The organism is Verrucomicrobiota bacterium (assembly GCA_021413925.1).
In the GTDB taxonomy this organism is placed as follows: domain Bacteria; phylum Verrucomicrobiota; class Verrucomicrobiia; order Chthoniobacterales; family UBA6821; genus UBA6821.
This window is the reverse complement of record JAIOPL010000002.1, coordinates 1-57,671: the sequence shown is the minus strand read 5'-3', so window position 1 is coordinate 57,671 and position 57,671 is coordinate 1. Positions and strand designations below refer to the sequence as shown.

The following is a 57,671-nucleotide window of genomic DNA, read 5'->3' as shown; positions in this document are numbered from 1 at the left end:
ATTTTCTTCCCGCGGAAAACACTCTCCCTCTGCAAGGGGAAGTCGGCCAATTCCGGCCCGCGCAACTCGATCGTCTGGAAATTCCTGGCCCCGTCGATCTCGGTTCCTGTGGAACCCGCGACACTGATCAGGCTTCCCGGATCCAGCGTGATTTTCCCTTCGGCAGAGGTGCCCACCGCACCGGTGACAAACATCCCGAATTGCTGGGTAGCGGGGCGATACCAGTTTCCGGCAGTGATGCTGATCCCCGATTCGAGCCGTGCCGGAACACTTGATGAATCCCCGGAAGGATTCCGAGCCGATCTCGTCATATCATAATAAATATTTTCGGTTGCGTCACCGGTTATCGGTTTGGCACCTGGAGCCAGAACGATGGAGCCCCCTTCGGCCCTCACCGAGTTTCCCATCATGGCAATCATTGAGGAAAGCGAGACCTTGGTGCCCGGCAAGGTTTCGGCACTCGATGTCTCGGGAAGAATCCTGATCATGCCCGAGGAGCCCAGTAGAATACTTCCCGTGGTGCCCCCCGGCAGGGTCTGGTCATACCAGTAGGGACTGAACCCCGTGGATACGGGCACCACCGCATTGTAGACCGCCTGGAGATCCACCCTGCCATTCAGTGTGACCGAGGTGGAACTCTCGATGATGCCGTTCTGTATAAGATCCCGACCAACCATCGCGGCATGGCCTCGAGGCATCTCGATTAGGCCATTGTTCACAACCGTGCCGACCCGGGTTCCCGATTGGTCGGTGGAGAAGGATTTTCCCGCAGTCTTGTCCGCATCATCCACAACACGACCTATATAGACATCCAACCCGCGAAGACTGGGGTCTGATGAAGGATGCGCATTCACCCCCACCTGAAGGCCGGCCGCAAGAATGGTCTGTCCATCGGGAGTGGAAATAGTGCCATCGTTTTGCACATTCGGTCCCACGAGCATCACGCGCCCTCCAGTTCCCCCATTAGGCTTTGCTGTGGAGATCAAGGCACCCTTTTCCACCTTCAGGCCCCCGATTGCGGAAGCGGCAATCGGAGTGCCGTTTCCCGGATCCCAGGATTCCGGATAATTCTGCGATGAAGAAAGTTTCAGAGCCGAGAAGAGGAACTGGTAGTCGGTGTTATTGAGCAACCCGCGCCCCTCGATCCCGTTCATGGGATCACCTGCGAAGTAGGGATTGATTGGCAGTGTCGAGGCGACCAGGGCATGGACATTCACCTCGGAGCCGTTGTGGAACATGATTCCGTTCTGGTTGAGGATATAGACCTGTCCCTGTGCCGTGATCTTGCCATAGATACTGGAGGGGGAGGCGTTGCCGGTGATCTTGTTGAAGGCGATCCACTTTCCAGCATCGGCACCGCCCTTGCTCTGGTCGAAGTTGATGGTCGTCCGCGGCCCGACATTGAAATTCTTCCAGTAGAGATAGGCGTTCTGCTCAGACTGAGTGATCTCGACGTTGTGGTCTCCCGAGGATTGAAGACCGGTCTTTTCTGCATTGATGGAGGCTCCCCTCCATGAGGTGGTAAGGGGCTTTCCGTTTCCATCAAAACCGTCGTGGGGATGAAGCCAGTTGACCGCGAGGCCGTTGGGAAGGACACTGGTGCCGGCTAGCACAGCCGCCCTGGCCGCAGCCGCCGCATTCTGCTGCATGGCCCTCATCGCCCCCACCGCCATGTCACTCCGCTGGATCGACTGGCGTGCCAAAGTCGCCGTCATGGCGGCAGAGGCGGCTCCCGCGTTCTGGAGATTGGAGGCCGAACCGCGTCCCCCGGACTGACCCGGCACAACTCCGGAACGAACCTCTCCCATCGTGATGGCGAGGAGAGGTGAGCTTACCGAGAAAACAACCAAAACCGCCTGAATCAGAGCCAGGAATCCAATCATGGGGTGAGAGTTTCTCAGCCGAGACTTGGATCTTGTTTGAAGAGGTGCGTTTTCAGCAGCATGAGGCCCTCTTCGCAACAAGCGACGAAGCCCTTCGGTGAACTGGTGAAAAATCCTCATTCTGATCGTATAGACTACCCTAAAAAGGGGATTTCAAGTGTTACAATTCCGACATAAAAGAAAAGGAGATCTGCAGCCTGCAGTTTCTACCACCAAGTGCCGGCGAAGGGAGCGCCTGGGGCGCGGAATATAGAAGTTTGAAGATTGGAGATTGAAGTCGAGGGACGAGCGTCGAGGGTCGAGGGCTGGAGGAATCAACCCGAGGAAGATGGGAGTTAGAAGTTTGAAACCAAGATAGTGGGAACTGTCGCGGTAGACTACGACATCGTCGTAGCCCGGAGGGCGCCACTGCTTTGCGGGAGCAAAGTGGCGTCAAATGGGATGGACAGGAAGGGTGAAGGGGAAGTCAAGGGTACTGCGGTGAGGTTTATCGAGATAATGTGCCAGGCATTGAGTCGCTCGTTCCCCCTTGTCTCACCCCTGCGGGGCTACCTTCGGTAGTCTATCCAAGCCGTTCCCACGGCTCGGTATTCCCTATTTCCCTATTTCCCTATTTCCCTATTTCCTATCTCCTATTCCCGATTACCCATCTCTCCCCTTGGATAGCACTTGGCGGTTCAAATCCTCCCCGATTCGCTTGGCCCGATTTTCAACTTCAACCCTCACTACTAGGACTGATCCTTCCTTAGTTTCCTTCCACGATCCCGATCATCTGAGGATACGATCCACCTCTCTTGAGCCCAGTTGAAGGAGCATCTGGAAGTGAAATTTCTTCATTTGCTCATTCCAGTTCCGAGGATCATTCGGATAATGATTCTTCCACTCATTGTAAAAATCGATGTAACTCTGCTGGATTCCGGCATAAGCCTGCTGAGCTTCCGGACTCATCTTTGCTACTTGCTCCTGATCCACGCTGTAGAAAGGAGGCTTCTCGAGAGTTACATCCACTGAGGAGGACTGATCGCCAGACATCGGTTGGGTTGAAGTGCTTCCTGAGGATGGGGTTGTTGCTAACGCAGAAGCGTTCGAAAAGTTAGCCGATCGCGACGCGCGAGAACTTCTCTCCATTTCAGACGATTGCAATTGGTCTCCAACCGGTGGCACGCCTTCCTGAACCTTTAGCTGGGATGTCGTTGGGATCGGTGAAGGTAGCGGGTTGCTGATTGTGATACCGCTCACATCACGTACCCGTCTCTGATTCGGTTCAAGAGCCATTTCCTTGGTATTGCCTTGGATGGCGTCGTTGAATCTTGGAAAGGTTTTCTTGTCCTCCCTGCGGGTCGCCTGAACGATATCTCCCTGCGTTCCATGCCGCCCGGATGCCCTATCGTCGGTTAGGTCGACGGAGGAAGTTGCAGAGCTTGTTGGATCACTGCACAGGATAAAAAGTGTTCCAATCGACGCTAGCGCTAGCCCAATCAGCAACATCAAGAGTGATTTTCGAGGCATCGTGCGTATTTTTTTATATGCAAAAAATTATCCCGATCTTCCCTCTATTTCCTAACTTTTGTTAGCGCCATCCGGGGGATTATTTCTGGCGACACACTCTCAAAACCATACCGAGAGCCAATCCTCCCAGGATTAGCAGAGCCCAGGTGCTCGGTTCAGGCACAGCCTGTATAGTGACCGAACCTGATGCAGGTGAGAACACCGAGATGTCGGCTGCCACGGGATCGTTCAAGAGATCGGCATTGCTAAAGGTCGCCAATCCATCGCCGAAGATACTGTTGTGGTTGATGACTGCCCAGGAGGTCTTGGTGGCATTGTCGTATCCAAAGGCCCCCATGATCTTAGCGAGATAGGTATTGATACCGGCACCGCGCAAATTCAATTCATCGAGAAGGCTTCCGACGACACCTTGATTTTGTCTATCCACAAGTTCAAGATTACCCCAGTTGATTGCTGAGTTCGTATTAACAGACAACAGGAAGCTGTCAAAAGTCCCAGCAAAGCTCCTTCCATTCATGCCGCTGATAGCTGCATTGGTCACATTACCCGTGTTGCCAGCTGTGGTGTTCATCCAGGTGCCGGAATTCGTATTATACCACTGGATCTGGTTCCTGATGGTGCTGTAGGACGGATCCTTCATCGACATCACGATGGCGTTGGTGGTGGTCCCGTGGAAATCCAACTGACCATTGACGATCTTCGCTTGGAGAACCGGCGCATTGACCACATTGGTGGTCACACTCGAATTGTTGGTGACGCGATTAGTCACCCAATTATCAGAAGCCGTCCCTGCAAGGATCGAGAAGGATTTGCCAGAACCGATACCCGCCCCGAATCCGGCGACCGACTGGTTGGTGGCGTAGGTCTTCTGGAGCACACCCGTCGAGGAAAGGGCCACGGATCCCTTGATCGAGTCCTTGAATGCCATCCCTGAGTTATCGAGCAGAAGACCCGCAACCGCATGGACGGCGTTGGTGCTTGTTAGTACCGAGTTGGTATTGAGGGCGAAGAATGCGTTCCTGTTGGCCACATTCACGCCCCCCCCCAACTGAGACCCGGCACCCAGCACGAGGGTTCCAGCGGAGAGAGATGTCGTCCCGGAGAATCGGCTATTGTTGGCGGTCAAGGTGGTGGTGCCCGAGCCTGAACTGGTGATGGTTCCCCTTCCCGAGGTGAGGCTGGAGATGGAGTTGGAAACCGTCAGAGCCCCTCTCTGGTTGAAGATCAAGTTTCCTGTTCCCGCCCCGAAGGTGATCGATCCATTGCCAAGCGCCAAGGAACCGACCCCGTTGCTATCTCCAAGCGTGACCGTTCCCCTGGATGTGGCGTTGGAGGCAATAAGGAGGCCGGATGCCGAAACCGTCCCGCCGGATCCGACCGTCAGCGAACCCGAGCCCGATCCTCCGACCGTGAGCTGGCCACTGTTCGTCCAGACGGCATTGCTACTCACCGACACGCCGGCCGGGGCGTTGGTGGCGGAACCAATCACGGAGGCACTGCTCTGCAGGGTGCCACCCGTGATCCGGACCGAACCGGAGGGCAGGGCCGAGGCGAGACTCAGAGTGCCGGAACCCGACTTGGTCAGCCCGCCACTGCCGGCGAGTGTGGCGCTGATCGTTGAGTTGGAGTTGCCTGTGACCGTCACACCTGACGAGGCCGTGAGCGTGCCGTTTCCGATCGATCCCGAAGTGAGCGTGGCGGAGCCGACCCTCTGGTTGAAGCTCCCGAGATTCAAGGCCCCACCGGCGACATTCAGCGATCCGTTTGTCGATCCGAGGGCGAAAGCATTCGAGGCAATAAGGGTTCCGTTATTCACCAGTGTCCCCCCCGTGTAGCTATTGCTTCCCGTGAGCGTGGTCGTTCCGGCGCCTTTCTGGATCAGGGCTTTCTGCCCCTCGATTGTTCCCGCATAGGAGATGGAGTTGGAGGGGGCAAGGGTGATCGATCCGCTTCCACCCGTGATGGTGCCGGAACCGGAGAGCGCCTCGAAGCGCTGGCTTGTGGTGCCGAGGTCCACGACTGCACCACTCGATACCGAGAGCCTCCCGTTGGATGAGAGCCTGTCATCACCTCCCGAGAGGATCGTCCTACCAGACTCCACGGCGAGACCACCGGCATTGGAGGAGACCCCCGTCAGCACAAGCGAGCCGGTTCCCTGCTTGATGAGTGTGCCCGATCCGGCAATGTCACCGGCCAGCGTGGACTGCCGAGCACCAGAGACCGTGAGATTGTTGGAGGAGAGATCAATGCTTCCGCCGATCAGAATGGCCCCGTTCTGGGCCTGCAGAACCGCGTTGGTGGCAAGTCTCACTGCCGAGGAGATGGTCTGCTGGGCGGTGGAAGAATTCGTCACACTGCCCGAAAGCGTAAGATTTGTACCGGAGAGGGTGTAGCCTCCCGCCGTGACAGCGTAAGAGATCCCGGTCACATTGGTGACGGACTGATTGGTGACAGATCCCCCGGAACCGGTGAACTGAAGCAGGGAGCCATTGGTGATTCCCGAAAGATTTCCGGAGCCTCCCGACCAGATCCCCCCGGTATCGGTGGCGGCAAGTGTCTTGTAGGAGAGGAAGAGGGCGTTGGCCGAGGTGGTCAGACTGAAGCTTCCGTTCAGGGCGTTAAGGAATCCTCCTGAACCATTGGTTGCCCCGAGGTTGACGGAGAAGAGGTTGGTGGAAAAGTTTCCCGAGAACGAATCAAAGGAGGCGATCTTCCAAGCCCCGTCGGCATCCTTGTTGAAGTTGGCGGCATTCCCGCCCAAGGACCAGAGATTGATCTGGAATTTGTTGCTGGAGGTGACTCCGGAGAGATTGAGAGCTCCCCCGATCGCAAGTGTATCGTAGCCGACTCCAGCGCTTTCGTTAGCGTCGGAGATCTTCCAATTGTAAATTCCCCCTCCGTTCCAGATTCCGTTCCCCGTAATGGTAAGGGTTCCGATTGATGAGTCCGTGCCGGCCATGATCGTTCCGCCTGGGGACACGGAGATGCCGCCGACCGATCCGGTGCCGGATAATGATGCACCGGAGCCCACGGTGACCGTCCCCGTTCCCAGATTTCCACTCACCTGAAGACGACCAGCATTCACGGCCGTGGCTCCGGAGAAGGCAGGGCTGTTTCCAGAGATCGAGAGTGTCCCTGTACCGGCCTTGGCAAGCGAGCCGCTCCCTGTGATGGCTCCCGAGATGGACATCGAATTGGAGGCGGAATCGATGGTGGCGGTGGATCCGGCCGTGAGATTCAGCGTGTTTGTGATGGAGAGCCCCTGCGCGCCGGCGGCGATCACCGCATTGGAGGCCACCGAGATGCCGCCGCTTCCGAAGGAGGCGCTGTTCCCTGCCACCACCGTTCCCCCGTTGAGCGTCGTCCCTCCGCTGTAGCTGTTGGAGGCATTGAGGTTGAGCGTTCCCGATCCCGACTGGATCAATGATCCTGCTCCACTGATCGCGCCATTCACCGTGATTGCCCTGCCTGCTGATTCCTGCATGGTGAGGGCCGCGGTGTTAGAGATCGCACCGAGGGTCAGATTTCCAGAGGCGGCGTTGAAGGTCTGGTTGGAGGTCGTGTTCAGTCCGAGGAAGATCGTCTGTGTCGCCGCCGAGTTATTGGTGATGCCGTCTGAGATTGTCAGGGTCTGCCCAGCATTCGTACCGGTCAGGGTGAAGGATCCGGCCCCGTTGCTGTAGGTGAGGCTACCGAGAGTGGTGACAGTATCATTGGTGATCGTGCCACCTGCAGAGCCGGTGATCCCTACGGAGCGACCATTGGTGGCAATCGCATTGCTCTGCCAGTTGTTGGAATTCCCCCACGATCCGTCGGAGCCTACCCAGAGCCATGGTCCGGAATAGACACTGCTCGTCGAAACCCCTGAGATTGAGATAATCCCACCGGATTGCATCACCATGCCGATAGTAGTCTGATTAGTGTAAGATGTACCGACCTTGGTCCACTCCTGGATATCAAGCCCTCCCGTCGCAAGTGGGGTGATAACCGGCTGAGTGAAGGCGTTCCAAGGAGATGCCTTGCCGGCATATCCGCTGAAAGAGGATGCAGAGTTGTCAACAATCGAAACCCCATAGGTGTTTGTTCCACTCGTGGCAGACGTTCTTGTTGCTCCTCCCTCAGTGGCCGTTACCATCAGGCTGTTGACGGCGTTAACAATGGAGGCGTATTGGTTTCCGGATCCGGATCCGGTGATTCTTGTTCCACTTACAGTAGTCAGATCGCCCGCGGCATCTGCCTTACCAGCCCAGACATTCGCATTGGCGCTGTAACCGATCACACTCCAGTAGACATCAGCACTGGAGAACCAACCTGATCCATAAGTCTGGGCGATGATGGAACTGGCACTGCTGAAGTCGAGATTGAAACCGGAAAGAATGTTTGCCCGGGTTCCCAGGTTGATCAGCAGACTCTTGGGAGAGACCGAATCCGCCGAATAGAATCCGAGATAAAGGTTATTGGTGTTGCCGATGTTGTAGGTATCGGCTCTGAGGTTCCATCCTCCGAAGATCCAACCGCTACAGAGCAAGCAAGACACAAGAAATGAAACTCGGAACTTCTTCGAGAGGGAGAAGGTGTCCGTTCTCTTGTTCTCTGGAGCCGCTAAGGTCATTTGCGGATGGATATTGATCTGTGAACTTTCAGAGTGCACAAAAAGGTGGAAGCCGTTAGGCTTCCACCTTCATGCGATAAATTACGGATTCTGATCAGGCCTCGGTTTTGCGCCGATAGGCCACGATCAGAAGCAGTGCCCCCACGCCCATCAGGGCATAGGTGCTCGGTTCAGGAACGACCGTGATCACCCCGCCGCTCTGGGTGACCATACCAATGGTGCTCTGGTTAGTGTAAGATGTGCCAACCTTGGTCCATTCCTGGATATCAAGCCCTCCCGTAGCAAGCGGGGTCTGGACCGACGTAGTGAACGCTCCCCAGGGAGATGCCTTCCCAGCATATCCGTTGAACGAGGATTCAGAGTTATCCACCACAGAAGCTTGATGGGTGTTATCCCCGCTTGTAATGTTAGCGTATGTCGCTGTTCCATTAGTCGACGTTGTCATCAAGTTGTTGACTGCGCTAACAATGGAGCTGTATTGGTTTCCGGATCCGGATGCGGTGATTCTTGTTCCACTTGCAGTAAGCAGATCGCCCGCGGCATCAGCTTTACCCACCCAGACATTGGTGTTTGCGTTGTAACCGATCACACTCCAGTAGACATCAGCACTCGAGAACCAGCTTGCCCCATAGGTCTGAGATATGATGGAACTGGCACTGCTGAAGTCGAGATTGAAACCGGAAAGAATGTTTGCACGGGTTCCCAGGTTGATCAGCAGACTCTTAGGAGAGACCGAAGCCGCCGAATAGAATCCGAGATAAAGGTTACTACTGTCGCCGATATTGTAGGTGGCGGCCTGAGAGGCCGCCACACTCATCGCAAAGGTTAGCGCGAGAAGAGTTTTTTTCATATTCTTAGACTATTGATATTATTCAACTAATTAATAATTGTAAATCTGTTTTCCTCCATCCTCGCTGCGGAGAACTTTCATGTCTCCAATGGGAATGTTAGGAGCTAGATCACCATTGGTTGCAGTGAGTGATTTGATTCTGGTTGCAAGCTGGTTCACGAGTACAGGAACATTGGCGTTACCGGTCAATGTAGCATCATAACCAATGAACTCATATCCCCAGTAAGGATACTTCCCTGTGATGATGTTGGTGTATCCAGCATCGAGCGTGGTTGCATTGGTCTGGCTGTAGCAACGTCCCTCAACTCCATTATACTTCAGGGGAACAAGGCCATTTACAACAAAGGGAAGCGTGTCAGCGACAGAAGAGTAGCCGATCAGGAAGTTCCCAGTGGAACCTGCCACCTCACCTGTATCAGAAACTACATTTGCGAAACCACTGGGGATGGAGTTCGTCATGAACCCACACATCGCGCTTCCGGTAGACTCACCATTATTTCCAAGCGCCACCCCGATGCCCAGCAGAGTTGTTGCAGGGTGTTTTTCAATCATGGTCACATTACCACCGGAAGCGGTGACTTTCCACTGAAGCACGGTCGTCAGCGTCCCATACTTGTTCACGGCGTGGTTGATCACACGGGATCCTGAGTCGATGTTACGACCCATGCTCCATACAATAGTATCATAATCGGCATCATTTCCCGTTATAAGGTTTCCCGTTAAACTACCCGACTCTAACAACTGCTGTGCATTACCTGTTGTAATATCCCTCTGAGGGAAAGCGCTGGCAAATCCCTTGCTGGCAATGTAGGTGTAAGGAACAACTCCAATCTGCGTGAGAGATAAGTCCTTATATGCAATTCCGTCACTTGCTTTGACATTCGGCTTGAAGCGTGATGAACCTGGGTAGGTGTCCATGAAGCCGACAAGGCCCTTTTGAAGGGTCGTGTAGGTTCCGATGGCGAATGAGGTAGTATCCGGTGGAGTCAGGCCAAGGCGCTGGGCCATGGTGGTGTTTGTACCTAGAACCGTCTCAATCTTAGCCTTGTCGAAATAAGGAACACGCTTGTTGTTGGTACCCGATGCCACCTGCTGGATTCCACCCTCGGAACCGGTCCAGGTCACGGCAATGTCAACAACGGCATTGTTACTCAGAACGCAGTTGGTGAAGTAGAGACCGACGGCGCTGTCTGTGTTGGTTGCAGCACCGGAAGAGGCATACAATTTGTCGCCAAAGAGGGCGTAGAGGTTTTTGTTGGCGGCTTTGCGGAATGCCGTGGCACCCGTGACGTAGATCACGCTCTGCGCGGAGGCGGAGGCGATCGAGAGAGCGGCTACGGCCGCCATCAGGATTGATTTGGTGTGTTTCATGGGTTTTTGTTTATTTTCTGAGTTTGGACTGAGTTTTTGTCTGACGTTGTTTGGTTTTTGACTGCTCGGAGAAATTTTGTTTTTGAATCTGGGTGGCGCCTTTACCCTTACGGGCTTCGGAGGCTTATGAAATCAGGGTTTGCGGGTGATCGGTTCGAGGTTTGGTTTTCTGAACTGTCGAGAGAATGCCAGCACCCATGAAAAACGTCATCATCTCTATTGTAACAAGTTTGTAACATTCGCCCCCCCCTAGAAGGGGCGCTGGTAAAAAGTAAATGGTGTGAAAGTTGGAAGGAAGCGCCTGTGGCGCGGGGGATGGCAGATTGGAGATGGAAGATTCTGAGGTAGAAGGGGTTGCACCGTCGTAGATGGTAGATAGAAGATAGAAGTTGGGGGGAGCACGACGCTGGTTAAAAGTGAAAGGTACGAAAGTGGGAAGGTGTTGAAGGGCTGAAGGGGAAGTCGAGGGACGAAGTGTCGAGGGTCGAGGGAACCTGAACCAAGCTTCTGGGAGGGAGCTTCTAGAGAGCAGAAGGGTTGCAGGTTGCATTTTTCCACCAAGGAAACAGCCAAGGACGGGCGAAGGGAGCGCCTGGGGCGCGGTAGATGGGAGACAGGGTGACAGAACGGTTGAAGGGGAAGTCTCGGGAACCTGAACCAGGCGTTGACGGGGGTTGGATCTGGGAGTATGAATGAATCGTGCAATGCGTTGACCGAGTTACTGTGGATCCGGCCCAGTGCGGGGGACGCCCTTGCATCAGGGGTATGCGTATTCGCGTCAAGGATGTGCTCGAAATGTTGGCTGATGGAGCCTCGCAAGAGGAGATTCTGAAGGACTTCCCTGATCTTGAGGCCGAGGATATCCGTGCGGCGATCGCCTATGCCGCCCGGTACACCGATCACCCTGTCCTGACGGCTGCCTGACCGATGCGCTTCCTGGTGGATGCGCAGTTGCCGCCCGCACTGGCACGCTGGCTCGGGGAAAAGGGATACTCAGCGACCGCGGTGAGGGATGCAGGTTTTCTAAAATCCGATGATGGGAGCATTCGTAACTTTGCCAGGGATGGCGGCTGGATTGACCCGAGAAGATGGGAAGAGCGCGACGCTGGTTAAAAGTGAAAGGTACGAAAGTGGGAAGGTGCGGAAGGGCTGAAGGGGAAGTCGAGGAACGAAGTGTCGAGCGTCGAGGGCAGTTTGAAAGGCTGACACGCAGACACGCTGAAATTCTAAAAAACTGACCAGTTGACAAGAATCGGCCTGAGGGAGATCGAAGTTTCGGAAGAGACTGGAGACGCTGACGGGGATCACCCGGGGAGCCAGCAGGGATCAAGATCCAGGGATTGGTTGGAGACCCTGGCAGTAAGTTGCTCCGCTGGCGCCCCCATCCCAAGGATGTACCCCCGGCTTGCCCCCAAGTCATCAAGCACTCCCTCCAGTCGTCTAGCATCATGCGGGTTGGTGCCGCTGTTGGCCTTGATCTCGATCGGGATGAGTTCCCCTCCTCTATCCATGACGAGATCCGCTTCCTGCCCCGTTGCCGTTCTCCAGAATGAGAACTGGGTATGGGGTCGAACGAGCCGTTCACGTCGGATCACATCCTCCATAACAAAGCCCTCCCAGCTGGCTCCCCGTGCCGGATGGACATCCAGCTGCTCCGGGGTCCCGATATTCAGCAGATGGTGCAAGAGGCCGGTGTCGCGGATGTAAACACGGGGGGATTTCACGAGGCGCTTCCCTATGTTCCGGAAATAGGGTGGCAATCTCCGGATGAGAAAAACCCCTTCTAACAAATCAAGGCCATGCTTGACGGTATGGTAGCTGACGCCGAGGGAGTTTCCCAAGGCGGAGAGATTCAACAATCCCCCCTGCTGACCAGCCATCATGGTCAGTAAACGCCTGAGAAAAAAAGCATCAGGTCGATAGCCGTAGGCCGCCAAATCACGCTGAAGAACCGCCTGCAGATAAGGTTCCCACCAGCCTCGGAAGTCACCTCGCACGGCCTCGGGAAAGCCTCCCTTGATCCAATGTTCGGACGTAGCCAACCCGGTCTCACATGGGGTCAGAGGATCGAGATCGATGATGCCAACGCGGCCAGCCAGTGACTCGGAAATCCCCCGCACCAGCGCGGGCTGTGCAGACCCGAGGATGCAGAAGTGGCACTTTCCATCCCCCCTTCTCGCGTCGATCTCCCCTCGAAGCGCGGCAAAGATCTCCGGCACACTCTGCGCCTCGTCCAGGATGGTCATCTCCCCGAGCATGGAGAGCTCGTGCGCCGGATCCGCGGAATACCTCTCTCTCACGAGGGGCGACTCAAGATCCCGATAGAGTGCATGACTAAATACTTCTCTGACCAAGGTGGTTTTCCCTACCTGACGCGATCCCAAGACAACGATCGCCGGAAAGTTGGATGCGAGCTTGATAAGCCTCTGCTGTGCAAGTCGTTTCCAGTTCATTTTTGCAAATTAGAGGACAGACTTCTGTTTTGCAAGTTTATGCGCGACGGGTTTCACTAGTTGGAGATGGTGGATAGAAGTTTGGGGAGAGCGAGATGCTGGTGAAAAGTGAAAGGTACGAACGTGGGAAGGTGCCGAAGGGAGCGCCTGCGGCGCGGTAGATAGGAGATGGTAGATAGAAGTTTGGGGAGAGCGAGACGCTGGTGAAAAGTGAAAGGTACGAACGTGGGAAGGTGCCGAAGGGAGCGCCTGCGGCGCGGTAGATGGAAGACAGGGGACAGAACGGTTGAAGGGGAAGTCGAGGGACGAAGGTCGAGCGTCGAGGGAACCTGAACCAAGCTCCTGGGAAGGAGCGCCTAGGGAGCGGAAGCTACCCACCCAATAGGGCTGAGAGGGGAAGGGTTGACAATCTCTCCTCAAAGCCCACCGCCGAGGAGCCTGCGTATACGAGGTAGCCGTGATGGAAACGCTTCCCTGCGACCTGTTTGAGATGCCGGAGTCCTTTGAAGTGAGATCCATCAACCCCCCCGGAGAGTTTGATCTCGATGCCGCAAATCCTGCCGTCCTCGCCTTCGATCACAAGATCCACTTCGTTCTGGTCGTGAGAGCGGTAATGGTAAAGCCTGACCGGTTTCCCTGCCCATCCGGCCGCCTTCGAGACTTCGCCGATGACCAGGGTCTCAATCATCTGGCCGAGCAGGACGGGATTGGCAACCAAAGCTGTCTCGTCCACTCCGGCAAGGACGGAAGCAATACCTGTGTCTGTCAGGAAGATTTTCTGCTGACGCGCCAGCCTTGCCGTCGCACCACCCGACCAGGCAGGAAGACAATCGGTCAGAAAGACCGCTTCCAGCAATGCCAGATAGCGCTTGATCGATGTCTGTGGGGCTGCCAGTACCCTGGAGAGATCGGAAACGTTGAGCAGGGTTGCTGTCCGTCCAGCCAGGAGCGTGAGCAGGCGGAAGACCTGACTGACGTTCTCCACACGACTCACCTCAAGTAGGTCGCGCTCGATGATCGTCTGCACATAAGAGCGAAGCCACCGGCGCGCGGCCTCATGGGATGGACGTGCAATGGCTTCAGGATATCCGCCACGCACGATGAGATCGGCAAGTTGGGCGTGACTCTTGGCGGAACCTGAGGGCATCCATGGCTCTGGGCCAAAGAATCTCCCTATCATATCCATACTCGCTCCAGCGATCTCGCTCCGGGAGAGCGGAAGCAGGGTCAATGTCCTCATACGGCCCGCCAAGGTGTCAGCAACGTGGGGAAGGGCCGTGATTTCGGCCGATCCGGTCAAGAGAAAACGTCCGGGCTTGCGCTCGCGATCAACGGCCCGCTTGATGGGGAGGAAAATGCCGGGCACTCTCTGTACCTCGTCGATCGTGATCTGATCAGGCAATCCCTCGACAAATCCCTGGGGATCACTCTGAGCTGCGGAAAGTACCACCAAGTCGTCCATGGTCATGTAAGTCCTGTTCCCCTGGAGATGTTGAACGAGGGTGGATTTCCCCGCTTGGCGAGGACCTTTAAGAAAAACAATAGGATCTTCCCGAAGGCTTTGCTCTAGGATTGGAAGAAGCGCCCGAGTAATCATGGCTGATAATTAACCATAGCGTGGTTATATTTCAACCGCAAAGAACAGAAGAGAAGGCTGAAGGGGAAGTCGAGTGACGCCGTAACGCAGGCCGATAGGCCGAGGCCGGGCAAGCAAGGTCGAGCGTCGAGGGACGCAAGGAAACGCAGAAGGGATTGCTCCCTAGACGTTCTGAAGCGGGTTCCAGACCCGCGTGAAGCCGAATCCCTCAAAGTCCTTGCCGTTGGCGGTAGCGAATTCACTCACCCCGAAGTGCCGTAGGGTCATGGCAAGACGGGCGTCGATGATGCGCCGAATCGCGAAGTCGCGCCCGCTCGCCATGGCCCATACCTCGCCCATGACGGGAGCGTTCTCGACGAGAGTCCAGTTTGGATTGGAGCGGAGAGCTTGGCAGAATGCCCCGGCCTCCTCGGCAGCATACGGGTTTTGCATGATCCGGGAGTTGCGGAGCTTGAGGTAGGTCTCCACGAGCATCAGCTCGCAAACCACCACATCCTCGCGTTCTGCAAGCGACTCTAGGAAATCCCTAGCCGCGGTGTTCTCTGCAGAGTCGAGGTTGGAGGCGTGGACTAGGATATTTGTGTCGAAGGAAATCATGAGCGGTCAGGCGGCATGGGGTTACTCACCGTGAGCCAACTCTGTCCATTCTGTTTCTGGAGAAAGGAAAGCACCTCCATGCCGGGCCGCGGGAAGTTTCCAAGCACCGAGCCGCTTTCCAGACGCCGGCTGGGTTGCCAAGAACATCTCCGCAGAGCGGCGTAGCGTCTCGGCTAGGGACCACTCCCTGTCGGAGGCTAGGTTCTTAAGTTGCCTGTAAAGGGCGTCGGGCAGCTGGATCTGCGTCTTGATCATGATGGATAATCTCCATCGGAATTGATATGATGTCAACTTGCTTCCTTGGATGATTGGACGGCGAGCATAACGGGATCGACCCGAGAAGATGGGAAGAGCGCGACGCTGGTTAAAAGTGAAAGGTACGAAAGTGGGAAGGCGTTGAAGGGCTGCAGACTGCAGTTTTACCACAACGCCGAGTGCCCGGCTGGGCACGGAGTAGCCTGCGAACCAAGCCTCCGGGGGGGGGGGGGCGCGGGAGAAGCCCTCCAAAGGAGGGATCCCGACGGGACGGCACTGCTTTGCGGGAGCAAAGTGACGTTCAAGCAGTCCGTAGGACGATGCTCGTGGGAACGAGATCGGCAAAGGAGGCAGCCAAGGACCGGCAAAGGGAACTGAATAGTCCTGAGGCACCCTGCCCGGGCAAGGGCATGGACGCAGTGCCGCCAGCGCTGCGGGGCGGTTGCGGGATAAGCGTCTCTGCAAGCGTACTTGCGAGAGCGCATCAGCTCAGCAACCCAGCTCCGTCCTGACGGAACCCATTCCAGGTCTTCGGACGAATGGTTTTCACTTTCAGATTTTTCAGCTTTTCAGCTTTTCCCCAACTTGGAACCCACTTGGATCCCCTTTGCTTCGATCGCTCCCAGGATCTGAACCCTCCGGGCTCTGCGTCGGCGCATAGGCTACACCGTGCCCCCCGGCACTCGGCGTTGTGGTGAATATCCTTCTTTGTTCCTTGTTCTGCGTGAGCTCCCTGCCTGCCCGCTTAAATCAGTGAGGATCCACCAAACTAGAGATCCAACTTCCCCAACAATTCATCCATGGTCAATCCGTGATGGGCTGAAATACTTTTTAAGATTCCAGAAAGGGTTCCGGTCTTGATGGGGCGATGGTTTGGGATGACTTCCTTGTTGGGACCATTAACCTCAGTAGCAATACTGATATGCGAACCCCTCTGTCGGACCACTGCGTATCCCATGACCTTCAGTGCCTTGACCAGCTCAGATCCAAGGATATCGCGGGGAAGCTTCATCGTGCCATCACTTCATCCCTGACAAAGTGAAGGCGGATGACGCTGGGTGATTCAGCTTCATCCTCGAAGTAGCACTCTACCGCTTCTTTCACCATGGATCGCACTTCTTCCATGGTCTCTCCCTGAGTATGGATGCCAAATCCAAGCGCCGAGGCGGTATAGCCCCCCTCAGTCTCGTCTTCCCTGACCTCAAAGATGATCTCACTACTCATGGGGAGCAACTTAGCTCGAGCATCTTAATGCTGCAAGCAGGGGCTTGCCTTCCAAGCGTAGAACGCGGTGCTGGCAATCAGGTCATCGCCTGCCTCGACCTGATCGGCCAGGATGCGCAGGGCAAGGGCTTCAACGGATCGTATTGCCTTGTTGCGTGTCACGCCGTAGCTCATGCAGCCCGGAATCATAGGAATCTCGGCAATCCATCGACCATCTTCCTCCTGATCTATCTCAATACGAATAGGCATGACGCAAAGTTACACCTAAGGGCATGAACAGCAAGCCGTGCCGCCCTTCGGGCTACGACTGCGTCGTAGTCTACCGCGGCGGTTCCCACCGCCTTGGTTCACTTTTCTACCTTTCACTTTTCTACCTTTCACTTTTTTACTTTTCACTTTTCACTTTCCCCATGTCCTCCTCTCTAGATCGTCTTCACGTCTTCATCATGGCGGGAGGGAGTGGTGAGCGCTTCTGGCCCGCCAGTCGCACAGCGACTCCCAAGCATTTGCTAAAACTTCTGGGTGAGCAGACCCTTTTAGAACAAACCGTCCGCAGATTTGAGGGAGTTATTCCCTTTGAGCGGATCTTTATCCTGACCAATGTCGCCCAGATCGAGGCGACGCTGGCTGCCGTCCCATTCCTTCCTGCTGAGAACATTATTGCCGAACCGGCCAAGCGCGACACGGCCCCAGCCGCTGCACTCGCGACTGGAATCGCCAGAAGCCGCAATTCCGATGCTATCGTTGGCCTCTTTCCGGCGGATGCCATGATCCATGATACAACCGCTTTCCGGAGACAGCTGACCGAGGCGACGGAATTCGTGGCAGTGAATACCTCCATCCTGACCTTCTCGATTACCCCGACCCATGCCTCGACCGGCTTCGGCTACCTCCAACTTGGAGCGCCGATTTCCGCACCGGGCACCACCCGTATCGTCTCCGTCGAGCGCTTTATTGAGAAGCCGCATGCCGACCGTGCACAAGACTTCTTCCTTGGAAAGAAGCATGGGTGGAATGCCGGGATGTTCCTTTGGCAGGCCGCGACCTTTCTGGAAGAGTGCCGTAAGCAGCAGCCCGAGCTGGAACGCTTTATCTTGGGATTCCCATCCTCGGGTTCCGTGGGTTCCTTTAGCGCCTATCTTGCAGAAGCTTTTCCCAAGCTTCCCAAGATCTCCGTCGATTTCGCTATCATGGAGAAGGCCACCAGCGTCGTGGCAGCTATCGCCGAGTATGACTGGGATGATGTTGGTTCCTGGACCGCCCTCCCTGATCACCTCGGCAAGGATGCTCAGGAGAATACCCTGCAAGGCCGGGTCGTTACCCTCGACGCCGGGCGCAATATCGTCGTCGCCGGCAAGCGGACGATCGCCCTCTGCGGGGTAAGCGACCTTGTGGTTGTCGAGACAGAGGACGCCATCCTTGTCTGCCACCGCAACGCCGTTCAACAGATCAAGAACTTGCCTCTCCCTCCGGAGCTGAAGTGAAGCCCGAAAGGCTGTAGCGGTTTAGGCTGTAGGCTATTAGAGCGTTTTTGATTTATTCTGACGCTCTGAATAAGGGTGGGAAAGAGAGAATGAATCTGGAACTCATCCGTAACGGCTGCGAAGCAACGGCCGGGCCAGCCAACTCAGGAAACAATATTCCTTTCGTTTGATTCGCTCGTTCCCACTCGTCTCACCCTTTGGGCTACCTTCGGTAGTCTATCCCAGCCTCTCCCAAGGCGCGGTATTCTGAGTTCCAGATTAATCATGCAGTCTCCCCTCAAGCGACAGATTGACTAGAAGATGCTCTAGATCAGAAACTGAAAATCTCCCGCAGTGATGCCCAGCAAGGTTTTCAGAAAGGACCAATCCCTATTTCTTTAATGGAGCGCCGAGTGATGCCAGCCACTCCCTTTGCTGCTCGGGAGTCAGCAGATGAAGAAGACTCCTTGCAGTCGTGCGATGGATCTGATGCAGGTCGATATCACTGCGAAGATTGGACTTCTTGCCAGCCAGAAAGGATTTCTGGACCTCGGCAGCCTTGGCAGAGTCAACGGAGCGGATTTCAGCGGCCTTATGGCGCTGATTGGGTGTTAGTTTGAGAAGATTCTGTTCGCTCGGTGAAAGGAGAAACAGTCCTCCTTGGAACTGTCGTTCGATCTCACGGAAGCGGATCCTCTGGGCAGGTGTCAGGATCCTGAGCACACGCTGATTGCAGGAGGCGTGATAGGAGGCGAGTTTCTTCTCTGCCTTACTGTCGAGAGTGGTATCGAGCAGACCAGTAGCCGAGACAATGCCAACCTTGGCCCTGCACTCGGCGCGAATCGCATCGATGCGGGCCTTCTGGATGGGGGTGAGTTTCAGATCATTGCAGACGGCTGGTTGGTTTAGCAGGACAGGCATGTAGGAAATGCTGTCGGACGTCGAGGCGGTGGGGATCGTGGCTGATGAGGCGGATGCCAGAGTCAGGGCAAGTAGTGGCAGGAAAAGGAAACGTTTCATTGGATATCTGAAAAATTGGAGTTGCTAGCTTGAAAACGAACAGCAAGGGCATCGTTCCAACGATGCCCCGACTGGCGATTAATAGCCTTCGAATAGGGATTTCGTGTTCGCGTTTGGATCGCTGAACTTGGGCAGGCCCATCTTCTGACCACTCAGAACGAGCCACTGTTTTTTCTGACTCGCGGTCAGGACAGAAAGCATCTGATTGGAGGAGCCGCTCTGGATCTGGCGGCGCTTGATGTCGGACCAGAACGGGGAAAGCTTTCCAGAGGCGGACTGGGAGTTGAGCGCAGCGACCTTTGCCGTCGAGGATTGGGCGATCCCGGCAAGCTGCTGCTGCTGCTGGGTGGAGAGACCGAGCAACTGCTGCTCGGAGGGCGAGGTCAGAAGATTGCCATTGAGCATCTGGCGCTCGATCTGGCGGAGGCGATCCTGTTGGGAGGAACTAAGAACGGCGAGTGCACGCTGGTTGAATTTCTTCCTCAAGGACTTCAAGTCCCAGTTGGCACGGATTCCGGCATCCTCATCAGCCATGCCGATCGCGGTGATTTGCTTCGCGCGAGACTTGTACTCGGTCCTGAGGGAGTCAAGCAGGGCGCACTGCAGGGAGGAGAGCTTCAGATCCTGACGGACAGGATCGAGTCCCAGCAGCACGGGTACCGAGCCTGGATGATCATCGCCCGCTCCCCCCACCTTTGCTGAGGTGGGAACCTGTGCCGTGGCACAACCCGTAAGAGCTGCGGCCAGGAGAAGCGGAAGGAAGCGTTTGATCATCATGGGAAGGGTAGGACTCGAAAAGGTAGTATAGAGTACGTGATCAGCAAGCCTGAGCGATCATGCCCTCGAGCTTGACGATGTCGGCGCCGAACTTGCGGATGCCCTCGGCCAGCTTATCGGTGGCCATAGCATCTTCGTTCAAGAGCCAGCGGAAGCTCTTCTCATCGAAAGGAATCCGCTCGATCTCCATCTCCTTGGCGGCCTCGGGGCTCAGGACGCGGGGCATCGGCTCCGTGGACTGCTCCAGCTTCTCAAGGATATCAGGGCTGATGGTGAGGAGATCGCAGCCTGCAAGCGCAACGATTTCGCCGGTGTTGCGGAAGCTGGCACCCATGACCTGGGTCTCGTAGCCGAACTTCTTGAAGTAGTTGTAGATCTTGTGCACCGACTGGACACCAGGGTCCTCCATGCCGACATATTCCTTGCCGGTGGTCGCCTTGTAATAGTCGTAGATACGACCGACAAAGGGAGAGATAAGACGTGCCTTGGCCTCGGCGCAGGCGACAGCCTGGGGCATCGAGAACATGAGGGTCAGGTTGCAGTTGATGCCTTCCTTCTGGAGAATTTCAGCGGCACGGATACCCTCCCAGGAAGATGCGATCTTGATCAGGACGCGCTCGCGGTCGATGCCAACGCTCTTGTAGAGGCCGATCAGATAGCGGGCCTTCTCGAGGGTGGCCTCGGTGTCAAAGGAGAGGCGGGCATCCACTTCGGTGCTGACGCGACCGGGTACGATCTTGAGAATCTCACAGCCGAACAGGATAAGCGTGTCGTCGATAATCTTCTTCCAGAGAGCAGAACCGGAGAGACTGGATCCCTTGTTGTCGGCGATCGCCTTGTCGAGAAGCGTGCGATACTCAGGCTGGAGAACAGCCTTTAGGATGAGCGAGGGGTTCGTCGTGGCATCCTGGGGCTGGAACTTCTTGATCTCGGCGAAATTGCCCGTGTCGGCGACAACGGTGGTGAATTGCTTGAGGGCTTCGAGTTGGTTCATGCTCATATCCGACAAGTGATGAGCTTTCTCCCCACGAAAAGCAATTCCTGAATTGTATCGGAAAAGATGCTTCCCCGATAAAATCTCCCAAATCCCCCTAGAGATGCTCCTCACCCCGCAGGCTGCGCAGATGAATGGTCTTTACCTCAAGATCATGCACGGCCCTGATATACCGGACCGTCTTGCTCCGGGAACGCATGAGGATCGAGTGCGTGATGGCGGTCTTGCCGATCAGCTTCACCCCGGGCAGCATGGGACTATCACTGATGCCGGTCGCGCAGAAGATGGCACTGTCACCATGGACTAGGTCATCACGGTGGTAAACGCGCTCCAGATCGGCGGGAGTCAGCGTTTTTAATAACTCCGCCCGCTCCTCCTCATCACGAGGCCACATGCGCAGCAGGATATCCCCTCCCAGGGCTTTCAGGGCTGCCGCAGTCAGAATTCCCTCGGGAGCACCTCCCCGTCCCACGTAGAGATCGATCCCGGAATCATGCAGGGAAGGAGCCACAGCCGCCGTGATATCTCCATCGGCGATCAGTCGCAGCGAGGCGCCAGCACGACGCACGGCATCCGTGTAAGTTTGATTGCGGGGGCGGTCCAGAACCGTCACCACTAGTTCGCCGATTCTTTTTCCCAGAGCCTTGGCGACATGCTCCAATGTCTGCTCGAAGGGGGTCATCCAGCGAGATTGGCGCGATAGTACCGTCGAGGATGCAGCGCTCCACGCGGGCACCATAGGCCAACTTTTCCACATAAAAGCTCGGGATATTGACCATGCTGCGCTCCTTGCCATCAGGGACAAGGACTGCGGACATGACGGAAATCGAGTTGGGCATCCCCTTGGAGATGTTGCTGGTCCCATCGATTGGATCGAGGGCGATATCGAAACGGGGATCCCCCTCCCCCCAGCGACCCAACTTGTCGCCTAGAAATATCCCGGGAGCATTGTCCTTGATCCCCTCTCCGATCACGACCTCTCCGCGGATGTCGACCAGATCGAACATCCCCTTGATGGCGTCGCAGGCGGCCTCATCGGCAGCCTCCTTGTCACCTCTCCCCATCCATTGCATGGAGTGGAGGGCCGCGTTTTCCGTGGCGCGGACGAACTCGAATTCGACCATCCTCTCAAGATCCTTGGTTTCGCTCATGAGAACGTTTTTGGGGGTTGAAATATTCAGGCGTTGGCAAGCGAGGCCCGAATAAACTCGTCGAAGAGCGGATGCGGTGCCTCGGGCTTGCTGAGGAACTCCGGGTGGAACTGTACGGCGATGAACCAGGGGTGGTCGCGGTACTCGATGATCTCGACAAGTGAACCATCCGGAGAGGTGCCGGAAATGACCAAACCCTTCTCCTCCATGCGCTCACGGTAGGCGTTGTTGAACTCGTAGCGGTGACGGTGACGCTCGGCGATCTCAGGCTGCCCGTAGATCTTGTGAGCGAGCGAATCGGCCTTCAGCAAGGCGGGCCAGGAACCGAGGCGCATCGACCCACCCTTGCCGGTCACTTCCTTCTGGTCGTCAAGCAGCGCAATGACGGGATGCGGGGTCGCGGGTTCAAACTCCGTACTGTTAGCTCCCTCCAATCCGCAGACATTCCTGGCAAACTCGATCGTCGCGATCTGCATGCCTAGGCAGATGCCGAGGAAAGGAATCTTGTTCTCCCTGGCATACCGGGCGGCTGCAATCTTCCCCTCGGTCCCACGGTCGCCGAAGCCACCGGGAACAAGGATACCAGAGACACCACTCAGAAAAATTTCGGCCCCCTCAGCCTCGATCTGCTCGGCATCCACGATCTCCAAGTCGACGCCGCAGTCGTTGGCACCTCCCGCATGGCAGAGCGACTCATAGATGCTCTTGTAGGCATCCTGCAACTCCACATACTTGCCGACCACGGCGATCTTGACCCGTCGTGACGGATTCACGATTGAATGGACGACCATCTTCCAGCGCTCCATGTCGGCCGGTCGCGTATCCAGATGGAGAAGCTGACAGACCTTCTCATCCAGCCCCTCCGTCTGCAACATCAGCGGGAATTCGTAAATGGAGTTCTCGACATCCCTTGCCTCGATCACCGAGCTGATAGGAACGTTGCAATAGAGGGAGAGCTTTTCGCGGACATCCGTTTCGAGCGGCTTCTCGGTGCGGCAGATCAGCACCTCGGGCTGGAGCCCGATCTCGCGCAGCTTGGCGACGCTCTGTTGGGTCGGCTTGGTCTTCAGCTCACCGGCGGCCTTGATGTAGGGGACGAGGGTCACGTGCATCAGGATCGCGTTCTCATGACCTACCTGCAGGATGAACTGACGGATCGCCTCGAGGAAGGGAAGGCCCTCGATGTCACCGGTGGTGCCGCCGATTTCCGTGATGAGGATGTCGGCCTTGCCGGTCTTCTCGAAGCTGCGAATACGGCTTTTGATCTCGTCGGTGATATGGGGGATCACCTGGACCGTCTTGCCGAGATAGTCGCCGCGGCGTTCCTTCGCGAGGACCGTCTCATAGACCTGGCCGCTGGTGAGGTTGTTATCACGGGTCAGCTCGCATTTCGTGAAGCGCTCGTAGTGCCCGAGATCGAGATCCGTTTCAGCTCCGTCGGCAAGGACATAGACCTCGCCGTGCTGGAGGGGATTCATCGTGCCCGGGTCGACATTCAGGTAGGGATCGAGTTTCTGCAGCGTCACGCGCAGCCCGCGATGCTCCAGCAGAGTACCCAAGGAAGCGGCCGCGAGGCCCTTTCCGAGAGAACTGACCACACCACCTGTGACGAAAATATACTTCATGGACTAGGGATCATAGGGAGGCCTGTCGGAAAATCCAGCTCGGCCATCGGCACGGCGCAAAATTTCCCGTCGAGTCCCACTCGGAGAGATCGCTTCCCTAGAATGTCAAGCCGAGTACCCGCGCGAAAACTTCCTTGCGCCGCCCATGTTCCTCGTCGCTCAGGACCGAGACCATGGTTCCGAAATCCTCCTCCGGAAGCTCCACCCAGGAGCGGCAGCCTCCGAAACTCGCCTGCATCGGGAGCGTGGTGGCAGGTTCCAGTCTGTAGACACGGACAAAGGCCACATTGATGCCGTTTCCGCCCAGGGATCCTGAACCCGTATCGTAGACAAAACGCTCCTCGATCACCGAGGCATCGAGCACGTGAAGCTCGCTCAGGCAATGAGCGGTCTCCTTGTCGGCAATGCGACCACTCCATTCGAGATGAGCTGCATAACTCACAGTCACCTGATCGGGTGCCTGTTCGGGAAGGGCGACATCTGCTTTGCGGATCTTCTCCACCTGGCCATGGAACCACGTGGGAAAGAGATAAAACTCATTGTGATCGAACCCGAATCCGCTCTTCCCCTCGGCGATTCCTCCCTTGCGCAGAAGGACACTCTGCTCACCGCTCCCGAGAGCTTCGCAGACAAGGGCCCACTCTTTGAACGCAATCGGCATGGTTTTACAATACTCCCGAGGGCGACACTCCAAAAGCAAATTTGATTTTCCCGCAGAGGCGCAGGGACGCAGAGATTTTTGGAACTGGTTTAAAAATTCTGCCCTCTGAGTTCCCTATTAATTATCCCCTTCATCCCTGTAAATCCTATTTCCCTAACTCTGCGACTCAGCGCCTTGTAGGTCTCGGAATATGGAGATTCAAGGAGTTATTCGCAAATGCCCGGAAGGGCAAGGTAGCGGCAGCCCGAGTCGCACAGCTCGGGCGCTGGCGCTAAGCCAGAGCTACCGGTTTGGGAAGAACTCCGTTTTCCTTCCAATCCCTTCGGCCCGAAGGGAGCAGATTTTGCAGGAAAACTTTCCCGATCTGGCAAAGGTTGGGAGAGCCAAGAATCCCCGACCCTCTAGCCTGAGGGCCGGGGAAGCTGCGGGAGAGATCAATCTGCGCCTCGAACCGGCGTTAGCCGAGTTCAACGCGGAGCAGCGATCCCCTGCAGCATCTTGGCTTCATCTCAAACAGTTGACAGAGCCGCACGCAAAATAGCGTGGTGAGCTCACCTCCACAAGACCGAGAACAGCCATGAACACGCAGAACACAGCAAACATCCATTACGTCGCCATCGACGTGTCTAAAGCCACCCTGCAAGTCCAGGACGACAAGAAAGCCTTTACCGTGGAGAACAACTCCATTGGGCATCGCAAGCTTCTCGTCCACCTCAAGGGGTGTCAGAAGCCTCTGGTGGTTTATGAGGCTTCGGGGGGCTACGAGCGAGAGCTCGCTGCCTTCCTTGGCAAGTCAGCCATCCCGCAGGCAATGCTCAACCCGGCAAGGGTTCGAGACTTTGCCCGTAGCGAGGGGGTTCGGGCCAAGACCGATCCCATCGATACCCGGATGATCCTGGCTTTTGCCAAAAGCAAAGCCTTGGAAGCCATTGATCCCCCCTCGCAGGAGAGCCTCAAGTTGGCGGCCCTTCTCGACCGGCGGGAGCATCTGGTAGAGCAGATGGCTAGGGAGAAAAACCGCCTCCAGAACAGTGAGGCTCTCATCCATCGATCCATCAAGCGCATGATGAAAATCCTCGAAAAGGAGATTGCCGTGATGGACAAGGCCATCAGCCAACTCGTGGACTCCACGCCCCTCCTGAAGTCACGTTCCCTGACCATGCAGTCGGTCAAAGGGGTGGGCAAGGTCACTGCTTGGACTCTGCTGGCCTATCTCACCGAGATGGACCACCTGGATCGCAATAAACTCGTCGCCCTTGCTGGCCTTGCACCCTTCAACCGCGACAGCGGCAAGATGTCGGGCAGAAGATCCATCCAAGGAGGCCGAGCCAAGGTGCGTAAGTGCCTCTATATGGCCGCCCATACCGCAGCCTCCTGCAACCCGGTGATCTCAGCCTATGTCCAAGGTCTTCGAGACAGGGGAAAACCCTACAAATGCGCCATCGTCGCGGCCATGCGCAAGCTCCTCATCCACCTCCAATGCCTCATCAAAAAATCACAACTTGCCCCTTGCTAAAAACCACAGTTGCTCTGCGCGAGACCCTTCAGTCGGTTTACTTCCAGAGTTCCGGATTAGATCCTTACTGCGCGTTTTTCTTGCCCGGTGACGACTGCATCAGAATAAACTAAAAATGATCGAGAGCCTGCAGTGCGGCCGTGTGGATGTCCCTAACTGCCACGCCATGGAGGGCTGCCGCTTCCGCACAGGAGGAGAACTCCGGTGATCGCTGGAGGATCTCGCCTCGGAGGGTGCCGATCTTGACCTGGATTTTTCCATAACGTGTATCGACCTCCTCAAAGTGGCGCTCAAGCTTGAGGCGCTCCAGGCGTTGATGCCTGATACCGAATGCCGTCGTTTCCCTGAGCATTCTTTCGGAGAGTTCACCCACTTTCTCTTCATGACAAAGGACTTCCAAGATCCATCCCGAACGTCCTTTTTTCATGACAGTAGGTGTGAGGGTGGCGTCGAGCGCACCCGCGCTGAGCAGTGCATCAAGAGCGCTGGATGCATGTTCCGGACTCAGATCGTCCAGGTTGCAACGGAGTTCCACCACTTCATCGGTATGGGAGAGATCCGACTGAATGGATTCTCCCAAGATCAGACGGAGGGCATTGGGACGAGTGGGTGTGTTCCGAGAGCCAAGTCCATATCCGATAGAGGTCACCGTCATCTCGGACATCGGGCCGAAGCTTCCTGAAAATTCGGCCAGGATCGCTGCCCCTGTCGGAGTGATGTGTTCCCAAGGTTCCTCGACCTGACGGAAGGGAATACCTTTCAGAATCGCTAGCGTCGCCGGTGCCGGTAGTGGGAATGTGCCGTGCGCGCAATGGATGTGTCCGGAGCCCTCGATCAGCGGACCGCAGGTGATCTTATCGATCGTCAGATAGTCGAATCCCGCGCAGGCGCAGACGATGTCCGCAATCGAATCCTCCGCGCCGACTTCGTGGAAGCTCACGTTTTCAGGAGGGACGCCATGCACCCCGCCTTCGGCGATAGCTATCCTTCGGAAGACAGCAAGAGCACGGGTTTTTACTTTCTCGTCGAGGGAGCTCTTTTCCAGAATGGAGATGATCTCGGCATGATTGCGCCCGTGATCGTGATGGCCATGGCTCTCGTGGTGGTCGTGATCATCGTGAGAATGAGAATGTCCGTGATCATGATGATGGTGAGCGGTCTTGCTCGCCCCACCTCCTTCATGGCCACTCACGAGAAAGCGCCATCCGGAGATGCCGTTCCTGTCCCCGCGTTCGAAGCGGCATGAGGGAAGTTCGACAGCCAGTGCCCTCAGTGCGTTCTGAAAAACCTCCTCGGGAACCCCGAGATCTCTCAGTGCAGCAACGGACATGTCGCCGCTGATTCCGGCAAAGGCATCGATATGAAGGAGTTTCATGATGGTTGGAGTCTGGCAGGAGGAAGGGTTCCGTCCATCCATTCACATCTACTGCTCCAGGATACGGCAATGCAAAAAAATTGAAGCATCATGTCGCCAAGTCAGGGCATGTTTGTTTTAATTTTTATTCTTCAATTTGCCATCAATGCCTCAAGACTCCAACGGATCCATCACCGCACAGAATTCCTCTCTCTACAACGTGGAGGGATGGTCCGAGGGATATGTGAGGATCAACGATGCTGGTCATGTCACCATGCGGCCTCAGAGAAAGGAGGGCGAGGAGATCGACTTGATGGAAATCGTCGCCGAAGCCGGGGACCGCGGACTGCGCTTTCCCCTCTTGGTGAGGTTCCATGACCTGCTGCGCGACCGAGTTCGCAGGCTGAACGAGTCATTTGCCAGGGCCATTTCTGAGTGCGGATACAAGAACCAGTACCGCGGGGTTTTCCCCATTAAGGTCAATCAGCTCTGCGAGGTTGTTGAGGAGATCGTCGATGCTGGACTGCCCTACCATTTCGGTATCGAGGCCGGCAGCAAGCCCGAGCTGATTGCCGCTCTGGCCGTCCATTCTGATCCCGAGAGCCTTGTGGTTGGCAACGGCTACAAGGACGACGAGTTCATCCGGGCGGCTCTCATCGGCATCAAGCTCGGGAAGAAAGTCATTCTTGTCGTGGAGAAGTTGGAAGAGTTTCACCAGATCCTCGCCGTTGCCAAGCAGGTCGGAGTGACTCCCATGATAGGCGCCCGAGTCAGGCTTCTCTCCAAGGGAGCTGGCAAATGGGCCACCAGCGGTGGAGAGAATGCTAAATTCGGTCTCTCCACAGCTGATCTTGTCTTGATGAGCGATACGCTTCATGCCGAGGGCATTCCCAACGCGCTGGTGCTTCTGCATTACCATGTCGGCTCCCAGGTTCCAGATATCCAGACGATCAGCCGCGCTACGCGTGAGGCCGCCCGCTTCTATGCCAAGCTCAAGAAGATGGGCCACGCACTCGGCTATCTCGACGTGGGTGGTGGGCTCGGAGTTGACTACGACGGATCCCGCACGAGCTTCGATAGTTCCAGGAACTATTCACTCCACGAGTACACCCGCGACATCGTCTACAATATCATGGAGGTCTGTGACTCCGAGCAGGTCGAGCATCCCGTGATCGTGAGCGAAAGCGGTCGTTTCATTGTGGCGCCGCACTCGGTACTCATCATTGAGGCGTTCGGCTCCATCGAGAAGCAGAGTCATGGAGCCGAAGTCTCGCCCTCTCCGGAGGATCCCAAGCTGGTTTCCGACATGCTCGAGATCTTGACCGGACTCAATGAGAAGCGTCGTTTGGAAAATTTCCACGATGCCCAGCAGATAAGGGATCAGGCGCAGTCGATGTTCGATCTCGGCCTGCTCGAGCTCCGCTCCAAGGCAAAGATCGATACCCTGTATTGGCAAATCGCCGCCGCGATCGTGAAACTCCATGCCGGGATGAAGCAGGTGCCCGAGGAGGTGAGGGAACTCGAGGTGGCTCTGGCTGACCAGCTTCTCTGCAACTTTTCTGTCTTTCAGTCCCTGCTTGATCATTGGGCCTTGGGACAGCTTTTCCCAGTCATGCCGATCCACCGTCTCGATGAGGTTCCGGAGCGTAGCGGCACACTCGTCGATATCACCTGTGATTCCGACGGCAAGATGGCCAAGTTCATTGACTTCCAGGATGTGAAGGAGACCCTGCCTGTGCATGCCGTCCGGCCCGGCGAGCCCTACTATCTGGGGATTTTCCTTTCCGGAGCCTATCAGGACATCATGGGGGATCTGCATAATCTCTTCGGTCGGGTGAACGAGATGCATGTCTTTCTCGATGAGGATGAGGAGGCCGGCTACTACATCGAGGAGGTGCTTCCCGGCAATACCATCGACCAAGTACTGACCCTCACTCAGTGGGACACCAAGGAGTTGGCCCGCAAGATCAAGTCCCAGGCCGATGCCGCGCTCAAGGGCGACCGTCTCAAGCCCAACGAGGCGATGCGTCTCGCCGACGAGTACGAGAAGATGTTCCAGTCCTATACCTACTTGGATTTCAACGCGCGTCGTCCCAATGGGTCGATGAGCTCAGCAACAAAAGCTTCCGATTAATCCCTATGAGCGATCCTGCCCTTCTCAAGCATTCTCCTCTCGAATCAGCCCATGTTGCCTGTGGCGCCCGCATGGTAGAATTTGGCGGATGGTACATGCCGGTCCAGTACTCCGGCATCATGGAGGAGCACCGCGCTGTCAGGTCTGCCTCGGGGATGTTCGACATCTCCCACATGGGGGAAGTTATTGTTTCAGGGCCCGGTGCCCTGGCGTGGCTGGAGAGTCTCTTGACCAACCGCGTCGGCAAGCTGGCCGTCACCCGGGGTCAATACACCCTCATGCTTGATGAGAAGGGGGGGGTTATTGATGATCTCATCATCTACCGGACGGGAGAGTTATCTTATTTTCTGGTGATCAATGGTGCTTGCCGCGATCTCGATCTCGAATGGATGCATGGTCATCTTCCTGCCGACGGTTCCGTTGTGCTGCAGGACCAAGGTAACGACTATGCAGCCATTGCTCTCCAGGGACCCGATGCAGAAAAGGTTCTGAGAGGACTCTATCCTGTCTGCGACATCCCGAAGCGAAACGGCATTGCTCCGCTTATCTCTTCCGAGGGGATCGTTCCCTCACTTGTCGCCCGTACAGGATATACCGGTGAGGATGGGTTTGAACTCTTTGTTCCTGTGGCGCATGGCATCGCGCTTTGGGAGCGCCTTCTTGCCGCTGGAGTGAAGCCTTGTGGCCTTGGATCCCGAGACACCCTGCGGCTTGAGATGGGTTATCCGCTGAATGGCTCGGATCTCTCCCGTGACCGCACCCCGCTAGAGGCAGGTCTGGATCGCTTTGTTGGCCTCGATGATCCCGCGAAGGGTGATTTTTCGGGGCGTAAGGCTCTGGAGCAGCAGCGTTCAGAGGGCCTCCCCTCTCGGTTGACACCCCTCAAGCTTTCCGTGCAGGGTCCGCCGCTCCGTTCCCATTATCCTGTTCTGGCCGATGGAGTTGCATTGGGTGAAACCTGCAGCGGCGCCCTCTCCCCGAGTCTGGGTGAGGGGATCGCCATGGCCTATCTTCCCGAGGTCTGTAGAATCCCCGGAACGCAATTAGAAATTGAGGTGCGAGGTCGCCGTTACGCCGCTATCATTGCAACGCTCCCTTTCTACAAAAAGCCCTCTCTTTGAACCCTCCCTGTAACATAGAAACCGCCAACACAATCGCCAACGCATGAACGTTCCAGCAGACCTCCGCTACGCCAAGACTCACGAATGGATCCGTCAGGAGAATGACATCATCTCTGTCGGGATCACCGACCATGCCCAGGCGGAGCTGACCGATATCGTCTATGCCGAGCCTCCGAAAGTTGGTGTCGAGGTGAAGGCCGGTGCGACAGCTGCCGTCGTCGAGTCAGTGAAGGCTGCAAGCGATATCTACTCGCCACTCTCCGGAGTCGTTACCGAGGTGAACGATGCGCTCACTTCCAATCCCGCTCTCCTGAATACCGATCCTTTCGGTCAGGGCTGGATCTTCAAGCTAAAGGCTTCCAATCCTGCCGAGATCGACGCTCTTCTGACCCCCGAAGCCTACACAGCCCAGATCGGTCAATGAGTACCATCGGGGCTGACCAACTAGACTCTGTTCTCTCCCGCGGGCGCTTCTCCCGCCGACATCTCGGTTCCCACCATCGGGAAATCCGAGCAATGCTGGAGACTCTGGGATATGCCTCTCTCGAGGAGCTGATTGCAAAGACGGTTCCCGCCGAGATCAGGAGCGCAAAGCCGCTGGATCTTCCCCCAGCTGCCAGCGAGGAAGAGGCTCTTGCTGAGCTACGCGAGATTGCTTCCAGAAACGAAGTGCGCACCTCCTACATCGGGATGGGATATCACGGCACGAACCTGCCCACCGTGATTCAACGGAATATTCTGGAGAACCCAGGTTGGTACACGGCCTACACGCCTTACCAGGCTGAGATCTCGCAGGGGCGCATGGAGGCTCTGGTGAATTTTCAGACCATGGTCTGCGACCTGACAGGCATGGCGATCGCGAATGCCTCGATGCTGGATGAGGCGACTGCCGCCGCCGAGGCCATGGCGATGTGTCATGACCTTAAGGGTCCCCAGGGTATTCAAGGCGGAGTATCCTTCTTTGTCTCGGAGAGTTGCCATCCCCAGACCATCTCCTTGCTCCGCACCCGCACGGAACCGCTGGGCATCGTATTGATCGTCGGCAGTGAAGATCAGATCCCGACATCGGGTCTCTGTGGTGGAATCCTCCAGTATCCGGCCACGGATGGAGCGATCATCGACCCGACTTCATCGATTGAGAAAATCCATGCCGCCGGCGGTCTCGCCGTGGTCGCCTCGGATCCACTGGCCCTGGTCCTCCTGAAGCCTCCTGGTGAGTTCGGTGCCGACATCGTCGTTGGTTCCTCTCAGCGCTTCGGTGTCCCTATGGGATACGGAGGCCCTCATGCCGCATTCCTAGCTGTCCGTGACGAGTTCAAGCGCCGCCTGCCGGGCCGCTTGGTTGGAGTCTCCCGTGATGCCGATGGCAATCCCGCCTATCGCCTCACGCTCCAGACCCGCGAGCAGCATATCCGCCGCGAGAAAGCCACGAGCAACATCTGCACCGCCCAGGTTCTGCTTGCTGTCATCGCCTCCATGTTTGCCGTTTACCATGGTCCGAAGGGGCTTCGGGAGATCGCCGAGAAGATCCATCTCCATGCCCTCAAGCTGGCCTCACTACTTGCCAAGAACGGCTGGTCCGTCAGCAACGCCCCCTTCTTCGACACTGTCCGGGTAAACATGACCTCTGCCGAATCCTCTTCACTCTGTTCCCGCGCGGAGAAAGCCGGTATCAATCTCAGGTTCCTTGGCGACACGGCCGTGTCCGTTTCTCTCGATGAGACTTCCGGTTCCATTGATGGGTTGATCGAACTTTTTGGCAAGGGGCCCGGCAATGTGGTGAATGATCCACTCTCCTGGCAGACTCCCGATGCTCTCCGACGCACCTCGGACTATCTGACTCATCCGGTCTTCAATACACACCACACCGAGACCGAGATGCTCCGCTATATGCGCCGCCTCGAGGCCAAGGATCTCTCTCTCACCACTTCGATGATCCCACTCGGATCATGCACCATGAAGCTGAACGCGACTTCCGAGATGCTCCCTGTCACCTGGGAGACGATAGGAGGCCTTCACCCCTTCGTCCCGATAGAACAGGCCAAGGGTTATCAAGTCATCTTTGAGCAACTTGAGCGGTGGCTTGCCGAGATCACCGGCTTCCATGCCGTCTCTCTCCAGCCGAACGCAGGTTCCCAGGGAGAATACGCCGGACTGCTCGTGATCCGTGCCTATCACCGTTCACGAGGCGATATGAACCGTATTGTCTGCCTCATCCCTGTTTCCGCTCATGGGACCAATCCAGCCAGCGCCGCTATGGTCGGCATGGAGATCGTGGGAGTCGCCTGCGATGCCGATGGGAATGTCGATGTGGACGACCTCCGCGCCAAGATAGAGATTCATCGCGACCGTCTCTCAGCCCTCATGGTCACCTATCCCTCGACCCACGGCGTCTTCGAGTCCCGGATCAAGGAGATCTGTTCGATGATCCATGAGGCGGGAGGTCAGGTCTACATGGACGGAGCAAACATGAACGCCCAGGTCGGACTCTGCAGTCCTGGTGACATCGGGGCGGATGTCTGTCATCTGAACCTTCACAAGACCTTCTGCATCCCCCATGGAGGGGGCGGTCCAGGAGTGGGTCCGATTGGCGTGGCTAAGCATCTCTCTCCATTCCTGCCCGGACATTCCGTGATCCCGACCGGCGGTTCCCAAGCCGTCTCCGAGGTCAGCGCCGCGCCATGGGGCAGTGCCAGCATTTGCGTCATCAGCTGGATGTATCTTCGCATGATGGGCCCAGACGGACTGGCAGCAGCCAGCGCCATTGCCATCCTGAATGCAAACTACATGGCCAAGCGGATCGAGTCCTATTTCCCAGTCCTCTACAAGGGCGCCAACGGCACGGTCGCCCACGAGTGCATCCTAGATCTCCGCGAGTGGAAGGCCCGAGCTGGTATCGAGGTCGAGGATGTGGCGAAGCGCCTCATCGACTATGGCTTCCATGCACCGACCATGAGCTGGCCCGTTGCTGGAACCCTCATGATTGAGCCGACCGAGAGCGAATCGAAAGAAGAACTCGACCGCTTCTGCGATGCCATGATAGCGATTCATGGGGAACTCACGGCCATCGAACGGGGTGAGCTCGACAAGGCCGATAATCCTCTGAAGCGGGCTCCCCACACGGCTCTTACCGTTACCTCCGACGAGTGGAATAGACCCTATTCACGCGCGCAGGCCGCTTATCCTGTAGCATGGCTCAAGAAACATAAGTTCTGGCCCTCAGTCTCGCGTGTTGACAATGTGTACGGCGATCGGAATATTTTCTGCAGTTGCTTGCCGGTTCAGGAGGACTAGTCCCCCCTGAGACGCCATTCAGCATTTATTTTTAAGGGCAGTTAGCTCAGCGGTAGAGCGGCTCGCTTACACCGAGTTGGTCGGGGGTTCGATCCCCTCACTGCCCACCATTTTTTAACTGGAATATTCCGAGGAAATCCAGGCAAGCGCCTCGTCTCGAGAGTTGAGAGTGCCCTCAAGTTGAAGGGTTTGAATGGCCTGGAGGATTTCCGCGAATTTCTTGCCCGGTTTCCAACCAAGTCCGATCAGGTCGTCGCCGTTGAGAAGGGGTGAGGGAATAAGCGGCTGATTGGCGAACTCCTCACGCCTGGCAATCAGTAACGCATGGTTGTCGAGCATTCCGTGGCTGGCCAGACAGTCGACGCGGTGGAGTTCGAGTTCATCGTCAAACGTAGGACGGGCCATCATGCGCTTGAGCGTGGCAACGCGCATGTTCGGGACATCCTTGAAGCTCATGTGGAGTCTGACCGCCGGAATCACGTCATCGATGATCTCATTGGAGAAGCGTAGCCGCTTCATGATCCGAATACTCATCTCGGCGCTGACGCCCTCATGTCCATTGAAGCGGATGCGGCCGGTCTCATCGACAAACCGTGTCGGGGGTTTACCCAAGTCGTGGAAGAGCACCGAGAGCACAAGAGGCAGTGAGACAGTCGGCGGTAGAAGGGAAATCATCAGTCGCGTATGGACAAAGACATCCCCCTCGGGATGGAAGTCCGGCGGTTGATCGCAACCCTTCAGTGTCTCCATCTCGGGCAGGATCATCCTGAGTAGGCCGCTTTCATCCAGCAGGTCGAATCCTCGAAGCCGGTTCGGTGAGAGGAGGATCTTGCAGAACTCGTCACGGATCCGTTCGGCGCTGACGGCATGAATCTCAGGGGTCCACTGCAGCACTGCACTCCAGGTTGGGGGATCGATGGCGAAACCTAGGGTTGTTGCAAAACGCACGGCTCTCAGTAGACGGAGCTTGTCCTCGGCAAAGCGCTCGGAAGGATTCCCAATCGCCCGGATAAGGCGCTTCTTCAGATCCTCGCGTCCCCCTACAAAATCCAGGGTTTCTTCGCCGATCGGATCGTAGAAGAGACCGTTAATCGTGAAATCGCGCCGACTGGCATCCCCCTTGGCATCCGTGTAATGGACGCTCTCGGGATGCCTGCCATCATGGTAGGTGCCGTCTCCACGGAAGGTGGCTACCTGGATCTCGGCCCCTGCCTCCAGCACGACAATCACACCGAACTGTGCACCGACGGGGACAGTCCTGGGAAAGAGTGCCTCCACTTGCTCGGGTCGGGCGCTCGTGGCCACATCGTAGTCATGAGGTTCCAAGCCGAGGAGGCGATCCCGAACACAGCCCCCAGCATAGAGTGCCTCGAAGCCCTTGGCGCGAAGCTTCTCCACGATGGATCGTGCGGCGGCTTCACTCATGACAATATCGTGCCTCTTTTCCAATACTTGGGGCAAGACGGGAAGAAACTCACAGGGATGAAGGGGATAAAAGGGATATGACTAAAAGAGCGAAGATTTTCGGCATCTTTAAAGAATCCCCTTCATCTCCTTTATCCCTGTAAATCTATTTAGCTGAGATGGAGCGTCTGAGGGCGTCGCCTATTGAATAGAGTGCGAGCAGTGTTGTCAGCAGGGCCAATGAGGGGAAGAGAATCATCCACCAGGCTCCCTTGAGGGGATTGATGGATGAGGCACCCTCGGCGAGCAGGGAGCCCCAGCTGGATTGTGGAGCTTGGACTCCGAGACCTAGGAAACTCAGGAAGGCCTCGTCGATAATGACAGAGGGTATGGCTAGGGTGAGATAGACAAGGATGATGCCGGCAAGATTGGGAAGGAGGTGCCTCCAGAGAATCGTCCAATAGCCCTCTCCCAGAACGCGCGCCGCGGCCACATAAGAGCGCTCTCTCAGGGTGAGGGTCTGGCCCCGTACGATCCGAGCCATCGTAAGCCATTCAATGATCCCTAGGCTCAGGATTAGGATGACTAGGCGCGATGAGGCGACCAGGCAGTCCCAGCCATGGTTACTTGCAGCCAACTGAAGACGCTCATTGAATGCATTGATAAAGATCAGGATGAAAATCAGGCGTGGAACCGAATAGAGAATATCGACCAAGCGCATCATGGAGTTATCAACGCCCCGGCTTGAAGACCCTGCGATAAGGCCGTAGGAGGTGCCGATGATCAGACTGATGCCAGCGCCACAGATGCCGACAAGTAGCGAGATCCGTCCCCCTTCAAGTATCCGCAGGAGAAGATCACGGCCATTTAGGTCGGTTCCACAGATGTGGGTAGCACTGGGTGCTGCATAGGTCTCCGTCCCTGGCAGTGCGAAGGAGTGAGGGAAAAGAAAGGGACCGACAAGAACCGCAAGGATCATTCCGCAGAGAACTATCGCCGGAAGCCTTGCCGATCTGGGGAGTGAGAGAATCATGATTCCTGGATCCTCCGGTCCAGCAGGCGGTAGGAGAGATCGACCAGTAAATTGAAGATCACCAGAAGTACGCAATAGACGATGACCACGCCTCCAAGCAGAAATCCATCGCGGTTCAGGATGGAGTTCACGAAGAAGCCCCCCGCACCGGGAATGTGAAAGATCGTCTCCACGACGATCGAACCAGTAAGCAGGTTGGCTGCCAGGGGGCCGAGGTAGGAGATCACGGGCAGGATCGCCACGCGCAGGGCATGACGATAGACTACGGCACGTTCGGAGAGCCCCTTCGCCCGGGCAGTGCGAACGAAATCCTCGACCAATGTCTCCCTGAGGCTGTCGTGTAGCAATCGGGCGATCACGGCGGCATAGGGAATCGCGAGGGTCACCGCCGGGAGGATCAACTGCATTGGTGATCCCCAGCCACCCACGGGCAACCAGGAGAGCTTGATCGCGAAGATCAGGATCAAGAGGGGGCCTAGCACGAAGGAGGGCAGGGAAATCGCCAGCAGCGTCATCGCAAGTGCACCCCCTTCCACAAGGGTTCCCGGACGCGCGGCGGCGAAGGCTCCGAGCCAGACACCGGTTGTAACGGCAATCAGCAGGGCTGCGGCACCAAGTGTCAGCGTGACAGGAAGGGTCTGGGCCAAAATCTCGTTGACCGAGCGGTTGCGATACTTGGTGGAGAGGCGCAGATCGCCATGGATCAGATCTTTCAGATAGCCCGTGTATTGACCCAGAATCGGACCATCCAGCTTGTACTTCGCCAGAAGCTGCTTCTCGATTGCTGGCGGCAGTTTCCGTTCCGAATCAAAGGGTCCTCCCGGTGAGAGACGGATCAGGAAAAAGGTAATCGTCACCACGCAGAACAACACCACGGGAAGTGAGGCGATGCGGCGGATCATGATGCCGAAAGGATGAAGGCAGAATGATGAATTATGAAGGAAAAGCCGCCAAAGCGGCTTCAATCCATAAAAACTCTCTGCGCCTCCGCGCCTCTGCGCGATACAACTGTATTTATTCTGTCGGAACCGCTGCGGCGACGATCTCGGCGAAGCTGCGAGGATCGAGGCTAGCCCCTCCCACAAGCGCACCGTCGATGTCGGGCTGGAAGAGGAGTTCGCGAGCGTTGTCCGCCGTGACGCTTCCCCCATAGAGGATGCGGGTTTTTGCAGCGATCTCCGGGCCTGAGACCGTTGCCAGATAGTCCCGGATAAACTGATGGGCCTCCTGGGCCTGTGCCGGAGTGGCTGTGAGGCCTGTGCCGATCGCCCAGACGGGCTCGTAGGCGATGACAATCTCCTCGAGTTGATCCGTGGTCAAACCAGTCAAGGCTCCGCGGAGTTGGGCTTCCAGAATGGCCTTTTCCTGACCGGCTTGGCGCTCCTCAAGGGTCTCGCCGACGCAGAGGATGGGGCGAAGTTCGGAAGCAAGTGCAGTCACGACCTTGCGATGTACAAGTTCGTCTGTCTCACCGAAGAGACGGCGTCGCTCACTGTGGCCAACCAGGACATAGCGAACGAAGAGGTCGCGCAGCATGGTGGCCGATATCTCGCCTGTGTAGGCCCCTTTGACCTCCGGAGACATATTCTGTGCGCCGAGGCGGATCTTCTGGGTGCCACCCAGGATTTCGGAGGCCTTCGCAAGGGCCGTGAAGGGAGGGATGATAGCGATGTCGACGTTATCGATTCCCTCCGTTTCCAGGCGAAATACCTCAAGGTAGGGGGAGACCTCCGAGGAGGTCATATTCATTTTCCAATTACCGGCGACGAATTTTTTGCGTGGGATTGCCATGATGGATTTGAAGATTAGGCCTTCTCGTTGAGGGAGGCAACGCCCGGCAGGATTTTACCTTCGAGGAGTTCCAGTGAGGCTCCGCCCCCCGTGGAGGCATGGGTGACCTTGTCGATGACGCCGAACTTCTTCGCAGCTGTCGCGGTGTCGCCGCCTCCGACGATGGTCACAGCGCCCGATGCCGTGGCTGCCGCAACGGCTTCAGCCATGGCCTTGGTGCCCTCTGCAAAGATATCGAACTCGAAGACGCCACACGGACCGTTCCAGACGATTGTCTTCGCGGAGGCGATTACCTTCGCAAAGAGTTCGCGGGTCTTCGGGCCGCAGTCAAAGCCCTCCCAGCCGTCGGGAATGCCGCTCTCGACAGTGGCTGATCCCAGATTGGAGTCGGGGGAGAACTTGTCCCCCGTGATGAAATCCACGGGCAGGTGAATGCGGACCCCCTTTTCCTTGGCCTTGGCGACAAGTTCGGAAACGATCTCGGCACCGGCCGGATCATAGAGGCTGTTGCCGATCTGCATACCGTTGAGAACCTTGAGGAAGGTGTAGGCCATGCCGCCGCCAATGATGATGTCGTCCGCCTTATCGATGAGGCTTCGGATAAGCGGGATCTTGTCGGCGATTTTGGCGCCGCCGAGGATTGCAAGGAGAGGACGCTGCGGATTCTCAAGGACGGTGGCAAATGCGGCCAACTCCTTCTCGACAAGGAAACCGGCGACCTTATCGGGAAGATCGACGCCGGTAACGCTGGAGTGGGCGCGGTGGGAGGTGCCGAAGGCGTCGTTGACGTAAACATCGGCAAGCTTGCTCAGGCTGGCACGGAAGGCTGCCACTTTCGCTGGATCAGCCTTCACGCTGTTTCCTTCGGCGTCCTTGGCCTTGCCCTCCTCCTCGATATGGAAGCGGACGTTCTCGAGCAGAATGACTTCACCCGGCTTGAGCGCGGCACATTCGGCTTCAACTTCGGCTCCGACGCAGTTGTTAAGGAACTTCACGGGCTTGCCTAGCAGTTCCTGGAGCTTCTCGGCGACGGGCTTGAGCGTGTATTTGGCAACCTGCTCACCGTTCGGGCGTCCTAGATGGCTGGCAAGCACGACGGAGGCACCTTGATCGAGAGCGTACTGGATGGTTGGGAGAGCCGCAGTGATACGCTGGGTATTGGTGATCTCTCCGGTCTGCTTGTCCTGCGGGACGTTGAAATCGACGCGAATGAAGACGCGTTTGTCTGTGAGGTTGAGGTCCTTGATGGTTTTCTTTGCCATAGTGGTAGTGAAGGTGAGGTTGGTTGAAAAATTGGTTTTAAATTTTATAAAGAAAGAGGGCAGGAAAGTCAGGAACGAGCCTGCTTTTCCTGCCCTCGTGAATGGTTTTGCTTTTAGGCGCTGATCTTCTTGAGCAGGTCGACGCAGCGGTTGGAATAACCCCACTCGTTGTCGTACCAGGAAACGAGCTTGAAGAACTTGTCGTTCAGTTCCATGCCGGAGCCTGCGTCGAAAATGCTGGAGCGGGTGTCGTGGATGAAGTCGCTGGAGACAACCTCGTCCTCGGTGTAGCCAAGGATACCCTTGAGGTAGGTCTCGCTGGCCTTCTTCATGGCCTCGCAGATCTCCTTGTAGCTGGTGGACTTGGTGGTCTTGACAGTGAGATCGACGACGGAAACGGTCGGCGTCGGAACACGGAACGACATGCCGGAGAGCTTGCCTTTCACCTCAGGGCAGACAAGGCCAACGGCCTTTGCTGCTCCAGTCGTGGAGGGGATGATGTTGATGGCTGCGGAGCGGCCGCCCTTCCAGTCCTTCTTGGAAGGACCATCGACGGTCTTCTGGGTGGCGGTGTAGCTGTGCACGGTGGTCATGAGACCCTCCTCGATGCCGAATCCTTCCTTCAGGAGGACATGGACGACGGGAGCGAGACAGTTGGTGGTACAGCTGGCGTTGGAGATGATGTGGTGCTTGGAGATATCGAGTTTGTCATCGTTGACGCCCATGACGACGGTGATGTCCTCGTTCTTTCCGGGAGCGGAGATGAGCACTTTCTTGGCACCCGCGGTGATGTGGCCCTTGGCCTTCTCGCCCTCGGTGAAGAGGCCGGTCGACTCAATGACGATGTCGACGTTGAGATCCTTCCAAGGCAGAGCTGCAGGGCCTTCCTTAACGGCGAGGCACTTGATCTTGTGACCATTGACCACCAGCGTGTCGTCTTCGGCAACCTCGGGAGAGGATTTTTCGCTGTGCACCTCACCCTTGAAGAGACCCTGCGTGGAGTCGTACTTCACGAGGTAGGCGAGATTGTCGGCTGGAACGAGGTCGTTGACGGCGACGACTTTGTATCCTTTCTCAAGGAGTCCCTGTTCGACGATGGCACGGAAGACAAGGCGGCCGATGCGGCCGAACCCGTTGATGGCAATATTAGGCATGATGTTTGAGTTGGGTTGCCGGCGTTAGGGGTCGCTCGGGAAGGCAAAGTGTTAAAAGATGGGGGTTTCTCCGTCAATTTTAAACGGAACAGCCGGAGTCGCGGGAAGGTTCAAAACCTGTTTCTTCATCCCGATCAAGCTCAAGCGCCCGGATGATCGCCTCGATAGTCTGCTCGTGAGGAAGGCCCGTGGCATCGATTTGAATGTCGGCTGTGGCCTCGTAGATGGGGACTCGCGACTCCAGAAGCGCATTGAATGCGCCTCGTGGATTTTCCACATTCAGCAGTGGGCGTTTGCGGTTGCGGCTTGCGCGTTCAAAGAGGGTCTCCGGATCGGCATGTAGCCAGACAATCCTTCCGATACGATGCAGAAGCGCCCTGTTCTCTTCACGCAGAATGGCTCCACCGCCGGTTGCGAGAACGATATCCTTGGCGTGGACAAGCTCCCTAAGCTCGGCACTCTCCCGTTCACGGAAGCGCTCCTCTCCCTCTTCGGCAAAGAGCTCGCTGATGCTTATGCCTTGGGCTCGGGCAACGATCAGGTCGTCGCTGTCGAGGAATCCGTAATTCATGCGTTTTGCCAGACGACGCCCGATGCTGCTCTTTCCGCATCCCATGAAACCGATCAGGACGATGTTTGAATTCATGGGGTAAAGGTACTCGTCCGTCTGGAAAAAGAACATCTTCGAAGACGCTGTTCCCTCACCGAAGCGGGTTGATTGAAACGTCTCTCGTGAATACGCTTCCCGGATGAGTTCCAAAAAAACGAAGTCATCCAAACCCTCGGCCGCGACCAAGTCGTCACCTCTGGTGGGTGTCGTGATGGGGAGCAAGAGCGATTGGGAAACGATGGGTCACGCCGTGGCGCTCCTTGAGGAGTTCGGCGTCCCGTGCGAATACCGTGTCGTTTCCGCACACCGCATGCCTGAGGCCATGGCGACCTATGCCAAGGAAGCCGAGGCTAGGGGACTTCATGCAATCATCGCGGGCGCTGGTGGTGCAGCCCACCTTCCCGGCATGATCGCGGCTCAGACAACTGTGCCCGTACTCGGCGTCCCTGTGAAGAGCCGCACCATGGAAGGATTTGATTCTCTGCTTTCGATCGTCCAGATGCCGGCCGGTATTCCTGTCGCCACATTTGCCATCGGCGAGGCCGGGGCCAAGAATGCAGCGCTCTTTGCGATCGCCCAATTGGCCCTGCTCCATCAGGGGCTTTCTGCGAAGCTTGCCGCATTCCGGAAAAACCAGACCAAGGCTGCCGAAGAGAGTGTCCTTAAGGCGCCCAAGAAACTTCGCTTGAAACGCTAAGTAACTAATATTTCAGGATTTTTCAATGTGAGTGCCCGGATTGTTCATGGAGGGGAGGGGATCCGTGATTCCGTGGAACTCTTGCGGCAAGGGGGCGTTGTGGGGCTACCCACCGAGACGGTCTACGGACTGGCTGGCAATGCCTTTGATCCGATGGCGATTGCCCGGATATTCGAGGCCAAGGGACGCCCGCTTTCCGATCCTCTGATTGTTCACATCCCAGAAATGGGTTGGCTTGCGCGAGTTGTCCGATTTTCTTCAGACGAACAGAGAAATCTTGTGGAGAGATTGGCGGCGAACTTCTGGCCTGGTCCACTGACTCTTTTGCTGCCCAGGCGACCCGAGGTTCCGGATCTGGTTACTGCCGGATCGGAGTTCGTAGCGGTCCGGGTGACATCTCATCCACTCTTTCAGGAGGTGCTCCGAGGCATCAGCTCTCCGCTTGCTGCCCCCAGCGCCAATCGATTCGGTCGAATTAGCCCGACGAGCGCAATGGATGTCCAATTAGAACTAGGTAAATCCATTAATCTGATCCTAGATGGAGGTTGCTGTGAGCATGGTTTGGAATCTACGATCGTGGCTCTCAGGGAAGGTGGATTGGAAATCCTGAGGCCAGGTCCTATTACGGGTGACCAACTGAAGAAATATGGACATGTTCTCACGCCAAATGGGATTGTGAATACTCCGGGAAGTCTTCCGGGGCATTATGCCCCTAAAAAAGAGCTTCATATCATAGAGTCGGACATCCATGGATTTATTCCCAGAGCCAATTCCGGTTATCTTTCCTTTACCACCCCCTCACCCGAGATTCGAGAGCGATTTTCGCAGGTGGAAGTCCTGAGTCCTTTGGGGGATCTCCGCGAAGCAGCAGCCAATTTCTATGGAGCTCTTAGGAGACTAGACAATAGTAAAGCGGACATTATCTATGCCATGCGACTACCCGAAGAGGGGATCGGTTTGGCCGTTATGGATCGTTTGAAACGTGCCAGTTTTGGATCTCAGCACTCATCCCAATCCCATTAGAACCCAGCACGCATGAAAGGGGATCATTTAAAAAATGAGGGATTGAATACCAAGGCCGCCGGGGTCGTCGCCGGTGCGGTCATGCTAAGCCGGGTTCTGGGGTTGGGCCGTGAGTTGATCTTTGCCGGACTCTTCGGTGCGGGACGAGGCATGGATGCCTTTCTGACTGCATTTCGGGCTCCTAACTTACTGCGGGATCTCTTTGCAGAAGGGGCGCTTTCTACGGCATTTGTGACCGTGTTTTCGCAGAGGATCGCCACGGAGGGCGAGGGGTCGGCCTGGAAGCTTGCCTCCAAGATGGCAACTCTAACCACGGTCTTCATGAGTCTGGTTTCCCTGCTCGGGGTGATCTTTGCTGCTCAGTTCATCGGTTTTCTGGCACCGGGCTTCCCTGCGGAAAAGGCCGCCCTGACGATCGAGCTGACGCGGATCATGTATCCCTTCATCCTGATGGTTTCTCTGGCGGCTTTGGTCATGGGGATGCTGAACGCCACCAACCGCTTCACGGTCCCGGCCCTTGCCTCCAGTTTCTTCAATATCGGATCAATCGCGGGAGGCGTGATTTTCGGATGGTGGATCGATCCTCATTTCGGGGAACGTTCCCTGATCGGTCTTGCACTGGGTACGCTGCTCGGAGGGCTTCTTCAACTCGGTGTACAGTTGCCGGGTCTCTACAAAGCAGGGTTCCGGTTTGTCCTGGATTTCAACTGGAGGGATCCGGGTGTACGTCAGATCCTCCTGCTCATGCTCCCGGCCGTGATCGCCGCCAGTGCTGTTCAGATCAACGTCATGGTCAACAGCATCTTTGCCTCCTATCTGGGGAATGGTCCTATCAGCTGGCTCTCCTACGCCTTCCGCCTGATGCAACTGCCGCTGGGTGTCTTCGGCGTGGCCGTGGCGACGGTGACGCTGCCCGTCATCTCAAGGGCTGCGGTCTTGGGGGAGATGGGACGGTTCCGATCGACTCTTGCCAAGGCAATGCGTCTGGCGGTCTTTCTGACCCTGCCTGCCGCCGTGGGACTGATCGTGCTGGCTCAACCGATCATTGCCCTGATCTACCAACGTGGAAAGTTCCTGGATGCCGATACGCTGCATACTGCCGAAGCCCTTCAATACTACGCGATCGGTCTGGTGGGATACTCCTGCATCAAGGTGCTCTCACCAGCCTTCTACGCCATCAATCACAAATGGACTCCGATGATGGTGAGCTTTCTCTCTATCGGGATGAACCTCCTTCTCAACTGGCTCTTTATTTTCCGATTCGGAATGGGTCACCGGGGACTTGCCCTTTCGACAGCCCTCTCGGCCACGATGAATTTCATTTTGCTCTACATCCTCATGACCCGGATTTCCGGCTCACTGGAGACGAAGGCGATGGCTACCACCTTCGGCAGCTGTTTGCTGGCCGCGCTGCCTATCGGCCTTGTCGGTTGGTTGGGACAGCACTGGCTTGCAGGTCTGGGTCATGAACACGTTCTGATCCGTGCCATCGCTTTGCTACTCGTGATCAGCGGTGCGACCCTCCTCTTTCTGCTTTCCAGTTGGGCGCTGAAGATCGAGGGATTTCAGGAATTTCTCGGACTCTTAGCGCGCAAATTACGCCGGAAATCAGCGTAAGCTGTCTTCAGTCCCGATCCACGCTGAACTTTCCGGGGCCGATCAGGAGGAGTGAGAGGAAAACGGAACCGAGTTCGATAGCATGGGAGGCGACTGACCATTTCTCCATGAAATCGCCCGGTGTCGTGTGAAAGTGCATGGTGGTGGCCACGACCATGTTGATCACCAGAAAGAGACAGGCTGGGCGAAAACAGAAGCCTATCAGTAGGAGAAATCCGCCGACGGACTCTGCAAGCGCCGCCATCAGTCCCCAGAAGATCGGATAGGCTGTCACTCCGACGAACTGCATTGACTTGCCAAGCTTGATCCAAAGATCCGGACCTTCCATGAGCTTGGGAAGACCATGAGCCAGGAAGGAGAGTCCTATGAGGATGCGGAGGAGAAGAAGGCCTGTGTCACGGTACTTGCTGAGATAGCGAAAGATCATGGCCATTGGAATGCCTTCCGCAGTCAGCACTCACAAGAAAAAACGTTTCTTGAACGAACTGAGGGATGAAGAGATCTCTGGGAATCTGATTGATGAGGAAGAGCCAACACGATAAATAACAGTTCGCATGAAGATCCTCTCCAGCCTGCTTTCCGCCACCGCCGCGTTCGGTGTTCTACTTCTTGCCGGTTGCGCCAACGGACCGAAGGTCGATCCGCAGATCACTGCGGCCGTTGCTTCCGCCAACGTGAACAAGAGCACCTACGATAAGATCTTCAACGCTCAGACACTCTCCTACGCGGATATCATGAACCTAGTCCACGGCCATGTTCCCTCCCACATCACTGTCGGCTATCTCCGTAGCACTCAGAAAGTCTATGACTTCAGCTATTCCCAGCTTGCCTCACTCAAGGCTGCCGGAGCCAAGCCGCATCTGCTGAATTATCTCACAGAGACCCAGGGCTTCTACGGCAACAATGTGCCACCGAAGCCGGGCAACAAAGTCCCAGGTGATGTGAAGTACAACACCAAGCTGAACCAGGATCAGCAACCCTTCTACTACAATGCTCCTCTGGTCGATGATTGGTATGACTCAGCTTATACCGAGTCTTGCTACAGTCCCTTCTCTTTCGATACCGGCGGCGGAGGTTAGGGTTTGGTCTAGTTCAAGCTTTGGTTGAACAATCTGGGGTCTTCCCATGAGATGAAGAGCCCTGGAGTTCATCAGTTTTTCCTCGGCCGGTGAAGGCCACTCCTTTTTTTAGACAGCGATATCCTTTTCTTGGGATACTTCTGGCCGCTATTGCCGGGATACTCCTAAGTTCCTTTTTTAGCGCCGGATTATGGCTGCTGGCGGTTGTCTGCAGTGTTTGTCTGCTCCTGTTTTTGTTCCGCAGGCAGGGCGGAATGTGTTGGGCGGCGACGCTTGCTGTTTTCGCTCTTCTTCATCTTTGGAACTGGGACTTGTCACCGACGCGCAATCTTACGCCTTACCTTGATTCGATAGGGAACGAAGCAACGGGAAATGAGGTTGCCGTACGGGGTATCATCATTGGAGAGCCAAAAATTAGCCGCTCGGGATCCGCTACGTTCCCGTTGCGACTTGAGGAGTTGAGAGGAATTCAGAATGGGAATCTTCTGACAAAGGCCCCGCTGACAGTGCAAGTACGCTGGGCGGGAAATCAACCCTCTTACGGAGATCGTGTGCTCTTTCAGGGCATACCGGTGAGACCTGCCCCCCCTCGTAATCCCGGAGAGATGGATTATAGGCGATGGCTGGAAAGGCACGGGATCACCATCCGTTTCGAGTTGGATCCCTCGATTCCCGGAACGATCGAATCCAGTGGGCATGGAAATCCCCTCATGGTCTTTGCAATACGAGCGCGCCACCGCATGGAGGAAATCCTCTCGATCGATATGGAGCGAGTATCGGAGGTGAGGGGGGCGATCGAAGGAATCTGTCTCGGTGTCATCGAGCATGCACCGGAGGGATTTACAGATGATTTCCGGTTTACCGGTACCATGCATCTCTTCGCCGTCTCGGGCCTACACGTCGGCATGCTCGCCGTGATTCTCTGGTTCGCACTTAAGGCCGTGCGTATCCCGAGGACTTGGGCCGTGATTCTTACCATTCCGACGCTCTTCTTTTTTGTGCTGGTGACCGGAATGAAAATAGGGAGTATCCGGAGCGCCACCATGGCCTCGATTCTGTTGATAGGGATTACCCTCTTCCGTCGCTCCCCCTTACTGAACACCCTTGCCGCGGCAGCTTTTTTCCAGCTCGCACTGGATACTAACGATCTCTTCTCCGCAGGCTGGCAATTCTCCTACTCGGTGGTCTTCGCGATCATCGTCGCAGCACCGCGCATTGAGGCCTGGCTGATTCGGCTTCACGAGCCTGATCCTTTCCTGCCCGCCAAGCTGATCGGGACGCGCGAGAGGTGGGGATTCCGGGCATGGAATCATGTGTCCGGTCTGGCAGCCGTCTCGGCCTCTGCCTGGATCGGAGCGATCATTCCGACGCTCGCCTATTTCCATCTTATCTCCTTCTCTGCATTCGGAGCCAACCTTCTGGCTGTCCCGCTTGCCTTCCTTGTCATCTCCCTGGGGGCCTTGTCGCTTGTTGCTGGAACGTTTTCCAGCTGGATCGCTGGAGCGTTTAACAATGCCAACTGGCTTGTGACCAAGCTCCTGCTCTTTATCGTTCAAACTAGCGCCCTGATGCCTGGAGGACACTGGTTCGTAGGTGCTTCTGCTCCAGCCTTCCCAATAATGACCATTCTCGATCTGCGAGGAGGCTCCTGCGCGGTGATCAGGGATGGTAGCCAGTTTGTGCTTATCAATGCAGGGAAGAAGAGAGATGCCGTGGCAACTATTCTACCGTGTCTGGAATCTCTGGGGGCGAATTCTATCAGAAGTTGTCTCATCACCAAGCTGGATGCCTCTCATCTCGGGGGCTTGCCGATTGTGAGCAAGGAAATCCCCGTCTCGGAAGTCCTGGTTTCCTCAACGATTTCTCATTCCCAGATTGCAAAGGGCATCCTCTCCTCAGTTCACTCCCATACGGTTTTGCCTGGCAAGCCTATCTCTCTTTCGAAGCGGGTGAGCGCGGAGTTACTGACAACAGGCGACAACGGTCTTCCGGCAATCCGGATCCTGTTGAGCGAATCTCGAATTTTGGTTCTTCCTCTAGCAGATCAGGAACTGATCTCTTCCCTGTCGGTGGTGTCTGATGATTCCCTCCATGCTGATGTGCTTATGATGCCGCTGGGTGGCGCTCAATTAGCCTCCACGCTGGCCCTTATCACAAGGATCGCGCCGAAGGCGGTGATCACACCGGTCGATCCCTTCAAACAAAACGGCGTCCCGAGCGGCGAGTGGGAACGTCTCTTGGCAGAGAAAGGCATCAAGCTTTTCCGTCAGAACAAAAGTGGCGCGCTCTTCATCGAATCCGCCGCAGAGGGAACATCGATCAAGCCGTTTTTGGACAATTCAGATTCGAATCGCTAAGAAAACGAGAGAGAGGAGATCCTCTGTTCGAAGAGATTGTGTCGTGCCGGATCGTAATGATGGCCGATGAAGCCCACCGACTCGGCGCCTCTCACATTCTCTTCCAGGTCATCAATATAGAGCGTCGTCGAGGGATCCACTCCGAACTGGTTTTGGGCCATTTCAAAAATCCGTGGCTCGGGTTTCATAACGCCCGCCTTGTAGGAGTAGATGCCATCCACGAAGAGCGTCGTGAAGAAATCATATTCCTCGAAAATATGATCGTGGTGGATGCATCCGATATTGGAGAGAAGGTAGAGCGGTGTCTTCCCATGCAGCGAGCGGGCCCACTCAAGCATCGGGGTGTTGACCTGAAAGATCCGTGTCCAGAGCTCCATGAAGTGGTCTTCGGGTCCGTCATGGGCAAAGGCCTCTCGGACTACACGAATGAACTCCTCTCTACTGATGGTGCCGGTTTCATGGGCCATCCGGTGCGGGTGAAGTTCCTCGATCGAGGGTGCGGACTCTCTGCCTGTGTGAGAAAGCAAGGCCCTCTCCGCAATGAAGTAGTCGAAGGTCAGCAGAACATTGCCGATGTCGAAGATGATGGCGTTGATTTGAGGCATTGGAAAAAAGGAAAAGAGAGGAATGAAAAAAAGAGCGAGGTTAGGTAAAACTCTTCAGGTTTGCTTGCCCGGCGGTTGCTTCGCATCTGTTACGGCAGGTCTCAGTTTCATCCTTCTTTGCGGGCCTCTTCAAGGACCGTAATCGCCGAATTTCTGGCTCCTTCTGGCGTGCCAGTCTTCCATGCATTGGCTTCCCATGTCTTCCAGACTTGGGCTCCATGGGAGAAGGCATGCCTCACGGCTGCGCCGACGGCCTGGGGCGATGCGGCGGTGCATCCACAGTTTTCGGTCGTCAGGAGCTCCGCGTTGCCCTCCTCCTGTCCCGGAATGACCTGGCTCATGATGAGAGGAGTAGCTGCTGCTAGGCATTCCTGGACCGTGGCGCCCCCTGCCTTGGCCACGACGAGATGGCTCGAGGCCATCCTCTCTGGCAGGTTCTCCATCCATCCCTCGATCTTGATCGGCCGATCGAACGTTGAGGCAATCTTCTGTAGTGCTGCGCGTAGTTCCTCATCCCGGCCGCAGGCGGCAGAGAGTTCGATCCCCTCTACCTCGCCGAGATGCTGTAGGATTTTCGCTGCATTCTTCTGGCCCGGATTCACAAGGAAGAGGACCTTGGGAGTTCTCGAAGGCCCGGGACCCACTCTCTCCCCACGAAGGGTTTCGAAGAGCGCAGGTACGGGGAATCCCGTCACCCGCAGGATATCACGGGAAACACCCGCCTCTTCCATGACCTGGGCGGTAACCTCATTTGGAACAAGAAAGAGATCCGAGTGCCCGCTGTACCAGAGCGAGTTGATGGAGATCGAGTCTGTGACCGCAGTGACGGTGCGGAAGGAACGGTTCACCTTGCCGTACAGATGATCGAGCAGGTGGTTGTATCCAGGGTAGGTCGAGGCGATGACCGCCGGGTTCATTTCTGAGATTCGCTTGCTAAGCAGGCGGGCGCATCGCTTGTAAACAGAGACCCTACCCGGGGCCGTCTTATCCTTGTCTAGAAACTTGTAGAATCCACCCCAGAGTGCCGGGAAGTGGTTAATGAAGAAGAAGTATCCCTTCTGGGCTAGCGTGTAGAGCGGACCGTAGGCCTCGGCGAAGAGATCCCTGACTTCGACCTCCCGCTCGGGATCAAGAGCGCGCAGGGCGATTGCTAGATTCCTAGCGGCTGCATTGTGCCCCTCCCCGAAGGCGGAGGTAAGGATGAGGATCGGGCGTTTCATGGATGATTTGGAAATAGGAGATCGACTCAAAGCCACTTCTTGCTGCGGAAATAGAGGAACATCGACACAGAGATCGAGATCATCACGAGCCAGCAGGCGGGATACCCATAGCGCCATTCGAGTTCAGGCATGTTGTAGGGGCTGTCATGGAAATTCATTCCATAGACTCCGACCAGAAAGGTCAGGGGCATGAAGATTGTGGCAAAAAGCGTCAGCACCCGCATGATTTCATTCGTCCGATAACTCAGGCTGGAATGATAGACATCCATGAGTCCGGAGGTGAGATCGCGATAGTTTTCGATAATGTCGATGATCTGTGTGATGTGTTCGTAGCAGTCGCGCAGAAACACCCGCGTAGTTTCAGTCACCAGTCCATTGTCCTCATGCATCAGGTGACTGAAGACCTCTCTCTGAGGCCAGGCACCCCGTCGCATCTCAAGAAGGACTCTCTTGTAGTAGAAGAGATCCTTCAGGATCTCCCGGCTTGGACTTTCTACCAGAGCCTCTTCGATTACCCCGGTCTCGTCCCCGATCATTTCAAGCACAGGGAAGTAATGGTCAATCACCGTATCGAGCAACGCGTAGGTGAGAAAGTCTGCACCATGCTTCCGTACCAGTGATTCCGGCAGATGAAGGCGCCTACGCACTTCGTGAAAGGAGTCCCTCTTGTCGTTCTGTTGGAAGGTGATGACGGTATTCTTGGTGAAGAAGAGACTCAGTTGCTCCACCTCGACCACTCCCTCCTGATCCTTGGGGGAATAGGCCATGGAGGTTATCAGAAAAATCCCATTATCCAGACTCTCCATCTTCGGACGCTGCGAGGTGAGGATGTCCTCGACGACTAGTGGCCCTAGTTCGAAATGGGCTCCCAGTGCCTTCACGGATTCGACATCTCCAAGCCCGTTGATATCGATCCAATTGTTTTTTTTAGGATCGAGTCGGAGGATCGCATCGGCCACGTCGGCACAGACGCTTTCCTCCACAGAATCCAAATCGTAGGTGCAGAGGGTGATGCTTGGCTTGACTGCTTCACCACGTCCTTGAAGCTCAAGGGCAACGGGCGAGGTGCCGGGTGTCAGATAGACCAGTTTGAGCATGGCTTCAGCAAGTGATGGGATTCATGTGATCGAATCCCGTGGGAAGAAGAGACGACTTCTCGCCCGGAGGCAAGACGACACCGATCGGGGTAAGAAGTACGCCTGATGAGGCGACATTCCAGCGTTGTTGAATGCCGGGCCAGCTTTTGGCTGCTACGGTCAGGAGTAACTCGTAGTCCTCCCCATCGGAAACACCTTCATGAAAGGAGCACCCCCGGTTGAGCGGTAGACCGTCCCATGCCAACCTGAATGAGCATCCGCTCGAATTCGCTAGCTTCGGGAGATCGCTTCCTAGGCCGTCGCTGAGATCCATCATCGCAGTGACTCCCTTTTCTCCACCGAGCCAGCGACCCTCAGCCACGCGGGGTTGGAAGTTGAGATGGCGGCCACTCTTGAAGGATCCGCCCAGTTTTCCCGTGACACAGATCAAATCGCCGGGTCTGGCTCCCGAGCGAAGCTTCAGATTTTGTTTCGGCACGTTCCCGGTTATTGTGACCGAGAGAAAGAGGGGGCCCGGCGAGCGCGCCGTCTCTCCTCCTACCACGGAGACTCCGAACTCCCGGGCAGCCTTCCCGATCCCGCGATAGAGCGAGCGCCATTCTGTGGAACCCCAGTGCGAGGGAGCGGCCACCGTGATCAAGGCATGATGAGGAGATCCCCCCATAGCTGCGATGTCGCTGATGGGACGGCAGAGAGCCTTCCATCCTACTTTGTTCCAGGGCGTGCCTTTGAGGAAATGAACTCCCTCCACAAGCGCATCGGTCTTGAGTAGTTCCAGATGCCCGCTTTGATGCGAGGAACTGATGACTGCGCAGTCATCCCCGATGCCAGCCAGCACCTCGGGCCCCGGGGAGGGAAGCTCACGACTGATGACCTTCAGCAACTCATCCTCGGATCGGAGCTGTTGTTTCATCAGGAAATGGCGTCTGGCCAGAGAATCAGGACCACGATGGTCGAGGCATTAAAGGCGGCATGCATCGTGATCGATGCCCAGAGCGATCCGGTTCGCTCGTAGAGCAAGCAGAGGATAATCGCCAGAATCCCAAGGCCTAGGAGAGAGGGGAGGTGGACATGGATCGCGGCGAAGAGTAGCGAGGAAGTCAGCAGGGCAGGCAGTCGGCCACCGTAACTTCTGATCACTCCGTAGAAGTATCCCCGGAAGATCACCTCCTCCGCCACGGGAGCCATGATGACGGCCATGAAGATGACTGCGGCGCGATGCTTGAGATCGGGATGCTCCAGAAAGTATTTCACGATCATCTGGGAGTCGTCCGCGCTTCCGAAGATCTTCTGGACCAGTCCCTGGGCCGCCAGGATCAAGGGATAGGTGATCAGCAACCAGAGAAGGCCTGTGCCAGCAGCCTTTGGCAGGCGCGAGGGCTCCAGTCCGAAGGTCTCGATCGCCGATTTCCCCTGGAATCCGATCACCCCAAAAATCCCCAGTATCAAAGAGGTGTAGACGATCGAATTAGCGACGATGGCCCTGAGAGTGATCGCCTGATCGGACCCGAAGGACTGCCAGATTACGGAGATCATCCAGATCCCAAGAATGGATGCACAGAGAACGTCTGGCAGGCCGAAGGGCTTGGTAGTCAACCGGGCCTGGGCGGAACTGCGATAGGCCAGCCATCCGTAGAATGCGAGTAGGACTAGAAACCCAATTAGCGGAAGCAGGATTACTGAGGGTATATAGGCTTGCATTAGAAAGCGTAGAAGGAGGGGAGCAGGTAGAGGCGTCCACTTTCAAGCTTCATGCCTGCGGCCGAACCAACATTCAGGTCGAGGTGGATGTCGCTTTTTGCCGAGTCCTCGAACAAGCGTAGGAACTGGGCAAGTCCGCGTTTCTTCTCATAGCGCACAACTTCCGCCCCGGGATCGTTGCCCAGAGTTCGGGCTTTCGCATAGGCATCCTCGATGTAGCCGAGCTGATCGACGAGCTTCGCGGCATACGCATCTTTGCCGCTCAGGACCCGACCATCGGCGATGCCATCGCGCAGAGTGACAGCGTCGAGATGGCGCGAGTTGGCAACGATGTTGAGAAAGCGGTCGTAGGTTTGCATCACGAGTCCTTGGAAGTAGCTCTTCTCCTCTTCGGTCAGGTCGCGTGCGCCGTTAAGGGCATCCTTGAACTGGCCGCTCTTGAAGACCACAGACTGGAGGCCGATCTTTCCGAAGAGTTCCTTGTAGTTCAATGTCGAGATGATCACGCCGATGCTGCCGGTGAAGCTGGTGTCGCTGCACATGATCCACGATCCGGCACAGGCGATGTAGTAGGCAGCCGAGGTGCCGATGGAGTTGATGAAGATAACAACCGGTTTCTTGGCGCTAAGCTTGCCGAGGGCATGGTGGATTGTATCTCCCGCGGTGACTTCGCCACCGGGAGAGTCCACGGAAATCACGACGGCCTTCACTTTAGGATCATTAGCAGCCTGCTGAAAGGCCTCCTTCAGATCATCGACCATCGAGTCACCAGAGGTGGAGACCCCATGTCTGTAGGAGATGAGTCCATCGAGCCGGATCACGGCGATCTTGTCGGAGCTGTCATGTCCCTGGACAAGCGTCGTCTCCGCAAATTTCTTTTCGGTCATGGCTTTTGCCGGTCCCGCGCCGCGTGAACCCAGCGCGATCAGCAGCACGAGATTCGCGAACAGACTGAACCCAAGCAGCACGATCAGGAACAGCGGTAGACATCCGGACTTCTTCATGAGTCCAGCAGAGTGGAGGAGCCGACGAAACTTCTCAAGAGAACTCACAGGGGGAGGGGAGTGAACTCACAGGGATGAAGGGGATAAAGGAGATTTCAGGACAGCGAGATACATTCTCTGAGACTATGTAAGATTCTTGCTCCATCCCTTTCATCCCCTTCATCCCTGTGAAACTCTGTTGACTCTTCCTCTTTGTGAATAACTTGGGAACAAGAGCGAAAAAGATGTTCCAGATGACGGCTGGCACAGGAGGGGGCAAGGAGTTATGACTGCTTCCATGTCCAAAGCAGAACTCCGCGCCCGTCTCGACGAGATAGGGGTGCGTCCGAGCAAGATGCTCGGGCAGAATTTCCTACTCGATACGAATCTGGCCCGCGCGATTGTGGCTGATCTTGAACCTTCCGAGGGTGATCATCTCGTGGAGGTTGGGCCCGGTATGGGGGCGCTCACTGTGCACATTCTGGAGTCGCCGGCGCGCAGGATTACCCTGATCGAACGGGATCACCGTCTGGCTGCAGAATTGACCGAGCGGTATGCCGCCGAGATCGCCTCCGGTCGTCTGGAGATCCGTCAGGGTGACGGGGCGAAAACAGACCTCCTCTCTCTCTTCGGTTACGGCCCCGTGAAGATGGTGGGGAATCTCCCTTACAGCGCCTCCACGGCGATCATTGGGCGCTTCACAGAGGCCGCTTCACCCGCTTCCAGACTTGTTCTGATGGTGCAGAGGGAGGTGGCGGATCGTTTGGCTGCGACCCCGGGGCACAAGGATTATGCTGCCCTCACTGTGCAGTTAGGTAGGCGCTGGTCTGTGAGGAAGTTGCGGGTCGTTCCTCCGGATGTTTTCTGGCCGCGACCCGGTGTCGAGTCGGCGGTCATTGCGGTGAATCCCCGTGCAGTTTCCGGGCTTCCGAACTGCGATCCGGAGATCTTTTCCGCACTTGTCCGGAAGGGCTTTTCCTCACGTCGAAAGCAACTCCGATCCCTGCTGGATTTGCCCAAGGGACTCTGGGAGGAGTGGGCTTTTGCCAAGGGTCATCCGCTCACCGCCAGGGCAGAGGATCTTTCTGTGGATGACTGGGCCGATATTGCGTTCTTGCTCACTCATCCGGGCCACGATCACCCCGGTGAAGTCTGCGATGTGGTGGACTCCGATGACCGGATTCTCGATTCCCGACTCCGTAGCGACGTCCATGTGAATAACCTCACGCACAGGGCCGTTCACCTTTGGATCTTCAATGCTCAGGGAGAGCTCTTTCTGCAAAAACGTTCCCCCTGGAAGATCAATCATCCCGACCTCTGGTGCTCCAGTGCGGCAGGACATGTCGATACCGGCGAGACCTACGAAGAGGCGGGACATCGGGAGATGAGAGAGGAGATCGGAGCGGATTGTCCTCTGGTCAAGTTCTGGAAAACCAGCGCCTCAGAGGAGACGGGCAATGAGTTCGTGGAGTTCTTGGTCGGACGCTGTGATGGTCCCTTCCGGTTTGCGCCGGGTGAGGTCGAGACAGGAGCCTTCTTTTCTGTGGAGCAGATTGCCCGCTGGGTGGAGCGAACTCCTCAGGAATTCACCCCTCTCTTCAAGATGGCGGCAGCCAAATTCCTAGGAGAGACAGAGAGTCTCAGGAAGCTCACCTCTGTCGCATAACTGAGACATGATGACTCTTGTTGAGTTCGCTTGATAGAGGAGGCAGAAATTGTATCCATCTATCCTAGAAAGAGATGCAGCATATTAAAGCTTTAGGCACGCCCTTTGCTAAATTATAGATGCTATGTCTAAAATCCTAGGAATCGATTTGGGAACAACCAACTCCTGCATGTCCGTTATGGAAGGTGGAGAGCCGGTTGTTCTGGAAAACTCAGAAGGCGCCCGCACGACCCCCTCGGTTGTTGCTTTCAGCAAGAGTGGCGAGCGTCTTGTCGGCCAGGCCGCCAAGCGTCAGGCCATCACCAACCCACAGAACACCATCTTCTCCGTGAAGCGTTTCATGGGCCGCAAGTACGACGAGTGCCGCGGCGAGCAGGATCGCGTTCCCTACAAGCTGGTGAAGGCCGCCAACGGCGATGCCCATATCCAGGTTGAGATTGACGGCAAGCCCAAGGCTTTCTCCCCTCCGGAGATCTCCGCCATGATCCTTGCCAAGCTCAAGAGCGACGCCGAGGCCAAGCTGGGTGAGAAGATTACCCAGGCGGTCATCACGGTTCCTGCTTATTTCAATGACTCCCAGCGCAACGCTACCAAGGACGCAGGCAAGATCGCCGGTCTCGAGGTCATGCGCATCATCAACGAGCCGACCTCCGCCTCTCTGGCCTACGGCCTCGAGAAGAAGGCTGACGAGAAGATCGCCGTCTACGATCTCGGCGGCGGCACCTTCGACATCTCCTGCTTGGAGCTTGGAGACGGCGTCTTCGAGGTTCGCGGCACCAACGGCGACACCCACCTGGGTGGCGACGACTGGGATCACCGCATCATGGACTGGATCATCGAGGAATTTAAGAAAGAGTCCGGCATCGACCTCACCAAGCAGCCTGACGCCGTCCAGCGTATCAAGGAAGAGGCCGAGAAAGCCAAGATCGCCCTCTCCTCCACCCAGGAGTACGAGATCAATCTCCCCTTTGTCACCGCTGACGCCAGCGGACCGAAGCACATCCAGAAGAAGCTCACTCGTGCCAAGCTCGAGCAGCTCACGGACGATCTCTTCCAGCGCACCATCAAGCCCGTCGAGGATTGCTTGGCCGATGCCAAGTGGAAAAAGGGCGACGTGAACGAGCTCGTTCTTGTCGGCGGCATGACCCGCATGCCCAAGGTCGTCGAGACCGCCCGCAACATGATTGGCAAAGAGCCCCACAAGGGTGTCAACCCCGATGAGGTTGTGGCGATCGGTGCGGCTATTCAGGGCGGCGTGCTTCGCGGCGACGTGAAGGATGTTCTCCTGCTTGACGTGACACCACTCACCCTCGCGATCGAGACAGCTGGAGGCATCGCCACCCCGATGATCCCCCGCAACACCACGATCCCTACCAAAAAGAGCAACGTCTTCTCCACCTACAGCGACAACCAGCCCGGTGTGGAGATCAAGGTTCTCCAGGGAGAGCGCCCGCTCGCCCGTGATAACAAGCAGCTCGGCGTCTTCCATCTTGACGGCATCCCGCCAGCCGCCCGTGGCACACCTCAGATCGAGGTCACCTTCGACATCGATGCGAACGGCATCCTGAACGTCTCTGCCAAGGACCTTGGTTCGGGCAAGGAGCAGAAGATCTCCATCACCGGTTCGAGCGGTCTCAGCAAGGAAGAGATCGAGCGGATGCAGCGCGAGGCCGAGGCCCATGCCGAGGAAGATCTCAAGGCCAAGGAAGGTATCGAGATCCGCAACAACGCCGACACACTCGCCTACCAGTGCGAGAAGCAGCTCACCGATCTCGGTGAGAAGCTCGATGGCGCCAAGAAGAAGGAGATCGAAGACGAGATCGCCAAGGTGCGCGAGGCCCTCAAGGGTAGCGACATCGAGGCTGTTAAGTCCTCCTACGAGGTTCTTCAGACCAAGTTCCAGGAGATTAGCGCCGAGCTCTACAAGAATGCCGCAGCAGCAGGTGCCGGAGCCGGACCTGAAGCCGCAGACGGAGCAGGTGCCGCCTCAGGGCATGCAGCGGAGCCCAAGAAGGACGCGGACGTTGTCGACGCCGAGTTCGAGATGGTCGACGAGGATAAGGGAGAGAAGGCAGACAAGGCAGATAAGGCAGATAAGGGCAAGAAGAAGTAAGTCTCGCCACTCTCCGCAAGAATTTAGCAACAAGCCCTCCCGCAGGTGCGGGCAGGGGCAAACGTTAGAAAACCACAACCATAAGGAAAAACACACCATGGCAGTAAACATCCAACCTCTCGGTGACCGTGTGCTCGTGCAGACGATCGATGAGAAGGAAGTCAAGAAGGGCGGGATCATCATCCCTGACACCGCCAAGGAAAAGCCGACAGAGGCCAAGGTCATTGCCCTCGGCACCGGCAAGCTCGACGAAGACGGCAAGAAGATCGCCTTCACCGTTAAGAAGAACGACACCGTTCTCATCTCCAAGTACGGCGGCACCGAGGTCAAGGTCGACGGCGAGACCTATCTGATCATGCGCGAGGACGATATCCTCGGCATCATCGGCTAATCCACACAATCTAACCAACCAACACACAGAAGAATATTATGGCAGCTAAACAACTCCAGTTCGACGAGGCCGCACGCCACGCACTCCTGCGCGGTGTCGAGAAACTCGCCAAGGCAGTCAAGGCAACGCTTGGGCCCTCGGGTCGCAACGTCATCCTCGACAAGAAATTCGGCAGCCCAACGATCACCAAGGACGGCGTCAGCGTCGCCAAGGAGATCGAGCTTGAGTGCCCGTTCGAGAACATGGGCGCCCAGCTCGTTCGTGAAGTTGCTTCCAAGACCAGCGACATCGCCGGTGACGGAACAACGACCGCGACCGTACTCGCCGAGGCCATCTACAAAGAGGGTCTCAAGAACGTCACCGCCGGTGCCAACCCCACTTCCCTGCAGCGCGGAATCAACAAGGCC

Annotated in this window: 48 protein-coding genes, 1 tRNA gene and 2 pseudogenes (1 of these 51 running past the window's edge); 18 read left to right on the top strand and 33 right to left on the bottom strand. The window is 56.4% G+C overall.

Annotated features, from left to right (window positions below; genetic code table 11):
• The 5 genes from K8R57_01110 to K8R57_01090 form a co-directional block, all read right to left on the bottom strand.
• Positions 1-1,883 carry the start of a filamentous hemagglutinin family protein gene (locus K8R57_01110; GenBank protein ID MCE9586897.1) on the bottom strand. It extends 9,772 nt beyond the left edge of the window, so 1,883 of the gene's 11,655 nt are visible here — the first part of the coding sequence; the start codon lies at positions 1,881-1,883; the stop codon falls past the left edge of the window.
• A gap of 768 nt (positions 1,884-2,651) precedes the next feature.
• Entirely contained in the window at positions 2,652-3,392 is a 741-nt protein-coding gene (locus tag K8R57_01105) for a hypothetical protein (protein ID MCE9586896.1), read from the bottom strand.
• A gap of 79 nt (positions 3,393-3,471) precedes the next feature.
• A complete protein-coding gene (locus tag K8R57_01100; protein ID MCE9586895.1) occupies positions 3,472-8,004 on the bottom strand; it encodes an autotransporter-associated beta strand repeat-containing protein in 4,533 nt (1,510 codons plus the stop codon).
• A gap of 94 nt (positions 8,005-8,098) precedes the next feature.
• Complete coding sequence (locus K8R57_01095; GenBank protein MCE9586894.1) at positions 8,099-8,854, bottom strand: PEP-CTERM sorting domain-containing protein; 756 nt, start codon at positions 8,852-8,854, stop codon at positions 8,099-8,101.
• Between the two features lie 30 nt (positions 8,855-8,884).
• Positions 8,885-10,225, bottom strand: coding sequence for a hypothetical protein (locus K8R57_01090; GenBank protein MCE9586893.1), 1,341 nt, complete (start codon positions 10,223-10,225; stop codon positions 8,885-8,887).
• Between the two features lie 696 nt (positions 10,226-10,921).
• Between K8R57_01090 and K8R57_01085 the strand changes: the two genes are divergently transcribed.
• Positions 10,922-11,149 (top strand): DUF433 domain-containing protein, encoded by a 228-nt coding sequence (locus tag K8R57_01085; GenBank protein MCE9586892.1) that lies wholly within the window; start codon positions 10,922-10,924, stop codon positions 11,147-11,149.
• A gap of 3 nt (positions 11,150-11,152) precedes the next feature.
• Complete coding sequence (locus K8R57_01080; GenBank protein ID MCE9586891.1) at positions 11,153-11,338, top strand: DUF5615 family PIN-like protein; 186 nt, start codon at positions 11,153-11,155, stop codon at positions 11,336-11,338.
• A 191-nt stretch (positions 11,339-11,529) separates the two neighbouring features.
• Here K8R57_01080 and K8R57_01075 read toward each other — a convergent pair whose 3' ends face one another.
• The 7 genes from K8R57_01075 to K8R57_01045 form a co-directional block, all read right to left on the bottom strand.
• Positions 11,530-12,678, bottom strand: coding sequence for an ATP-binding protein (locus tag K8R57_01075; GenBank protein MCE9586890.1), 1,149 nt, complete (start codon positions 12,676-12,678; stop codon positions 11,530-11,532).
• 370 nt (positions 12,679-13,048) lie between these two features.
• A complete protein-coding gene (locus tag K8R57_01070) occupies positions 13,049-14,275 on the bottom strand; it encodes an ATP-binding protein (protein ID MCE9586889.1) in 1,227 nt (408 codons plus the stop codon).
• Positions 14,276-14,437: 162 nt separating this feature from the next.
• Positions 14,438-14,872: a type II toxin-antitoxin system VapC family toxin gene (locus tag K8R57_01065; GenBank protein ID MCE9586888.1), complete on the bottom strand. Its 435-nt coding sequence runs from the start codon at positions 14,870-14,872 to the stop codon at positions 14,438-14,440.
• Between the two features lie 21 nt (positions 14,873-14,893).
• A complete protein-coding gene (locus K8R57_01060; protein MCE9586887.1) occupies positions 14,894-15,127 on the bottom strand; it encodes an antitoxin in 234 nt (77 codons plus the stop codon).
• Positions 15,128-15,896: 769 nt separating this feature from the next.
• Positions 15,897-16,139, bottom strand: coding sequence for a type II toxin-antitoxin system HicA family toxin (locus tag K8R57_01055; GenBank protein ID MCE9586886.1), 243 nt, complete (start codon positions 16,137-16,139; stop codon positions 15,897-15,899).
• Complete coding sequence (locus tag K8R57_01050) at positions 16,136-16,351, bottom strand: 2-oxoisovalerate dehydrogenase (protein ID MCE9586885.1); 216 nt, start codon at positions 16,349-16,351, stop codon at positions 16,136-16,138. The genes K8R57_01055 and K8R57_01050 overlap by 4 nt, the downstream gene beginning before the upstream one ends.
• A gap of 24 nt (positions 16,352-16,375) precedes the next feature.
• Entirely contained in the window at positions 16,376-16,600 is a 225-nt protein-coding gene (locus K8R57_01045; protein MCE9586884.1) for a type II toxin-antitoxin system HicB family antitoxin, read from the bottom strand.
• 161 nt (positions 16,601-16,761) lie between these two features.
• Between K8R57_01045 and K8R57_01040 the strand changes: the two genes are divergently transcribed.
• Positions 16,762-17,835 carry an NTP transferase domain-containing protein gene (locus K8R57_01040; GenBank protein ID MCE9586883.1) on the top strand — a complete coding sequence of 358 codons (1,074 nt, stop codon included), beginning with the start codon at positions 16,762-16,764 and terminating at the stop codon, positions 17,833-17,835.
• A 369-nt stretch (positions 17,836-18,204) separates the two neighbouring features.
• Here the strand turns inward: K8R57_01040 and K8R57_01035 are convergent, their stop codons facing one another.
• The 6 genes and pseudogenes from K8R57_01035 to K8R57_01010 all read right to left on the bottom strand — a co-directional run bounded on the left by K8R57_01035 (position 18,205) and on the right by K8R57_01010 (position 24,042).
• Positions 18,205-18,834: a hypothetical protein gene (locus tag K8R57_01035; protein MCE9586882.1), complete on the bottom strand. Its 630-nt coding sequence runs from the start codon at positions 18,832-18,834 to the stop codon at positions 18,205-18,207.
• A 78-nt stretch (positions 18,835-18,912) separates the two neighbouring features.
• A complete protein-coding gene (locus tag K8R57_01030; protein MCE9586881.1) occupies positions 18,913-19,611 on the bottom strand; it encodes a hypothetical protein in 699 nt (232 codons plus the stop codon).
• Positions 19,612-19,651: 40 nt separating this feature from the next.
• A complete protein-coding gene (gene tal, locus K8R57_01025; GenBank protein ID MCE9586880.1) occupies positions 19,652-20,605 on the bottom strand; it encodes a transaldolase in 954 nt (317 codons plus the stop codon).
• Positions 20,606-20,702: 97 nt separating this feature from the next.
• Positions 20,703-21,756 (bottom strand): annotated as a pseudogene (glpX, locus tag K8R57_01020) (class II fructose-bisphosphatase).
• A gap of 26 nt (positions 21,757-21,782) precedes the next feature.
• The gene (locus K8R57_01015; GenBank protein ID MCE9586879.1) at positions 21,783-23,381 is read right to left on the bottom strand and encodes a CTP synthase; all 1,599 of its coding nucleotides are present in this window, start codon (positions 23,379-23,381) and stop codon (positions 21,783-21,785) included.
• 97 nt (positions 23,382-23,478) lie between these two features.
• Entirely contained in the window at positions 23,479-24,042 is a 564-nt protein-coding gene (locus K8R57_01010) for a DUF1802 family protein (protein MCE9586878.1), read from the bottom strand.
• A 577-nt stretch (positions 24,043-24,619) separates the two neighbouring features.
• Here K8R57_01010 and K8R57_01005 point away from each other — a divergent pair.
• A complete protein-coding gene (locus tag K8R57_01005) occupies positions 24,620-25,558 on the top strand; it encodes an IS110 family transposase (protein ID MCE9586877.1) in 939 nt (312 codons plus the stop codon).
• Between the two features lie 109 nt (positions 25,559-25,667).
• Here the strand turns inward: K8R57_01005 and larC are convergent, their stop codons facing one another.
• A complete protein-coding gene (gene larC / locus K8R57_01000; GenBank protein ID MCE9586876.1) occupies positions 25,668-26,933 on the bottom strand; it encodes a nickel pincer cofactor biosynthesis protein LarC in 1,266 nt (421 codons plus the stop codon).
• Positions 26,934-27,078: 145 nt separating this feature from the next.
• Here larC and speA point away from each other — a divergent pair, with 145 nt between their 5' ends.
• From speA to K8R57_00975, 5 genes are all read left to right on the top strand, one after another.
• Complete coding sequence (gene speA / locus K8R57_00995) at positions 27,079-29,046, top strand: biosynthetic arginine decarboxylase (protein MCE9586875.1); 1,968 nt, start codon at positions 27,079-27,081, stop codon at positions 29,044-29,046.
• 5 nt (positions 29,047-29,051) lie between these two features.
• Positions 29,052-30,167 carry a glycine cleavage system aminomethyltransferase GcvT gene (gcvT, locus tag K8R57_00990; protein ID MCE9586874.1) on the top strand — a complete coding sequence of 372 codons (1,116 nt, stop codon included), beginning with the start codon at positions 29,052-29,054 and terminating at the stop codon, positions 30,165-30,167.
• A 43-nt stretch (positions 30,168-30,210) separates the two neighbouring features.
• Positions 30,211-30,591: a glycine cleavage system protein GcvH gene (gene gcvH, locus K8R57_00985; protein ID MCE9586873.1), complete on the top strand. Its 381-nt coding sequence runs from the start codon at positions 30,211-30,213 to the stop codon at positions 30,589-30,591.
• Positions 30,588-33,461, top strand: coding sequence for an aminomethyl-transferring glycine dehydrogenase (gene gcvP / locus K8R57_00980; protein ID MCE9586872.1), 2,874 nt, complete (start codon positions 30,588-30,590; stop codon positions 33,459-33,461). The genes gcvH and gcvP overlap by 4 nt, the downstream gene beginning before the upstream one ends.
• 35 nt (positions 33,462-33,496) lie before the next feature.
• A tRNA-Val gene (locus K8R57_00975) sits at positions 33,497-33,571 on the top strand.
• A gap of 4 nt (positions 33,572-33,575) precedes the next feature.
• Here K8R57_00975 and K8R57_00970 read toward each other — a convergent pair.
• From K8R57_00970 to K8R57_00940, 7 genes are all read right to left on the bottom strand, one after another.
• Positions 33,576-34,886: a CCA tRNA nucleotidyltransferase gene (locus K8R57_00970; protein ID MCE9586871.1), complete on the bottom strand. Its 1,311-nt coding sequence runs from the start codon at positions 34,884-34,886 to the stop codon at positions 33,576-33,578.
• A 145-nt stretch (positions 34,887-35,031) separates the two neighbouring features.
• Positions 35,032-35,898: an ABC transporter permease gene (locus K8R57_00965; protein MCE9586870.1), complete on the bottom strand. Its 867-nt coding sequence runs from the start codon at positions 35,896-35,898 to the stop codon at positions 35,032-35,034.
• A complete protein-coding gene (locus K8R57_00960) occupies positions 35,895-36,800 on the bottom strand; it encodes an ABC transporter permease (GenBank protein MCE9586869.1) in 906 nt (301 codons plus the stop codon). The genes K8R57_00965 and K8R57_00960 overlap by 4 nt, the downstream gene beginning before the upstream one ends.
• A 112-nt stretch (positions 36,801-36,912) precedes the next feature.
• Positions 36,913-37,689 carry a triose-phosphate isomerase gene (tpiA, locus tag K8R57_00955; protein ID MCE9586868.1) on the bottom strand — a complete coding sequence of 259 codons (777 nt, stop codon included), beginning with the start codon at positions 37,687-37,689 and terminating at the stop codon, positions 36,913-36,915.
• Between the two features lie 14 nt (positions 37,690-37,703).
• Positions 37,704-38,951 (bottom strand): phosphoglycerate kinase, encoded by a 1,248-nt coding sequence (gene pgk, locus K8R57_00950; protein MCE9586867.1) that lies wholly within the window; start codon positions 38,949-38,951, stop codon positions 37,704-37,706.
• Positions 38,952-39,064: 113 nt separating this feature from the next.
• Positions 39,065-40,108, bottom strand: coding sequence for a type I glyceraldehyde-3-phosphate dehydrogenase (gene gap / locus K8R57_00945; GenBank protein MCE9586866.1), 1,044 nt, complete (start codon positions 40,106-40,108; stop codon positions 39,065-39,067).
• A 76-nt stretch (positions 40,109-40,184) separates the two neighbouring features.
• Positions 40,185-40,751: a shikimate kinase gene (locus K8R57_00940; GenBank protein MCE9586865.1), complete on the bottom strand. Its 567-nt coding sequence runs from the start codon at positions 40,749-40,751 to the stop codon at positions 40,185-40,187.
• Between the two features lie 103 nt (positions 40,752-40,854).
• Between K8R57_00940 and purE the strand changes: the two genes are divergently transcribed.
• The 3 genes and pseudogenes from purE to murJ all read left to right on the top strand — a co-directional run bounded on the left by purE (position 40,855) and on the right by murJ (position 44,052).
• A complete protein-coding gene (gene purE, locus K8R57_00935; protein MCE9586864.1) occupies positions 40,855-41,412 on the top strand; it encodes a 5-(carboxyamino)imidazole ribonucleotide mutase in 558 nt (185 codons plus the stop codon).
• A 69-nt stretch (positions 41,413-41,481) separates the two neighbouring features.
• Positions 41,482-42,435, top strand: a pseudogene (locus K8R57_00930) (threonylcarbamoyl-AMP synthase).
• A gap of 12 nt (positions 42,436-42,447) precedes the next feature.
• A complete protein-coding gene (murJ, locus tag K8R57_00925) occupies positions 42,448-44,052 on the top strand; it encodes a murein biosynthesis integral membrane protein MurJ (protein ID MCE9586863.1) in 1,605 nt (534 codons plus the stop codon).
• Between the two features lie 7 nt (positions 44,053-44,059).
• On the opposite strand, the gene K8R57_00920 is transcribed toward murJ, so the two are convergent.
• Positions 44,060-44,485 carry a DoxX family protein gene (locus tag K8R57_00920; protein MCE9586862.1) on the bottom strand — a complete coding sequence of 142 codons (426 nt, stop codon included), beginning with the start codon at positions 44,483-44,485 and terminating at the stop codon, positions 44,060-44,062.
• A 121-nt stretch (positions 44,486-44,606) separates the two neighbouring features.
• On the opposite strand from K8R57_00920, the gene K8R57_00915 reads away from it, so the two are divergent.
• Entirely contained in the window at positions 44,607-45,131 is a 525-nt protein-coding gene (locus tag K8R57_00915) for a hypothetical protein (GenBank protein MCE9586861.1), read from the top strand.
• Positions 45,132-45,220: 89 nt separating this feature from the next.
• Positions 45,221-47,488, top strand: coding sequence for a ComEC/Rec2 family competence protein (locus tag K8R57_00910; GenBank protein MCE9586860.1), 2,268 nt, complete (start codon positions 45,221-45,223; stop codon positions 47,486-47,488).
• Here the strand turns inward: K8R57_00910 and K8R57_00905 are convergent.
• The 6 genes from K8R57_00905 to sppA form a co-directional block, all read right to left on the bottom strand.
• The gene (locus K8R57_00905; protein MCE9586859.1) at positions 47,485-48,093 is read right to left on the bottom strand and encodes an HAD family phosphatase; all 609 of its coding nucleotides are present in this window, start codon (positions 48,091-48,093) and stop codon (positions 47,485-47,487) included. The genes K8R57_00910 and K8R57_00905 overlap by 4 nt on opposite strands.
• A 107-nt stretch (positions 48,094-48,200) precedes the next feature.
• A complete protein-coding gene (locus K8R57_00900; protein MCE9586858.1) occupies positions 48,201-49,313 on the bottom strand; it encodes a hypothetical protein in 1,113 nt (370 codons plus the stop codon).
• A gap of 26 nt (positions 49,314-49,339) precedes the next feature.
• Complete coding sequence (gene corA / locus K8R57_00895; protein MCE9586857.1) at positions 49,340-50,410, bottom strand: magnesium/cobalt transporter CorA; 1,071 nt, start codon at positions 50,408-50,410, stop codon at positions 49,340-49,342.
• A 4-nt stretch (positions 50,411-50,414) separates the two neighbouring features.
• Positions 50,415-51,323 carry a thiamine-phosphate kinase gene (thiL, locus tag K8R57_00890; GenBank protein MCE9586856.1) on the bottom strand — a complete coding sequence of 303 codons (909 nt, stop codon included), beginning with the start codon at positions 51,321-51,323 and terminating at the stop codon, positions 50,415-50,417.
• Positions 51,323-52,111, bottom strand: a complete 789-nt coding sequence (locus K8R57_00885; GenBank protein MCE9586855.1) for a CPBP family intramembrane metalloprotease — start codon at positions 52,109-52,111, stop codon at positions 51,323-51,325. Before K8R57_00885 ends, thiL begins: the two co-directional genes overlap by 1 nt.
• Positions 52,111-53,115: a signal peptide peptidase SppA gene (gene sppA / locus K8R57_00880; GenBank protein MCE9586854.1), complete on the bottom strand. Its 1,005-nt coding sequence runs from the start codon at positions 53,113-53,115 to the stop codon at positions 52,111-52,113. Before sppA ends, K8R57_00885 begins: the two co-directional genes overlap by 1 nt.
• Before the next feature lie 277 nt (positions 53,116-53,392).
• Here sppA and rsmA point away from each other — a divergent pair, with 277 nt between their 5' ends.
• The 4 genes from rsmA to groEL form a co-directional block, all read left to right on the top strand.
• Positions 53,393-54,760, top strand: a complete 1,368-nt coding sequence (rsmA, locus tag K8R57_00875) for a 16S rRNA (adenine(1518)-N(6)/adenine(1519)-N(6))-dimethyltransferase RsmA (GenBank protein MCE9586853.1) — start codon at positions 53,393-53,395, stop codon at positions 54,758-54,760.
• Positions 54,761-54,884: 124 nt separating this feature from the next.
• Positions 54,885-56,873, top strand: a complete 1,989-nt coding sequence (gene dnaK, locus K8R57_00870) for a molecular chaperone DnaK (GenBank protein MCE9586852.1) — start codon at positions 54,885-54,887, stop codon at positions 56,871-56,873.
• Positions 56,874-56,970: 97 nt separating this feature from the next.
• A complete protein-coding gene (groES, locus tag K8R57_00865; GenBank protein MCE9586851.1) occupies positions 56,971-57,264 on the top strand; it encodes a co-chaperone GroES in 294 nt (97 codons plus the stop codon).
• A gap of 38 nt (positions 57,265-57,302) precedes the next feature.
• On the top strand, positions 57,303-57,671 hold a 369-nt coding region (gene groEL / locus K8R57_00860), incomplete at its 3' end, for a chaperonin GroEL (protein ID MCE9586850.1).

Coding starts and splice junctions, on each gene's coding strand:
- K8R57_00940 (MCE9586865.1), bottom strand. CDS start 40,751: ATGAATTCAAACATCGTCCTGATCGGTTTCATGGGATGCGGAAAGAGC.
- groES (MCE9586851.1), top strand. CDS start 56,971: ATGGCAGTAAACATCCAACCTCTCGGTGACCGTGTGCTCGTGCAGACG.
- thiL (MCE9586856.1), bottom strand. CDS start 51,323: ATGAAACAACAGCTCCGATCCGAGGATGAGTTGCTGAAGGTCATCAGT.
- K8R57_00920 (MCE9586862.1), bottom strand. CDS start 44,485: ATGGCCATGATCTTTCGCTATCTCAGCAAGTACCGTGACACAGGCCTT.
- gcvP (MCE9586872.1), top strand. CDS start 30,588: ATGAGTACCATCGGGGCTGACCAACTAGACTCTGTTCTCTCCCGCGGG.
- K8R57_01075 (MCE9586890.1), bottom strand. CDS start 12,678: ATGAACTGGAAACGACTTGCACAGCAGAGGCTTATCAAGCTCGCATCC.
- K8R57_01015 (MCE9586879.1), bottom strand. CDS start 23,381: ATGAAGTATATTTTCGTCACAGGTGGTGTGGTCAGTTCTCTCGGAAAG.
- K8R57_00970 (MCE9586871.1), bottom strand. CDS start 34,886: ATGAGTGAAGCCGCCGCACGATCCATCGTGGAGAAGCTTCGCGCCAAG.
- K8R57_00915 (MCE9586861.1), top strand. CDS start 44,607: ATGAAGATCCTCTCCAGCCTGCTTTCCGCCACCGCCGCGTTCGGTGTT.
- K8R57_00885 (MCE9586855.1), bottom strand. CDS start 52,111: ATGCAAGCCTATATACCCTCAGTAATCCTGCTTCCGCTAATTGGGTTT.
- K8R57_01065 (MCE9586888.1), bottom strand. CDS start 14,872: ATGATTTCCTTCGACACAAATATCCTAGTCCACGCCTCCAACCTCGAC.
- K8R57_01010 (MCE9586878.1), bottom strand. CDS start 24,042: ATGCCGATTGCGTTCAAAGAGTGGGCCCTTGTCTGCGAAGCTCTCGGG.
- K8R57_00960 (MCE9586869.1), bottom strand. CDS start 36,800: ATGATCCGCCGCATCGCCTCACTTCCCGTGGTGTTGTTCTGCGTGGTG.
- K8R57_01040 (MCE9586883.1), top strand. CDS start 16,762: ATGTCCTCCTCTCTAGATCGTCTTCACGTCTTCATCATGGCGGGAGGG.
- K8R57_01055 (MCE9586886.1), bottom strand. CDS start 16,139: ATGAAGCTTCCCCGCGATATCCTTGGATCTGAGCTGGTCAAGGCACTG.
- K8R57_01035 (MCE9586882.1), bottom strand. CDS start 18,834: ATGAAACGTTTCCTTTTCCTGCCACTACTTGCCCTGACTCTGGCATCC.
- purE (MCE9586864.1), top strand. CDS start 40,855: ATGAGTTCCAAAAAAACGAAGTCATCCAAACCCTCGGCCGCGACCAAG.
- gcvT (MCE9586874.1), top strand. CDS start 29,052: ATGAGCGATCCTGCCCTTCTCAAGCATTCTCCTCTCGAATCAGCCCAT.
- K8R57_01050 (MCE9586885.1), bottom strand. CDS start 16,351: ATGAGTAGTGAGATCATCTTTGAGGTCAGGGAAGACGAGACTGAGGGG.
- tpiA (MCE9586868.1), bottom strand. CDS start 37,689: ATGGCAATCCCACGCAAAAAATTCGTCGCCGGTAATTGGAAAATGAAT.
- K8R57_01030 (MCE9586881.1), bottom strand. CDS start 19,611: ATGATGATCAAACGCTTCCTTCCGCTTCTCCTGGCCGCAGCTCTTACG.
- K8R57_00900 (MCE9586858.1), bottom strand. CDS start 49,313: ATGAAACGCCCGATCCTCATCCTTACCTCCGCCTTCGGGGAGGGGCAC.
- speA (MCE9586875.1), top strand. CDS start 27,079: ATGCCTCAAGACTCCAACGGATCCATCACCGCACAGAATTCCTCTCTC.
- gcvH (MCE9586873.1), top strand. CDS start 30,211: ATGAACGTTCCAGCAGACCTCCGCTACGCCAAGACTCACGAATGGATC.
- K8R57_01005 (MCE9586877.1), top strand. CDS start 24,620: ATGAACACGCAGAACACAGCAAACATCCATTACGTCGCCATCGACGTG.
- pgk (MCE9586867.1), bottom strand. CDS start 38,951: ATGGCAAAGAAAACCATCAAGGACCTCAACCTCACAGACAAACGCGTC.
- K8R57_00905 (MCE9586859.1), bottom strand. CDS start 48,093: ATGCCTCAAATCAACGCCATCATCTTCGACATCGGCAATGTTCTGCTG.
- K8R57_01070 (MCE9586889.1), bottom strand. CDS start 14,275: ATGATTACTCGGGCGCTTCTTCCAATCCTAGAGCAAAGCCTTCGGGAA.
- dnaK (MCE9586852.1), top strand. CDS start 54,885: ATGTCTAAAATCCTAGGAATCGATTTGGGAACAACCAACTCCTGCATG.
- K8R57_01045 (MCE9586884.1), bottom strand. CDS start 16,600: ATGCCTATTCGTATTGAGATAGATCAGGAGGAAGATGGTCGATGGATT.
- K8R57_00965 (MCE9586870.1), bottom strand. CDS start 35,898: ATGATTCTCTCACTCCCCAGATCGGCAAGGCTTCCGGCGATAGTTCTC.
- K8R57_01060 (MCE9586887.1), bottom strand. CDS start 15,127: ATGATCAAGACGCAGATCCAGCTGCCCGACGCCCTTTACAGGCAACTT.
- K8R57_01080 (MCE9586891.1), top strand. CDS start 11,153: ATGCGCTTCCTGGTGGATGCGCAGTTGCCGCCCGCACTGGCACGCTGG.
- rsmA (MCE9586853.1), top strand. CDS start 53,393: ATGTCCAAAGCAGAACTCCGCGCCCGTCTCGACGAGATAGGGGTGCGT.
- K8R57_01090 (MCE9586893.1), bottom strand. CDS start 10,225: ATGAAACACACCAAATCAATCCTGATGGCGGCCGTAGCCGCTCTCTCG.
- tal (MCE9586880.1), bottom strand. CDS start 20,605: ATGAACCAACTCGAAGCCCTCAAGCAATTCACCACCGTTGTCGCCGAC.
- larC (MCE9586876.1), bottom strand. CDS start 26,933: ATGAAACTCCTTCATATCGATGCCTTTGCCGGAATCAGCGGCGACATG.
- K8R57_01105 (MCE9586896.1), bottom strand. CDS start 3,392: ATGCCTCGAAAATCACTCTTGATGTTGCTGATTGGGCTAGCGCTAGCG.
- K8R57_01095 (MCE9586894.1), bottom strand. CDS start 8,854: ATGAAAAAAACTCTTCTCGCGCTAACCTTTGCGATGAGTGTGGCGGCC.
- murJ (MCE9586863.1), top strand. CDS start 42,448: ATGAAAGGGGATCATTTAAAAAATGAGGGATTGAATACCAAGGCCGCC.
- corA (MCE9586857.1), bottom strand. CDS start 50,410: ATGCTCAAACTGGTCTATCTGACACCCGGCACCTCGCCCGTTGCCCTT.
- K8R57_01100 (MCE9586895.1), bottom strand. CDS start 8,004: ATGACCTTAGCGGCTCCAGAGAACAAGAGAACGGACACCTTCTCCCTC.
- sppA (MCE9586854.1), bottom strand. CDS start 53,115: ATGAAGAAGTCCGGATGTCTACCGCTGTTCCTGATCGTGCTGCTTGGG.